Annotated in this window: 51 protein-coding genes (1 of these 51 running past the window's edge); 18 read left to right on the top strand and 33 right to left on the bottom strand. The window is 62.0% G+C overall.

Translation table 11 applies throughout. The annotated features are described in order from the left end of the window. From phaC (OC71_RS26445) to OC71_RS26405, 9 genes are all read right to left on the bottom strand, one after another. Positions 1-1439, bottom strand: the 5' portion of a protein-coding gene (gene phaC / locus OC71_RS26445) for a class II poly(R)-hydroxyalkanoic acid synthase (protein WP_041074942.1). 244 nt of this gene lie to the left of the window's left edge; the window shows 1439 of its 1683 coding nt (coding positions 1-1439); the start codon lies at positions 1437-1439; its stop codon lies beyond the left edge, outside the window. A 139-nt stretch (positions 1440-1578) separates the two neighbouring features. After that, positions 1579-2433, bottom strand: coding sequence for a poly(3-hydroxyalkanoate) depolymerase (phaZ, locus tag OC71_RS26440; RefSeq protein ID WP_041074940.1), 855 nt, complete (start codon positions 2431-2433; stop codon positions 1579-1581). A gap of 137 nt (positions 2434-2570) precedes the next feature. Continuing rightward, complete coding sequence (phaC, locus tag OC71_RS26435; protein WP_041074938.1) at positions 2571-4250, bottom strand: class II poly(R)-hydroxyalkanoic acid synthase; 1680 nt, start codon at positions 4248-4250, stop codon at positions 2571-2573. Between the two features lie 257 nt (positions 4251-4507). Continuing rightward, positions 4508-4885 (bottom strand): gamma-butyrobetaine hydroxylase-like domain-containing protein, encoded by a 378-nt coding sequence (locus OC71_RS26430; RefSeq protein WP_041074936.1) that lies wholly within the window; start codon positions 4883-4885, stop codon positions 4508-4510. A gap of 119 nt (positions 4886-5004) precedes the next feature. After that, positions 5005-6342, bottom strand: coding sequence for an ATP-dependent protease ATPase subunit HslU (gene hslU, locus OC71_RS26425; protein ID WP_041074934.1), 1338 nt, complete (start codon positions 6340-6342; stop codon positions 5005-5007). A gap of 55 nt (positions 6343-6397) precedes the next feature. After that, on the bottom strand, positions 6398-6928 hold the full coding sequence (gene hslV / locus OC71_RS26420; protein WP_007968352.1) for an ATP-dependent protease subunit HslV: 531 nt from the start codon (positions 6926-6928) through the stop codon (positions 6398-6400). A gap of 289 nt (positions 6929-7217) precedes the next feature. Beyond that, entirely contained in the window at positions 7218-7925 is a 708-nt protein-coding gene (locus tag OC71_RS26415; protein ID WP_041074932.1) for an SPOR domain-containing protein, read from the bottom strand. Between the two features lies 1 nt (position 7926). Beyond that, positions 7927-9663, bottom strand: a complete 1737-nt coding sequence (argS, locus tag OC71_RS26410; RefSeq protein WP_041074930.1) for an arginine--tRNA ligase — start codon at positions 9661-9663, stop codon at positions 7927-7929. Between the two features lie 262 nt (positions 9664-9925). Continuing rightward, entirely contained in the window at positions 9926-12145 is a 2220-nt protein-coding gene (locus OC71_RS26405) for a primosomal protein N' (protein WP_041074928.1), read from the bottom strand. 287 nt (positions 12146-12432) lie between these two features. On the opposite strand from OC71_RS26405, the gene rpmE reads away from it, so the two are divergent. From rpmE to OC71_RS26390, 3 genes are all read left to right on the top strand, one after another. Further along, on the top strand, positions 12433-12648 hold the full coding sequence (gene rpmE, locus OC71_RS26400) for a 50S ribosomal protein L31 (RefSeq protein ID WP_041074926.1): 216 nt from the start codon (positions 12433-12435) through the stop codon (positions 12646-12648). A 41-nt stretch (positions 12649-12689) separates the two neighbouring features. Further along, positions 12690-13472, top strand: coding sequence for a thermonuclease family protein (locus tag OC71_RS26395; protein WP_041074952.1), 783 nt, complete (start codon positions 12690-12692; stop codon positions 13470-13472). A gap of 183 nt (positions 13473-13655) precedes the next feature. Then, on the top strand, positions 13656-14924 hold the full coding sequence (locus tag OC71_RS26390) for a malic enzyme-like NAD(P)-binding protein (protein WP_041074924.1): 1269 nt from the start codon (positions 13656-13658) through the stop codon (positions 14922-14924). A 235-nt stretch (positions 14925-15159) separates the two neighbouring features. On the opposite strand, the gene OC71_RS26385 is transcribed toward OC71_RS26390, so the two are convergent. Continuing rightward, on the bottom strand, positions 15160-17604 hold the full coding sequence (locus OC71_RS26385) for a penicillin-binding protein 1A (protein ID WP_371260460.1): 2445 nt from the start codon (positions 17602-17604) through the stop codon (positions 15160-15162). Between the two features lie 219 nt (positions 17605-17823). Here OC71_RS26385 and OC71_RS26380 point away from each other — a divergent pair, with 219 nt between their 5' ends. From OC71_RS26380 to hemE, 11 genes are all read left to right on the top strand, one after another. Continuing rightward, positions 17824-18888, top strand: a complete 1065-nt coding sequence (locus OC71_RS26380; RefSeq protein WP_041074920.1) for a pilus assembly protein PilM — start codon at positions 17824-17826, stop codon at positions 18886-18888. Continuing rightward, positions 18888-19454 (top strand): PilN domain-containing protein, encoded by a 567-nt coding sequence (locus OC71_RS26375; protein WP_041074918.1) that lies wholly within the window; start codon positions 18888-18890, stop codon positions 19452-19454. Before OC71_RS26380 ends, OC71_RS26375 begins: the two co-directional genes overlap by 1 nt. After that, positions 19451-20074, top strand: a complete 624-nt coding sequence (gene pilO / locus OC71_RS26370; protein WP_041074916.1) for a type 4a pilus biogenesis protein PilO — start codon at positions 19451-19453, stop codon at positions 20072-20074. Before OC71_RS26375 ends, pilO begins: the two co-directional genes overlap by 4 nt. Then, positions 20071-20598, top strand: coding sequence for a pilus assembly protein PilP (locus OC71_RS26365; RefSeq protein WP_041074914.1), 528 nt, complete (start codon positions 20071-20073; stop codon positions 20596-20598). Before pilO ends, OC71_RS26365 begins: the two co-directional genes overlap by 4 nt. 13 nt (positions 20599-20611) lie before the next feature. Further along, positions 20612-22684 carry a type IV pilus secretin PilQ gene (gene pilQ / locus OC71_RS26360; protein ID WP_041074912.1) on the top strand — a complete coding sequence of 691 codons (2073 nt, stop codon included), beginning with the start codon at positions 20612-20614 and terminating at the stop codon, positions 22682-22684. Between the two features lie 4 nt (positions 22685-22688). Next, positions 22689-23207 carry a shikimate kinase AroK gene (gene aroK / locus OC71_RS26355; RefSeq protein ID WP_027611316.1) on the top strand — a complete coding sequence of 173 codons (519 nt, stop codon included), beginning with the start codon at positions 22689-22691 and terminating at the stop codon, positions 23205-23207. Positions 23208-23358: 151 nt separating this feature from the next. Further along, entirely contained in the window at positions 23359-24459 is a 1101-nt protein-coding gene (aroB, locus tag OC71_RS26350) for a 3-dehydroquinate synthase (RefSeq protein ID WP_041074910.1), read from the top strand. Positions 24460-24469: 10 nt separating this feature from the next. Further along, positions 24470-26059: an AAA family ATPase gene (locus OC71_RS26345; RefSeq protein ID WP_041074908.1), complete on the top strand. Its 1590-nt coding sequence runs from the start codon at positions 24470-24472 to the stop codon at positions 26057-26059. 350 nt (positions 26060-26409) lie between these two features. Then, positions 26410-30855, top strand: a complete 4446-nt coding sequence (gene gltB / locus OC71_RS26340) for a glutamate synthase large subunit (protein WP_041074906.1) — start codon at positions 26410-26412, stop codon at positions 30853-30855. A gap of 33 nt (positions 30856-30888) precedes the next feature. After that, the gene (locus OC71_RS26335; protein WP_007909438.1) at positions 30889-32307 is read left to right on the top strand and encodes an FAD-dependent oxidoreductase; all 1419 of its coding nucleotides are present in this window, start codon (positions 30889-30891) and stop codon (positions 32305-32307) included. Between the two features lie 248 nt (positions 32308-32555). After that, positions 32556-33623: a uroporphyrinogen decarboxylase gene (gene hemE, locus OC71_RS26330; RefSeq protein WP_007968321.1), complete on the top strand. Its 1068-nt coding sequence runs from the start codon at positions 32556-32558 to the stop codon at positions 33621-33623. Between the two features lie 135 nt (positions 33624-33758). Here the strand turns inward: hemE and OC71_RS26325 are convergent, their stop codons facing one another. Next, the gene (locus OC71_RS26325; protein WP_041074904.1) at positions 33759-35033 is read right to left on the bottom strand and encodes an MFS transporter; all 1275 of its coding nucleotides are present in this window, start codon (positions 35031-35033) and stop codon (positions 33759-33761) included. Between the two features lie 118 nt (positions 35034-35151). Here OC71_RS26325 and OC71_RS26320 point away from each other — a divergent pair, with 118 nt between their 5' ends. Further along, complete coding sequence (locus tag OC71_RS26320; protein WP_041074902.1) at positions 35152-36054, top strand: LysR family transcriptional regulator; 903 nt, start codon at positions 35152-35154, stop codon at positions 36052-36054. A 105-nt stretch (positions 36055-36159) separates the two neighbouring features. Here OC71_RS26320 and OC71_RS26315 read toward each other — a convergent pair whose 3' ends face one another. After that, positions 36160-36597, bottom strand: a complete 438-nt coding sequence (locus OC71_RS26315) for a hypothetical protein (protein ID WP_041074900.1) — start codon at positions 36595-36597, stop codon at positions 36160-36162. Between the two features lie 117 nt (positions 36598-36714). On the opposite strand from OC71_RS26315, the gene OC71_RS26310 reads away from it, so the two are divergent. Both OC71_RS26310 and OC71_RS26305 read left to right on the top strand, forming a co-directional pair. Continuing rightward, positions 36715-37020, top strand: coding sequence for a type II toxin-antitoxin system RelE/ParE family toxin (locus OC71_RS26310; protein WP_041074898.1), 306 nt, complete (start codon positions 36715-36717; stop codon positions 37018-37020). Then, positions 37017-37304 (top strand): addiction module antidote protein, encoded by a 288-nt coding sequence (locus OC71_RS26305; protein ID WP_007943750.1) that lies wholly within the window; start codon positions 37017-37019, stop codon positions 37302-37304. The genes OC71_RS26310 and OC71_RS26305 overlap by 4 nt, the downstream gene beginning before the upstream one ends. Before the next feature lie 52 nt (positions 37305-37356). On the opposite strand, the gene OC71_RS26300 is transcribed toward OC71_RS26305, so the two are convergent. The 21 genes from OC71_RS26300 to OC71_RS26200 all read right to left on the bottom strand — a co-directional run bounded on the left by OC71_RS26300 (position 37357) and on the right by OC71_RS26200 (position 56431). Beyond that, positions 37357-38166 (bottom strand): hypothetical protein, encoded by an 810-nt coding sequence (locus OC71_RS26300; RefSeq protein ID WP_041074895.1) that lies wholly within the window; start codon positions 38164-38166, stop codon positions 37357-37359. A 25-nt stretch (positions 38167-38191) separates the two neighbouring features. After that, positions 38192-39418, bottom strand: coding sequence for a beta-ketoacyl-ACP synthase (locus OC71_RS26295; RefSeq protein WP_041074893.1), 1227 nt, complete (start codon positions 39416-39418; stop codon positions 38192-38194). Continuing rightward, positions 39418-40146, bottom strand: coding sequence for a 3-oxoacyl-ACP reductase FabG (gene fabG, locus OC71_RS26290; protein ID WP_041074891.1), 729 nt, complete (start codon positions 40144-40146; stop codon positions 39418-39420). The genes OC71_RS26295 and fabG overlap by 1 nt, the downstream gene beginning before the upstream one ends. Beyond that, the gene (locus OC71_RS26285; RefSeq protein WP_041074889.1) at positions 40139-40603 is read right to left on the bottom strand and encodes a hotdog family protein; all 465 of its coding nucleotides are present in this window, start codon (positions 40601-40603) and stop codon (positions 40139-40141) included. The genes fabG and OC71_RS26285 overlap by 8 nt, the downstream gene beginning before the upstream one ends. Further along, positions 40600-41796: a beta-ketoacyl-[acyl-carrier-protein] synthase family protein gene (locus OC71_RS26280; protein WP_041074887.1), complete on the bottom strand. Its 1197-nt coding sequence runs from the start codon at positions 41794-41796 to the stop codon at positions 40600-40602. Before OC71_RS26280 ends, OC71_RS26285 begins: the two co-directional genes overlap by 4 nt. Continuing rightward, positions 41793-42401 carry a hypothetical protein gene (locus OC71_RS26275; RefSeq protein ID WP_174377217.1) on the bottom strand — a complete coding sequence of 203 codons (609 nt, stop codon included), beginning with the start codon at positions 42399-42401 and terminating at the stop codon, positions 41793-41795. Before OC71_RS26275 ends, OC71_RS26280 begins: the two co-directional genes overlap by 4 nt. Beyond that, positions 42401-43126, bottom strand: coding sequence for a class I SAM-dependent methyltransferase (locus OC71_RS26270; protein ID WP_041074885.1), 726 nt, complete (start codon positions 43124-43126; stop codon positions 42401-42403). The genes OC71_RS26275 and OC71_RS26270 overlap by 1 nt, the downstream gene beginning before the upstream one ends. Then, positions 43123-44370, bottom strand: a complete 1248-nt coding sequence (locus tag OC71_RS26265) for an NAD(P)/FAD-dependent oxidoreductase (RefSeq protein WP_041074883.1) — start codon at positions 44368-44370, stop codon at positions 43123-43125. Before OC71_RS26265 ends, OC71_RS26270 begins: the two co-directional genes overlap by 4 nt. Further along, positions 44357-45520, bottom strand: coding sequence for a hypothetical protein (locus OC71_RS26260; protein ID WP_041074881.1), 1164 nt, complete (start codon positions 45518-45520; stop codon positions 44357-44359). Before OC71_RS26260 ends, OC71_RS26265 begins: the two co-directional genes overlap by 14 nt. Further along, positions 45517-47856 carry an MMPL family transporter gene (locus OC71_RS26255; protein WP_041074879.1) on the bottom strand — a complete coding sequence of 780 codons (2340 nt, stop codon included), beginning with the start codon at positions 47854-47856 and terminating at the stop codon, positions 45517-45519. The genes OC71_RS26260 and OC71_RS26255 overlap by 4 nt, the downstream gene beginning before the upstream one ends. Next, the gene (locus tag OC71_RS26250) at positions 47840-48442 is read right to left on the bottom strand and encodes an outer membrane lipoprotein carrier protein LolA (protein WP_041074877.1); all 603 of its coding nucleotides are present in this window, start codon (positions 48440-48442) and stop codon (positions 47840-47842) included. Before OC71_RS26250 ends, OC71_RS26255 begins: the two co-directional genes overlap by 17 nt. After that, positions 48439-48864 carry a thioesterase family protein gene (locus tag OC71_RS26245; RefSeq protein ID WP_041074875.1) on the bottom strand — a complete coding sequence of 142 codons (426 nt, stop codon included), beginning with the start codon at positions 48862-48864 and terminating at the stop codon, positions 48439-48441. Before OC71_RS26245 ends, OC71_RS26250 begins: the two co-directional genes overlap by 4 nt. Then, complete coding sequence (hutH, locus tag OC71_RS26240; protein WP_041074873.1) at positions 48857-50401, bottom strand: histidine ammonia-lyase; 1545 nt, start codon at positions 50399-50401, stop codon at positions 48857-48859. Before hutH ends, OC71_RS26245 begins: the two co-directional genes overlap by 8 nt. Continuing rightward, entirely contained in the window at positions 50382-51329 is a 948-nt protein-coding gene (locus OC71_RS26235; protein WP_041074872.1) for a glycosyl transferase, read from the bottom strand. Before OC71_RS26235 ends, hutH begins: the two co-directional genes overlap by 20 nt. Further along, the gene (locus tag OC71_RS26230; RefSeq protein ID WP_041074871.1) at positions 51326-52060 is read right to left on the bottom strand and encodes a glycosyltransferase family 2 protein; all 735 of its coding nucleotides are present in this window, start codon (positions 52058-52060) and stop codon (positions 51326-51328) included. Before OC71_RS26230 ends, OC71_RS26235 begins: the two co-directional genes overlap by 4 nt. Before the next feature lie 128 nt (positions 52061-52188). Further along, complete coding sequence (locus OC71_RS26225; RefSeq protein WP_041074870.1) at positions 52189-53868, bottom strand: acyl-CoA synthetase family protein; 1680 nt, start codon at positions 53866-53868, stop codon at positions 52189-52191. Next, positions 53865-54410: a membrane protein gene (locus OC71_RS26220; RefSeq protein WP_041074869.1), complete on the bottom strand. Its 546-nt coding sequence runs from the start codon at positions 54408-54410 to the stop codon at positions 53865-53867. Before OC71_RS26220 ends, OC71_RS26225 begins: the two co-directional genes overlap by 4 nt. Further along, positions 54407-54661, bottom strand: a complete 255-nt coding sequence (locus OC71_RS26215) for an acyl carrier protein (RefSeq protein WP_041074867.1) — start codon at positions 54659-54661, stop codon at positions 54407-54409. Before OC71_RS26215 ends, OC71_RS26220 begins: the two co-directional genes overlap by 4 nt. A 9-nt stretch (positions 54662-54670) precedes the next feature. Then, positions 54671-54946, bottom strand: a complete 276-nt coding sequence (locus OC71_RS26210) for a phosphopantetheine-binding protein (RefSeq protein ID WP_041074865.1) — start codon at positions 54944-54946, stop codon at positions 54671-54673. Further along, positions 54930-55736, bottom strand: a complete 807-nt coding sequence (locus OC71_RS26205; protein ID WP_041074863.1) for a 1-acyl-sn-glycerol-3-phosphate acyltransferase — start codon at positions 55734-55736, stop codon at positions 54930-54932. Before OC71_RS26205 ends, OC71_RS26210 begins: the two co-directional genes overlap by 17 nt. After that, the gene (locus tag OC71_RS26200) at positions 55712-56431 is read right to left on the bottom strand and encodes a beta-ketoacyl synthase chain length factor (RefSeq protein WP_041074861.1); all 720 of its coding nucleotides are present in this window, start codon (positions 56429-56431) and stop codon (positions 55712-55714) included. Before OC71_RS26200 ends, OC71_RS26205 begins: the two co-directional genes overlap by 25 nt. A gap of 362 nt (positions 56432-56793) precedes the next feature. Between OC71_RS26200 and OC71_RS26195 the strand changes: the two genes are divergently transcribed. Continuing rightward, on the top strand, positions 56794-57564 hold the full coding sequence (locus tag OC71_RS26195; protein WP_041074859.1) for a ParA family protein: 771 nt from the start codon (positions 56794-56796) through the stop codon (positions 57562-57564). Positions 57565-57671 lie beyond the last annotated feature (107 nt).

Below are 57671 nucleotides of genomic sequence, written 5' to 3'. Positions count from 1 at the left end.
TGGCCACTGTTGGACAGCACGAAGCGCCGCTCCCCGCCAAGCAACAGGGTCGAGCGGTACACCGCGTCCCACGGCGTGATGTGGTCATTCATGCCGGCCACGCTGAAGCTGTCGACGGTGACTTTCTGCAGGTCGATCGGCGTGCCACAGACTTCCAGCCCGCCCGGATGGGTCAGCGGGTTGTGCTTGAAGAAGTCCAGCAGGTCGCCGTGAAACGCGGCGGGCAGGCGGGTGTTGTCGTTGTTCCAGTAGAGGATGTCGAACGCGGGCGGCTCTTTGCCGAGCAGGTAGTTATTGACGAAGTAGCTCCAGATCAAATCGTTGGGCCGCATCCAGGCAAACACCTTGGCCATGTCGCGTCCGTCGAGCACGCCTTTCTGATAGGAGCGGCGCTTGGCGGCTTCGAGGGTTTGTTCATCGGCGAACAGCGTGGCCGGGGTTTCAATCTGACTGTCGAGCAGGCTGACCAGATAGGTCGCGCTGGAGACACGTCGCAGCTGCCGCTTGGCTTGCAAATGCCCCTGCAGGGCGGCAATGGTCAGGCCACCGGCGCAGGCGCCCATCAGGTTGACGTCGCGGGCGCCGGTGATCGCCCGGCAGATGTTCATCGCTTCTTCCACTGCTTCGACGTAGGTCGACAAGCCCCATTCGCGATGGCGCACGTCTGGATTGCGCCAACTGATCATGAACGTCTGCAGGCCATTTTTCAGCGCGTACTGGACGAAGCTGTTCTGCGGGCTGAGGTCGAAAATGTAGTACTTGTTGATTTGCGGCGGCACCACCAGCAGCGGCTTGGCGTATTGCTTTTCGCTCATCGACTTGTACTGGATCAGTTCAAGCATCTCGTTGCGAAACACCACGGCGCCAGAGGTGGTGGCGACGGTTTTGCCGACCTCGAATGCCTGTTTGGTGACCTGGCGCGGCAGGCCGTCGTTGTGCAGCAGGTCATCGAACAGATGACTCAGACCGCGCACCAGACTTTGCCCGCCGGAGTTGAACAGCTCCTTGACTGCCAGCGGGTTGAGCAGCGTATTCGACGGTGCCACCGCGTCGTTGAGCAAGGTGAAGGCGAAGTGCGCGCGGGCGCGATCGTCATCGCTCATGTTGCTTTCATCAATCCAGCTCTTGACCTGTTTTTGCCAGGCCAGATAGGCCTGCAGGCTGCGCCGGTAGAACGGATTGAGACTCCATGCCGGATCAGCGAAGCGGCTGTCGTTCGGGTTGGTCGGGTGCAGGGTTTCGCCGAGCAGCACGCGACCGAGTTGGCCACCGAGTTTCAAGGCGTGCTTCGCGCTGTGAATCGGGTTGCGCAGACCGTGGGCGGCGACGCTGCGCAAGGTCGAGATCAGGTCCCGGCCGCGCAGGCCGGTGATCGCACTTTGTGCGTTGATGAACACGGCGGGGCTGGGCACAACGCCCGTCGCTGGTTTGTCGCGCATGACTCAACACTCCTTCGTCTTCAGGTCAAAAACAAACTCACCGAACCAGAACACCATAGTCGCTGTTACGGGTTGCTGCCCGCGCGGCGTCCTGCCGCGCACTTTGTTCAAAACCCTGCATAAAGCCTGCCGCAGTGATTCAGCCGCCCAGCGGGGTCGGATGCGGATGCATCACGGCGCGCTGGCGTTCCTCCTCAAGGAATTTCATGATGATCGGCGCCACGGCTTCGGCGCGGGTGATCAGGAACAGATGACCGTCGTCGATGATGTGCAACTGGGCGTTGGGAATCCGCCAGGCAAGCATGCGCATGTTGATCAGCGGGATCAGCGGATCGTCGTCGCCGGCCAGTACCAGCGTCGGCTGATGGATCTTGTGCAGCCAGTGAATGCTGGTCCAGCCCAGGCCGGCGAACAGCTGCCAGTAGTAGCCGAGTTTGCCCGCCGAACGCACCTTGGCGGCATGGCTGGCGGCCAGCGTCGGGTCGCGGCGGAACGAGCCGCCGTAGATCAGCGGGGCGATACGGATCACGTGCGATGGCTGAATGTAGCGCCGCGGACTGGCCATCATCCACAGCACTTTCGGTTTACCCGGCACCATCACCGCACCGGCGGCGGTTGCTGCCAGCACCAGTTTCTTGCAGCGCTCGGGGTAGTCGTGAGCAAACTGTTGCGCCAGCGCGCCGCCCCAGGACACGCCAATGACGTTGACCTGACCGTAATCGAGGTAGTCGAGCATCCGCGCGGTCAGCTTCGCCAGCCCGGGAAAGCGATACGGCCGGTTGGGCGTCGACGAGCCGCCGACACCGGGCACGTCAAAGGCGATCACTTCCAGATCCGGGTCCAGCGCCGCGACAAATGGAAATACCAGCTCCAGGTTGGCGCCGATGCCGTTGAAAATCAGCAAGGGCGTCAAATGAGGCTTGCCGGGACGTACCGCCGTGCGGAGGGTCTGACCATCCAGGTCGACGGTACGGAAAATGAACGGTTGCGGCATGCTTCAGGCCCTGTGGATGGAGTCTGTTTCTCAAATTTATAACTGTGGGAGCGAGCTTGCTCGCGAATGCGATCAATCATTCAACATTGATGGTGACTGACACGACGCTTTCGCGAGCAAGCTCGCTCCCACAGGTTTTACCGCTCGTGAACGTAGGTGCCCGGCGATGCTTCGCCTGCCGGATAAGCCTTGTTGCCCAGTTTCAGTGGTGCTTTTTTCAGATTGCCCGAGCGCTCGGCCTGCCACGCCTGCCAGTACAGCCACCAGGAATCGGTGTGCTTGGTCGAGTTCTCTTGCCAGTCATCGGCATTGGCGGCCATGCCTTCGCTGGTCATGTAACGCGATTTCGGGTTGCCCGGCGGGTTCAGGATGCTCTGGATATGCCCGCTGCTCGACAGCACGAACTCGACCTTGCCACCAAACAGCTGCGCCGACTTGTAGCAGGACTTCCACGGGGTGATGTGGTCGTTGGTGCCGGCCAGCGAGAAAATGTCCGCGGTGACCTGCTTGAGGTCGATCGGCGTGCCGCACACTTCCAGTGCATTGGGCCGAATCAGCGGGTTGTTTTTGAACATCTCGATCAGGTCGCCGTGGAACGCGGCCGGCAACCGGGTGGTGTCGTTGTTCCAGAACAGGATGTCGAACACCGGCGGCTCGTTGCCGAGCAGGTAGTTGTTGACCCAGTAGTTCCAGATCAGGTCGTTGGGGCGCATCCACGCGAAGACCTTGGCCATGTCTTTGCCTTCGAGCACACCGGCCTGATAGGAGTGGCGCTTGGCGGTCTCCAGGGTCTGCTCGTCGACGAACAGGGCGACGTCGCTGTCCAGCGTGGTGTCGAGCACGCTGACCAACAGCGTGAGGGCGTTGACCTTGTTCTCGCCGATCGCGGCGTAGTGGCCGAGCAGGGCGGTGCAGGTAATGCCGCCGGAGCAGGCGCCGAGCATGTTTACGTCTTTGCTGCCGGTGATGGCGGTGACCACGTCGACGGCTTCCTTGAGCGCATCGATGTAAGTCGACAGGCCCCACTCGCGCTGGGCCTTGGTCGGGTTGCGCCAGCTGACGATGAAAGTCTGCACGTTATTACGCAGGCAGAAACGCGCCAGACTCTTGTCCGGGCTCAGGTCGAATACGTAGAACTTGTTGATCTGTGGCGGTACCACGAGCAGCGGGCGCTCGTGGACTTGCTCGGTGATCGGCTTGTACTGGATCAGCTCCAGCACGTCGTTGCGAAACACCACCGCGCCTTCGGTCACGCCCAGGCTCTTGCCGACCTCGAACGCGCCCATGTTGACCTGGCTCGGCATGCCGCCGTTGTGCACCAGATCCTTGGCCAGATGCGAGAGGCCATCGAGCAGGCTTTTGCCGCCGGTCTCGAAGAAGCGTTTGACCGCCGCCGGGTTGGCGGCGGTATTGGTCGGGGCCATGGCTTCGGTCATCAGGTTGATCACGAAGTGGCCGCGCGCGATGTCTTTGGGGGACAGGCTGCTGTCGTCGATCCAGGAATGGAGCTCCTTGCGCCACGCCAAGTAAGTTTGCAGATAACGTTTGTAGAGCGGGTTCTGACTCCACGCCGGATCAACGAAACGACGGTCATCGCTGGCCGGTTGCAGTTCGGATTTGCCGAACAGCACGTTCTTCAGTTCGAGGCCGAAATGGGTGACGTGCTTGACACTATGGATAGGTTGTTTGATGGCCTGGGTCAGCACCATTCGAGCAGAGGCCAGCAGATCCTTTCCGCGTAGCCCAACGACGGGATTAAGCCCCAGGGTGTTTTCCGAGGCTTGGTACTTCAGGTCATCGTTATTCTTGTTACTCATCTACGACGCTCCATTGTCCTGAGACGAGTACCCGGTTTCGGCTGTGCAGTTCCACAGCCAATGCCAGGTACTACTGCTCGGGTGACCGTTAATTCTGCATAGCTGCTTTACAGTTCATAGAGCACTGCAGGGAACTTGCCAGCTCCATTGGTTACCCGAGTTTAATTTTTTTCGCAAGCAGCCGATCCTCGACCGCCAGGCGCAGCATTCAAACAGATGAATTTAGAAAATGCCCTCTAAAGAGCAAGAGTCTCGGACTAGAGCATCAGCTTGACAATCGACTGGTCCGGATCGCGGGTTTTTCCGGCGGCTTTGAGCTCGGCCAGATAATCGGCCCAGAGTGCGTCATAACGTCGCCCCAGCTCGTAGAGGTAATCCCAGGTGAACAAGCCGCTGTCGTGACCGTCGTCGAAGGTCAGTTTCAGTGCGTAGTGACCGGCCGGTTCCAGGCCGCTGAGGCCGACATTGAGCTTGCCGAATTGCAGGATCGGTTTGCCGTGGCCCTGGACCTCGGCGGAAGGGGAGTGCACGCGCAGAAATTCCGCGGGCAGGTTGTACTCCTCGCCGGACGCGTACTTGAGCGTCAGGGTTTTCGAGGCTTTGTGCAGTTTGATGTCGGTGGGGATCGTGGTCATTGCAGGTCATCCGACTGTGATGAACCCCTGTAGGAGCTGCCGCAGGCTGCGATCCTTTGATTTTGCTTTTCAAGATCAAAAGATCGCAGCCTGCGGCAGCTCCTACAGGGAAGAGTGACCTACAGGATATAACGGGACAGGTCTTCGTTCTGCGCCAATTCGCCCAGATGGCTGTTGACGTACGCAGCGTCGATCAGGATCGGCTTGTCGTCATGCGCGCTGGCCAGGTCGCCGGCACTGAACGACACCTCTTCCAGCAGACGCTCGAGCAGCGTGTGCAGGCGACGGGCACCGATGTTCTCGGTCTTCTCGTTGACCTGCCAGGCGATCTCCGCCAGACGCTTGATGCCTTCCGGCTGGAACTGGATGTTCAGGCCTTCAGTCTTCAGCAGCGCGCAGTATTGCTCGGTGAGCGATGCGTGCGGCTCGCTGAGGATGCGCTCGAAGTCTTCCGGGCTCAGCGCCTTGAGTTCGACACGGATCGGCAGACGCCCTTGCAGCTCAGGCACCAGATCGCTCGGCTTGCTCAGGTGGAACGCACCGGAGGCGATGAACAGGATGTGGTCGGTTTTGACCATGCCCAGCTTGGTGTTGACGGTGCAGCCTTCGATCAGCGGCAGCAGGTCGCGCTGTACGCCTTCACGGGAGACATCGGCGCCGCCGACATTGCCGCGCTTGGCGACCTTGTCGATTTCGTCGATGAACACGATGCCGTGTTGCTCGACCGCTTCCAGCGCCTTGGCCTTCAGCTCTTCTTCGTTGACCAGACGCCCGGCCTCTTCGTCGCGCACCAGTTTCAGCGCTTCTTTGACCTTGAGCTTGCGGGCTTTCTTCTTGCCCTTGCCCATGTTGGCGAACAGGTTCTGCAACTGGCTGGTCATCTCTTCCATGCCAGGTGGCGTAGCGATTTCGATGCCGGCCACTTCGGCGACTTCGATCTCGATTTCCTTGTCGTCCAGCTGGCCTTCACGCAGGCGCTTGCGGAACAGCTGACGGGTGTTGGAATCGCTGCTCGGGGTTTCTTCGTTACTGAAGCCCATGCGTGCCGGTGGCAGCAGTGCGTCGAGGATACGATCCTCGGCAGCGTCTTCGGCGCGGTGACGCACGCGGGTCATTTCCTGCTCGCGGAGCATCTTGATTGCGGCATCGGCCAGATCACGGATGATCGATTCGACGTCACGCCCAACATAGCCGACTTCGGTGAATTTGGTCGCTTCGACCTTGATGAACGGCGCGTTGGCCAGCTTCGCCAGACGACGGGCGATTTCGGTTTTACCGACACCGGTCGGACCGATCATCAGAATGTTTTTCGGGGTCACTTCAACGCGCAGCTCTTCAGGCAACTGCATGCGGCGCCAGCGGTTGCGCAGGGCAATCGCGACGGCGCGCTTGGCATCGTCCTGGCCGATGATATGGCGGTTGAGTTCGTGGACGATTTCGCGGGGAGTCATGGACATAGTAATTGACGGTCCTCAAGCAGAAACAAGCCGTGGCACTTAGGCCGCGTCAGGCTTATTCAGCGAGATCCTGCTCCTCAATGGTCTGAGTGTGGTTGGTGAATACACAGATGTCGCCGGCGATACCGAGGGCGGTTTCGACGATCTCACGGGCCGACAGGTCGGTCTTTTTCAGCAGCGCGCTGGCCGCAGCTTGTGCGTAGGCGCCGCCGGAACCCATGGCGATCAGGCCATCTTCAGGTTCGACCACGTCACCGTTGCCGGTGATGATCAGCGAGGCGTCCTTGTTGGCGACCGCGAGCATGGCTTCGAGGCGGCTCAGGGAGCGGTCGGTGCGCCATTCTTTGGCGAGTTCGACAGCGGCGCGGATCAGGTGGCCCTGGTGCTTCTCGAGCTGGCCTTCGAAGCGTTCGAACAGGGTAAAGGCGTCGGCGGTGGCACCGGCGAAACCGGCGATGACCTGGCCGTGGTACAGGCGGCGAACTTTCTTCGCGTTGCCTTTCATCACGGTATTGCCGAGAGAAACCTGGCCGTCGCCGCCCATGACGACTTTGCCGTGGCGGCGGACTGAAACGATGGTGGTCAAGGGAAGAGTCTCCACGCAGCGGGGCGAAAATGCCTTATGCCCATTCATATGGGGGTGCTGGAGAGGATTTCAACCACGGCGCTGGAGAGGGGACGAGCGGTGATGGAGGGGGATGCAAATCCTTGTGGCGAGGGAGCTTGCTCCCGCTCGGCTGCGCAGCAGTCGTAAAACCTGCAACCCCGGTCTGTCTGATGCACCGGATTCACAGGGTTTGGGGGCGCTTCGCACCCCAGCGGGAGCAAGCTCCCTCGCCACAAAGTCCGCCGAACGATTTACGTACGGCGAGTGGTCAGCGGCTCTGGCGTTGTTGTAACAACAGGTTGCTGAAACCGCTGCCCGCCAGTTGTTTCTGTGCGGTGGTCAGCTGTTCGCGGTTGCTGAACGGGCCAACGAGTACGCGGTACCAGGTTTCATCCTTCACCGTGCCCGACTCAACCGAAACAGCCTGGCCCAGCAGAATGATCTGCGCGCGCACCTTGTCCGCGTCCGCCTCTTTGCGGAACGAACCGGCCTGGAGGAAGAACTTGGTCACCGGCGCCGCTTTCGCCACCGGTGGCGCTGGCGGCGGGGTGATGCCCGACAGCGCAGCCTGCGCCCGAGCAGTATCGATTTTCGCCGCTTCCGCCGGGGTGACCGGCGTGGTCGGCACTTGTGGCGTCGGCAGGGTTTTCTCCGGCACGGCGTCCGGCGGCACGATCACTTCCGATTCCGGCAGCAGGGTGTAGAAATCGTACTTCGGCTTCACCGGTTGCGTCGGGCTCGGCGGGGTCTTGTTGGCCTCGGCGATCTTCGACGCTTTCTGCTGCTGCGCCTGCTCGACTTTCTCGCGCTTGACCGTGTCGCTGCCCTTGCCCGGCTCCAGTTTCATCAGGAATACGATGAACGCACCGACCGTCAGGCCGATGGCCATCCACAGCCAGCCCGGAATCGGTTGCTTTGCAGGAGCTTGGTAACGGCTGGCGCCACGCTTGGGTGCAGGTTTTTTCTTGGCAGCCAACTTACATGCGCTCCAGAGTTTCCAGGCCCAGCAGTTCCAGGCCTTGCTTGAGAGTACGACCGGTCAGCGCGGCCAGGCGCAGACGGCTCTGCATCTGGGCCGGCGTCTCGGCGGCGAGGATCGGACAGTTCTCGTAGAAGCTGGAGAACAGACCGGCGACGTCATACAGGTAAGTGCAGAGGATGTGTGGCGTGCCTTTTTCCGCGACGTTGTTCAGTACTTCGCCGAACTGCGCCAGTTTTGCCGCCAGCTCTTGCTCGTGCTCGGCTTCGAGGGCGATCTGGCCATCGACTTCGCTGAAGTCCTTGCCCAGTTTGCGGAACACGCCGGCCACCCGAGTGTAGGCGTACAGCAGATACGGCGCGGTGTTGCCTTCGAAATTCAGCATCAGGTCGAAGTTGAAGCTGTAGTCGCTGGTGCGGTGCTTGGACAGGTCGGCGTATTTCACCGCGCCGATGCCGACGACCTTGGCGATCTTGCGCAGTTCGTCTTCGGCCAGCTCCGGGTTTTTCTCTTTGACCAGGTTGTAGGCACGTTCCTGGGCTTCGGTCAGCAAATCGATCAGCTTCACGGTGCCGCCATCACGGGTCTTGAACGGACGGCCATCGGCGCCATTCATGGTGCCGAAGCCCATGTGCTCCATTTCCATCGGATGGGTCACGAAACCGGCCTTGCGCGCCACGGCGAACACTTGCTGGAAGTGCAGGGCCTGACGCTGGTCGACGAAGTACAGCGCGCGGTCGGCCTTCAGTTTGCCAGAACGATAGCGCACGGCCGCCAGGTCAGTGGTGGCGTACAGGTAACCGCCGTCAGCCTTGACGATGATCACTGGCAGCGGATCGCCGTCGGCGTTCTTGAACTCGTCGAGGAACACGCACTGGGCGCCGTTGCTCTCGACCAGCATGCCCGCGGCTTTCAGGTCGTTGACCACGTTGATCAGGTCGTCGTTGTAGGCGCTTTCGCCCATCACGTCGGCCATGGTCAGTTTGACGTTGAGCAGTTCGTAGATCTTCTGGCAGTGCGACAGCGAGATGTCCTTGAACTTGGTCCACAGCGCCAGGCACTCGGCATCGCCGGCCTGCAGCTTGACCACCAGACCACGGGCACGGTCGGCGAACTCTTCGGATTCGTCGAAACGCTGTTTGGCTGCGCGGTAGAAGTTTTCCAGATCGGACAGCTCGTCGCTGGTGATCGGGTTTTCCTGCAAGTAAGCCATCAACATGCCGAACTGGGTGCCCCAGTCGCCCACGTGGTTCTGGCGGATCACCTCGTCGCCGAGGAACTCGAGAACACGGGCCACGCCGTCGCCGATGATCGTCGAGCGCAGGTGGCCGACGTGCATCTCTTTGGCCAGGTTCGGTGCCGACAGGTCGACCACAGTGCGCTGCACCGGGCCGGCCTTGCGCACGCCAACGTGAGCATCGGCCAGCGCGGCGTCGAGGCGCGAGGCGAGGGCCTGGGTGTTCTGGAAGAAGTTGATGAAGCCGGGGCCGGCGATTTCGGCCTTGGTGACGTTGTCGTCGGCCGGCAGCGCAGCAATGATTTTCTCCGCCAGATCGCGCGGCTTCATGCCCGCAGGCTTGGCCAGCATCATGGCGATGTTGCTGGCGAAGTCGCCGTGGGTCTTGTCACGGGCGTTCTCCACCTGAATCGCCGGCGACAGGCCTTCAGGCAACACACCTTCGTTGACGAGTTGGGTGAGGGCTTGTTGGATCAGCTGGCGAATGGTGTCTTTCATGGTCTTCTCTTTCGACCGCAAGCGCGGCGGCGCATCGATGCGCGGGTGGAAAAACTGGGCATTATCCGTTGCGAAGACGGGCTTGCCAACCTTAGCAGGCAGCTTATGGATATGTGGTGACAAATTACCCTGTGGCGAGGGAGCTTGCTCCCGCTCGGCTGCGCAGCAGTCGTAAAACCGGCGGGCTCGGTTTGGCTGGCACTGCGGTTTTGGGGCCGCTTCGCGCCCCAGCGGGAGCAAGCTCCCTCGCCACAGGTCAGCGTCAATACAGATCCACGGGATCGACATCCAGCGACCAGCGCACGGCCCGCCCGCTCGGCATCTGCTCCAACTCCAGCAACCAGCTGGCGAGCAATCGATGCAGCGGTGCCCGCGCTGCCGCCTGCACCAACAGCTGCGCCCGATAGCGACCGGCTCGGCGCTCCATCGGCGCCGGCACCGGCCCTAGCAGTTCGATCCCGCCCAGCTTCTGCTCGGCCAGCAAACGCTCGGCGGCGCTGCATGCCTCATCGAGGAAACCTTCGGCCTGCCCCGGTTTGTGCGCTTCGGCACGCAACAGGGCCAAGTGTGAAAACGGCGGCAGTCCCGCAGCGCGGCGCTCGCTCAGCGCCTGTTCGGCAAAGGCGAAGTAGCCCTGCTCGGTCAATTGCACCAATAAAGGATGGTCGGCCAGGTGGGTCTGGATGATCACCTTGCCCGGCTCTTCCGCCCGTCCGGCGCGCCCGGCCACCTGCACGATCAACTGCGCCATACGCTCGCTGGCGCGGAAGTCGCCGGAGAACAGCCCGCCGTCGGCATCCAGAATCGACACCAGCGTGACCCGGGGGAAGTGATGCCCCTTGGCCAACATTTGCGTGCCGACCAGAATGCACGGCTGTCCCTTCTGAATCGTCGCGAACAACTGATTCATCGCGTCCTTGCGCGAGGTGCTGTCGCGGTCGACGCGCAGCACCGGGTAATCCGGGAACAGAATCGCCAGGCGTTCTTCGGCGCGTTCGGTACCGGCGCCCACCGGGCGCAGATCAACTTTATTGCACTTGGGGCATTGGCGCGGTGTGCGCTCGACGTTGCCACAGTGGTGGCAGCGCAGTTCGCCGTAGCGTTGGTGCACGGTCATTCGCGCGTCGCAGCGCGAGCACTCGGACATCCAGCCGCAATCGTGGCACAGCAACGTCGGCGCAAAGCCGCGCCGGTTGAGGAACACCAGCACCTGCTGGCCGGCGGCGAGGGTCTGGCCGATGGCTTGTTGCATCGGCCCGGAAATGCCGCTGTCCAGCGGACGGCTTTTCACGTCCAGCCGCAGGAAGCGTGGTTGCCTGGCGCCGCCGGCTCGTTCGTTGAGGCGCAGCAGGCCATAACGACCGGTGTAGGCGTTGTGCAGGCTTTCCAGCGAAGGCGTGGCGGAGCCGAGGACGATCGGGATGTTTTCCTGTCGCGCGCGCACCAGCGCCAGATCCCGGGCGTGGTAGCGCAGGCCTTCCTGCTGTTTATAGGAGCCGTCGTGTTCTTCGTCGATGATGATCAGCCCCGGGTTCTTCATCGGGGTGAACAGCGCCGAGCGCGTGCCGATAATAATGTCGGCCTCGCCGTCGCGCGCGGCGAGCCAGGCGTCGAGGCGCTCGCGGTCGTTGACCGCCGAATGCAGCAGGGCGATGCGTGCGTTGAAGCGCTGCTCGAAACGCGCCAGGGTCTGTGGGCCGAGATTGATTTCGGGAATCAGCACCAGCGCCTGCTTGCCGGCTTCGAGGGTTTCGCGGATCAGTTGCAAATAGACTTCGGTCTTGCCGCTGCCGGTGACGCCCGCCAGCAGAAACGCGTGATAACTGTCGAACCCGGCGCGGATCGCCTCGTAAGCGGCGCGTTGTTCGGTGTTGAGTGGCAACTCCGGCTGGGCCAGCCAGTGTTCATGGCGCACGCCGGGCGCGTGCCGGCGGATTTCCACTTGCACCAGGCCCTTGGCCAGCAGCAGGTCGAGGCTGTCCTTGCTCAGCATCAATTTGCTCAACAACTGATGAGCCACACCGTGCGGGTGCTGTGCCAGCGTCGCCAGCGCTTCCCGTTGCCGTGGCGCGCGGGCGACGCGCGGATCATCGAGGCTGGCGCCGGGCGCGACAGACCAGAAGCGCTCCTGACGGGCTTCGGCCGGTTCGCCCTGACGCAGCAGCACCGGCAGCGCCCAGCTCAAGGTATCGCCGAGGCTGTGCTGGTAATACTGCGACGTCCACAGGCACAGCTTGAACAGTGCGGGCGGCAGCGGCGGCTCTGCATCGAGCAGGGCCAACGCCGGCTTGAGTTTCTCCAGCGGCACGTCGCTGGTATCGGTGATCTCGACCAGAATCCCGATCATCTCCCGCCGCCCGAACGGCACACGAAGGCGCATGCCCGGTTGCAACTGGGCGCGCTGCACCCCGGCCGGGGCCCGATAGTCGAACAGGCGGCGCAGGGGCGAAGGCAGGGCGAGGCGCAGAATGGCGTCGGGCACGCGGGGGGATCTCTATCAACACAAAAGGAGGCTTGGCGCAGTTCAACTGTGGGAGCGAGCTTGCTCGCGAACGCGGTGTGTCAGGCACGAAATCATCAACTGGCACAACGTATTCGCGAGCAAGCTCGCTCCCACAGGGGAGTGTGTTCAAGCCCGGGAGCCTAGCAGACGGTCGGTCTCAGGGACAGCTTGCGCGATTGGCATTGTCTGGTAGAATCCGCGGCCTAATTACGTGCGGTATTCAACAATAGTGTTGGGTGGCGGCACGCTAGCCTGAGGAATACACCATGAAAGCTGATATCCACCCGGATTACCCAGTAGTTGCTGTTACCTGCAGCTGCGGCAACAAGTTCGAAACCCGTTCGACCTTCGGCAAAGCCCTGGCGATCGACGTTTGCAACGAGTGCCACCCGTTCTACACCGGTAAGCAGAAGACTCTGGACACCGGTGGTCGCGTTCAGAAGTTCGCCGACCGTTTCGGTGCCTTCGGCGCCAAGAAGTAAGATTGGTCATCCTGGAAAGCCTCTACGGTTTTTCAAGGCTGATGAAAAAGGCGTCCCTTGTGGGCGCCTTTTTTGTGTCCGCGATTTGGCTGTCCGGCGCCCAGGCTTTCTGCACCGCGCCCAAAGGGCTGAGCAGCGTTGCGGTACAGCGCGTGGTCGACGGCGACACCCTGCGCCTGAGCGATGGACGTAGCGTGCGGATGATCGGTCTCAACACGCCGGAACTGGGCAAGCAGGGCCGCAGTGATGAGCCCTTCGCCGTGGCCGCGCGCAAGCGCCTTGAAGCTTTGGTGGCGGACAGCGGCGGTCGGGTCGGTTTGCTGCCGGGCAAACAGGCCCAAGACCATTACGGTCGCACCCTCGCGCATGTCTACAGTTCAAGCGGCGCCAATCTTGAAGCGCAAATGCTTGCCGACGGCCTGGGTTTTCAAGTGGCGGTGGCACCGAATGTCGATCTGGTTGCCTGTCAGCAAGCCGCCGAACAGCGTGCACGACTCGCTGGGCGCGGGGTCTGGCGCCAGTCGCCTGTACTGAAAGCGGAGCAGATCCGCGCTTCGGGGTTCGCCGTGGTCAGTGGGCGTGTGAGCAAGGTTCAGCGCAATCGTGGCGGAATCTGGATCGAGTTGCAGGGCTCGGTTGTACTGCGCGTTGCGCCCAATCTGCTCGGACAATTCGACAATTCCCGGTTGCAGTCGCTCAAAGGCAGGCAGGTCGAGGCTCGCGGCTGGGTCGTTGACCGTTCGCGGCGTGGTGGGTTGAAACCGGATCAGCCGCGTTGGCTACTGCCATTGACCGATCCGTCGATGCTGCAAAGTACGCGCTGAAGAAAAATTGTAGACATTTTTTCTATCGATTGTGAACAGTCCAGCCCTTGTGCGCCGTGGCTCTTGGCCCAAAGTCGTAGGACAGGGCGCTTGACAGGGGTGACCGCTCAGTCTTGTGGGGACTTTGCGAGGCGCGTATCCTCGCTGACCAGTCTGTCCAACAGTAAAAAGCGGAATGCCAAAATGTCTGATCTGAAAACTGCCGCTCTCGAATATCATGCCAATCCTCGTCCAGGGAAGCTGAGTGTCGAGCTCACCAAGGCCACTGCTACCGCCCGCGACCTGTCGCTGGCGTACAGCCCCGGCGTAGCTGAACCAGTGCGCGAGATCGCCCGCGATCCTGAACTGGCCTACAAATACACCGGCAAGGGCAACCTGGTTGCAGTCATTTCCGATGGCACCGCGATTCTGGGTCTGGGTAACCTCGGCCCACTGGCTTCCAAGCCGGTAATGGAAGGTAAAGGCGTACTGTTCAAGCGCTTCGCCGGCATCGACGTGTTCGACATCGAAGTCGACTCCGAAAGCCCGCAAGCCTTCATCGACACCGTAAAACGCATCTCCATCACCTTCGGTGGCATCAACCTGGAAGACATCAAGGCGCCTGAGTGCTTTGAGATCGAACGTGCTCTGATCGAGCAGTGCGACATTCCGGTATTCCACGATGACCAGCACGGCACTGCGATCGTGACCGCAGCCGGCATGATCAACGCCCTGGAAATCGCCGGCAAAACCCTGCCGGAAGCCAAGATCGTCTGCCTCGGTGCTGGCGCTGCGGCCATCTCCTGCATGAAGTTGCTGGTGAGCATGGGCGCAAAAATCGAAAACATCTTCATGGTTGACCGTACCGGTGTGATCCACTCCGGCCGTGACGACCTGAACCAGTACAAAGCGGTATTCGCTCACGCCACCGACAAGCGCAGCCTGGCTGACGCTCTGCAAGGCGCTGACGTGTTCGTCGGTCTGTCCGGCCCGAACCTGCTGAGCGCTGAAGGCCTGCTGTCGATGGCGGCCAACCCGATTGTCTTCGCCTGCTCGAACCCGGATCCGGAAATCTCCCCGGAACTGGCGCACGCCACCCGCAGCGACGTGATCATGGCCACCGGTCGTTCCGACTACCCGAACCAGGTCAACAACGTTCTGGGCTTCCCGTTCATCTTCCGTGGTGCCCTGGACGTTCGCGCCAAGCGCATCAACGAAGAAATGAAAGTGGCTGCAGCCAACGCCCTGCGCGAACTGGCCAAACTGCCAGTGCCACAGGACGTGTGCGACGCCTACGGTGGTGCGCCGCTGGAATTCGGCCGTGAGTACATCATTCCGAAGCCAATGGACAAGCGCCTGATCACCCTGATCTCCGACGCTGTGGCGAAAGCTGCGATCGAGACCGGTGTGGCGACCCTGCCGTATCCGAAGAACTACCCGCTGAAAAGCGTGGATGACGTGTTCAACGGCTAAGCCGTTGTAGCGCTCCAACGAAAGCCCCGGCTTGTGAGAGTCGGGGCTTTTTGTTTGGCAGATCAAAAGATCGCAGCCCGCGGCAGCTCCTACAGTTGGCCTTGGTGGCCGCCGATTTCGCGGATCGGCGCCGATTCTGTAGGAGCTGCCGCAGGCTGCGATCTTTTGATCTTGCTTTGAAGCACAAAAAAGCCCCGCGCTTCTCACGAAGGCGGGGCTTTTTGCTTGGGCTGGATCAGAACAGATCGATCGGCGCCTGCTCATCCGCTGGCAGCGGGCTGCCCGGTACGGCACCGTTGCCCAGCTCATTCACCGAGGGCGGCGTGTCTTCGGACTTGAACAGCTCGAAGTAGGCGCCCGGCGTGCTTGGCGTTGCCGCACGACCGCTGACCGGATCCACCCGCAGGCTGAGAATGCCTTCCGGCTCAGGCTGCACATGCGGCGGCTTGTCCTTGAGCGCGGCCGACATATAGTTCATCCAGATCGGCAGCGCCACGGTGCCACCGAACTCGCGACGACCGAGGCTCTCTGGCTGGTCGAAACCGGTCCACACGGTGGTCACGTAATCGGCGTTGTAACCGGAGAACCATGCATCCTTCGATTCGTTGGTGGTACCGGTCTTGCCCGCGATGTCGCTGCGACCCATGGCCAGCGCGCGGCGACCGGTGCCGAGCTTGATCACGTCCTGCAGCATGCTGTTGAGGATGTACGTGGTGCGGCCATCGACAATTCGCTCAGCCACCGCAGGCACTTGTGGCGCAGCCGTAGCGCCCGGGGCTTCGCCCGGAACCGCAGCGGTGTTGACGGTAATCGGCTGAGGCGTCGGCGCTGCGATGCCATCGGTCGCCGAGCCGCCCTGTGGCACGGTCGGCGGGTTGGCGACGAACAGCGTGTCGCCGTTGCGGCTTTCGATCTTGTCGATGATGTACGGGGTGATCTTGTAGCCGCCGTTGGCGAAAGTGCTCCAGCCGGTAGCGATCTCCATCGGGGTCAGGGTTGCGGTGCCCAGCGCCAGCGAAAGGTTCGGTGGCAGGTCCTGCTTGTTGAAACCGAAGCGGGTGATGTAGTCGATGGTCTTGCCGACACCCATCGCCTGCAACAGACGGATCGACACCAGGTTACGCGACTTGTACAGCGCTTCGCGCAGACGGATCGGGCCGAGGAAGGTGTTGGTGTCATTCTTCGGCCGCCAGACTTTGTCCAGGTACTCGTCGACGAACACGATCGGGGCGTCGTTGACCAGGGTCGCGGCGGTGTAACCGCTGTCCAGCGCAGCGCTGTAGACGAACGGCTTGAAGCTCGAACCCGGCTGACGCTTGGCCTGCAGGGCGCGGTTGTAGTTGCTCTGTTCGAAGGCGAAACCACCGACCAGCGAGCGAATCGCGCCGTTCTGCGGATCCAGCGACACCAGCGCGCCTTGCGCCTGCGGGATCTGGCTGAACTTCAGCGAGTTGTTCGGCTGACGCTGCACGCGAATCAGGTCGCCGACCTGCGCCACGTCCGACGGCTGGCGCGGTGCGGCGCCCATGCTGTTGGTATTGAGGAACGGGCGGGCCCATTTCATGGTGTCCCAGGCGACGTGCTCTTCGCCGGTACGGGTCAGCACCTGCAAGCCATTCTTGTCGACCTGGGTGACGATGGCCGGCTCCAGGCTGCTGATGGTGCGCTGCTTGGTCAGTTCGGTGGCCCACGCTTCGTGGGTCTTGCCTGGCAGGCGCGACTCGGGGCCACGGTAGCCGTGACGCTGGTCGTAGGTCATCAGGCCTTCGTGCAACGCGGTGTTGGCCATTTCCTGCAGGTTGCTCGGCACGGTGGTGGTGACGCGGAAACCTTCTGTGTAGGCGTCGCTGCCATAGCGGCCGACCATTTCCGCACGGGCCATTTCGGCGATGTACGGTGCGTTCACTTCCGGGGTCGGTACGTGATAGCTGGCGTTCAGCGGCTCGTTGATCGCGGCGGTGTAGTCGGCCTCGGAAATTTTTCCAAGCTTGTACATGCGGCCGAGGATCCAGTCGCGGCGTTCTTTGCTGCGCGCCGGGTTGGCCAACGGGTTGAAGCGCGACGGGGCTTTCGGCAGGCCGGCGATCATCGCCATCTGCGCCAGGCTGACGTCGCGGATCGACTTGCCGTAGTACACCTGCGCCGCCGCCTCGATGCCATAGGCGCGGTTACCCAGATAAATCTTGTTAACGTACAGCTCAAGGATCTCGTCCTTGGTCAGCTGTCGCTCGATTTGCAGGGCCAGAAGAATCTCAGTGGTTTTGCGCGAGAAGCTGCGTTCGCTGGTCAGGAAGAAGTTCTTCGCGACCTGCATAGTGATGGTGCTGCCGCCGGACTGGATGTGGCCGCTTTTGACAAGTTGGGTCGCGGCACGCATCAGGCTGCTCGGATCGACGCCATAGTGGTTGGCGAAATTGTCGTCTTCAGCACTTAGTAACGCATTAATGAAATTGGGTGGAATGTCGGCGAAACGGATCGGAGTACGGCGCATTTCGCCAAATTCTGCGATCAACTTGTTGTCGCTGCTGTAGACCCGCAGCGGAATCTGCAACTGAATGCTTCTCAGCGCCTCCACAGACGGCAAACCCGGACTAAGGTAAAGAAACGCGCCACTGAGACCTAAAAGCAGTCCGCAGAAAACGGCGACGATGGACCAACCGAAAAATTTCAGCAGACGAATCAAGGCTTTTAAGCATCCAGGGCAAAGAATGAAGGTGGCGACAGGGTTCCGGTAACACACAGAACGGCCCGCGCCGGCAGTAAAAAGCGGAAAAAAACGCTGGGCATTATAAGCACTTTTCTGCTGGGGGCGTCATTTGCGCTTCTGTCAAGGCGTGATCAAGGAACGCAAGACGTATTACAGAGTCCGTAACTCACGGAAAGTCATAGGGAATTGGTAGTGCTGGGACTCTTCAATAAAAAGACCGATACGTTACTGGGGATCGACATCAGCTCCACTTCGGTGAAGCTGCTGGAGCTCAGCCGTCAGGGCGACCGCTACCGGGTCGAAGCCTACGCGGTGGAGCCGCTGCCGCCCAACGCGGTGGTCGAAAAGAACATCGCCGAGCTTGAAGGCGTGGGCAATGCCTTGTCCCGTGTACTGGTCAAGGCGCGCACCGGGCTCAAAAGCGTGGCGGTGGCGGTGGCCGGTTCAGCGGTGATTACCAAGATCATCGAGATGGATGCCGGGCTGACCGATGACGAACTGGAAAACCAGCTCAAGATCGAGGCCGATCAATACATCCCCTACCCGCTGGACGAGGTCGCCATCGATTTCGAGGTCCAGGGTGTGTCGCCACGCAACCCGGAGCGGGTCAACGTGCTGCTGGCCGCCTGTCGCAAGGAGAATGTCGAAGTTCGCGAGGCAGCGCTGGCGCTGGCCGGGCTGACTGCGCGCGTGGTCGATGTCGAGGCCTACGCGCTGGAGCGCTCGTTCGGCCTGCTCGCCACTCAATTGGCCGCCTCGCAGGAACGTCTGACTGTCGCCGTGGTGGACATCGGCGCCACCATGACCACCCTCAGCGTCCTGCACAACGGCCGCATCATCTATACTCGCGAGCAACTGTTCGGTGGCCGGCAACTGACCGAGGAAATCCAGCGCCGCTACGGTCTGACCGTCGAGCAGGCCGGACTGGCGAAAAAGCAGGGCGGTCTGCCGGATGACTATGTCAGCGAGGTGTTGCAGCCATTCCGTGACGCCCTGGTGCAGCAGGTCTCGCGCTCATTGCAGTTCTTTTTCGCCTCCGGGCAGTACCATTCGGTCGATCACATTCTGCTGGCCGGCGGCACAGCCTCGGTACCGGGGCTGGATCGCCTGATCGAGCAGCGTCTGGGCACCCCGACCCAGGTCGCCAACCCGTTTTCCGACATGGCCTTGAGCAGCAAGGTCAACGCCGGGGCCCTGGCCAGTGACGCGCCGGCCCTGATGATCGCCTGCGGGCTCGCGCTCAGGAGTTTCGACTGATGGCGCGGATCAACCTTCTCCCCTGGCGTGAAGAACGCCGCGAAGAGCGGCGCAAGCGTTTCCTGCTGATTCTCATTGGAGTCTTCGTCGGCTCGGTGGGCGCGGTATTTATCGCCGATCAGATCTTCAGTACCGCCATCGAGCGGCAGGCCGAGCGCAATGCCTACATCGGCAAACAGATTGCCGTGGTCGACGAACGAATCAAGCAAATCAGCGAACTCAAGGCGCGGCGCCAGCAACTGGTCGAGCGCATGCGCATCATCCAGGACTTGCAGGGCAACCGGCAGATCAGCGGGCGGATCTTCGACCAACTGGCGCGCACGCTGCCGGACGGGGTGTATTTCACCAGCGTGAAACTGGCCGGCAAGACGCTGTCGATCAGCGGCGCGGCCGAGTCGAACAATCGCGTTTCGGAGCTGATGCGCAATCTGGACGCCTCAGACTGGTTCGACGCGCCGAGTCTCAATGAAGTGAAAGCGACGACTGCCGGTCAGGTGGACCAGGCCAACGTCTTTCAACTGACCGTTCGTCAGACCCAGCCGGCCGTGACGGAGGGCGACAAATGAAACCGTCCGAATGGCTGCAAAGTCTGCGCAATATCGACTTCAACGATCTGGACACCAGCAATATCGGCTCCTGGCCAACCGCGGTGAAAAGCATCGCGGGAGTGTTCCTGGCGGTGCTGGTGCTGGCGCTTGGCTACAACTTTTTCATCAGCGACATGGAAAACCAGCTGGAAGCCAGGCGTCAGGAAGAAGACACCTTGAAAGAGCAATTCGCCAGCAAGGCGCGCATGGCCGCCAACCTGGAGCTGTACACCCAGCAGATGAAGGAGATGGAAAACACTTTTGGCGTGCTCCTGCGGCAGTTGCCCAGCGACACCGAAGTCCCGGGATTGCTCGAAGACATCACCCGCACCGGGCTGGGCAGCGGTCTCGAATTTGAAGAGATCAAACTGCTGCCGGAAGTGACTCAGCCGTTCTACATCGAGTTGCCGATCCAGATCACCGTCACCGGGGCTTACCACGACCTTGCGACGTTCGTCAGTGGGGTTGCCGGGTTGCCACGGATCGTCACCTTGCACGATTTCGAACTGGCACCTGCCAGCCCCGATGGCGGGACGAAGCTGCGCATGAACATCCTCGCCAAGACTTACCGCTACAACGACAAGGGGTTGGACAAATGACCCCGTTTCGTTTTTTCGCCCTGTCAGTGCTGTTGTTCGGCCTCAGTGGTTGCGGCGGCAGTGACGAGTTCAGTGACCTCGACGCCTACATGAACGAAGTACGTCTGCGGCCGGCCGGCCGTATCGAGCCGACGCCGACGTTTCATTCCTATCCCACGTTCACCTACAGCGCGGCCAACCTGCGCAGCCCGTTCTCGCGTCAGGTGCGAGTCGATCTGGCCGGGCACCAGCGCGGCTCGCGCAACGTCAAACCCGACCCCAACCGGGTCAAGCAATACCTCGAAGGTTTCAACATCGAGCAGTTTGAAATGGTCGGCACGATCTCCAATGCCTCCGGCTCCTTTGCGCTGCTGCGCGGGGCGGGCGGGGTGCATCGGTTGAAAGTCGGCGACTACCTGGGGCGCAACGATGGGCGCATCGTCGCCATCAGCGCCACTCAGGTCGATGTGGTCGAGATCGTGCCCGACGGCGAAGGCGCCTGGCTGGAACGTCCGCGCACCATTCCTTTGAAAGAGCACTCATAGTGGAAGTCGAACAATGAACAGGATTTTCTCCACCCTCGGTTTTTCGCTATGGATAGCGCTGCTTTCACCGATGGTTCAGGCGGCCAGTCTCAAGGCGCTGGATGTCGCGGCGTTACCGGGTGACCGTGTCGAGTTGAGGCTGGCGTTTGATAGTCCGCCACCGCAACCCAAGGGCTACACCACCGAATCGCCGGCGCGAATCGCCCTGGACCTGCCGGGTGTCGCCAGCCAACTGACGAACAAGACCCGCGATCTGGGCAGCGGCAACGCCCGCAGTGCGACAGTGGTCGAAGCCAGCGACCGCACGCGTCTGATCATCAACCTGACGCAACTGACGCCGTATACCTCACGGGTCGAGGGCAACAATCTGTTCGTGGTGGTCGGGCAGGGCGCCAAGCCTGCTGCGCCAAAGCCTGCCGCTGCTGCGCCGCGACCGGTTGCGGCTCCGGCGAAGGCTTACACCCCTGTCGCCAAAACCATTCGTGGCGTCGATTTCCAGCGCGGTACTGCAGGGGAGGGGAATGTGGTCATCGACCTGTCGGACCCGACCATCGCCCCGGACATCCAGGAGCATGACGGCAAGATCATTCTCAGCTTTGCCCGCACCCAGTTGCCCGACAGGCTGCGGGTACGCCTCGACGTCAAGGACTTCGCCACCCCGGTGCAGTTCGTCAATGCCGCCGCCACTGGCGATCGCGCGGTGATCACCGTCGAGCCCAGCGGCACGTTCGACTATTCCACCTACCAGACCGACAACAAGCTGACCGTCAGCATTCGCCCGATGACCGTCGATGATCTGCAAAAGCGCAACGCTGACCGCAACAGCTACAGCGGCGAAAAGCTTTCGCTGAATTTCCAGGACATCGACGTGCGCTCGGTGCTGCAACTGATCGCCGATTTCACCAACCTCAATCTGGTGGCCAGCGATACGGTGCAGGGCGGGATCACCTTGCGTCTGCAAAACGTGCCATGGGATCAGGCGCTGGATCTGGTGCTGAAGACCAAAGGTCTGGACAAGCGCAAGATCGGCAACGTGTTGCTGGTGGCGCCGGCCGACGAAATTGCCGCCCGCGAACGCCAGGAGCTGGAGTCGCAAAAACAGATCGCCGAGCTGGCACCGCTGCGTCGCGAGCTGCTGCAAGTGAACTACGCCAAAGCGGCGGACATTGCCAAGTTGTTCCAGTCGGTGACCAGTGCCGAAGCGAAAATCGATGAACGCGGCTCGATCACGGTCGATGAACGGACCAACAACATCATTGCCTACCAGACCCAGGATCGCCTCGACGAACTGCGGCGGATCGTGGCGCAGCTGGATATACCGGTGCGTCAGGTGATGATCGAAGCGCGGATCGTCGAAGCCAACGTTGATTACGACAAGAGCCTGGGCGTGCGCTGGGGCGGTTCGATCCAGAACAAGGGCAACTGGAACACCTCCGGGGTCAGTAACGGCACCTCGACCACCATCGGCACACCGGGCAGTACCAGCACCAACTCGCCGTTCGTCGACATGGGCACGGTCGGTAACACATCCGGGATCGGCATCGCTTTTATCACCGATAACGTGTTGCTCGATCTTGAGCTGACCGCCATGGAAAAGACCGGCAATGGTGAGATCGTCTCCCAGCCGAAAGTGGTTACCTCCGACAAGGAGACCGCGAAAATCCTCAAAGGCACCGAGATTCCGTACCAGGAAGCCAGCTCCAGCGGTGCGACGTCGGTGTCGTTCAAGGAGGCTTCGCTGTCGCTGGAAGTGACGCCGCAGATCACCCCCGACAACCGCATCATCATGGAGGTCAAGGTCACCAAGGACGAACCGGACTACCTGAACAAAGTGCAGGATGTACCGCCGATCAAGAAGAACGAAGTCAACGCCAAAGTGCTGGTAAACGACGGCGAGACCATCGTGATTGGGGGCGTTTTCTCAAATACTCAAAGCAAGGTCGTAGATAAGGTGCCATTTCTTGGCGATGTGCCGTATCTTGGCCGCCTTTTCCGGCGTGATGTGGTTTCGGAGAAAAAATCCGAGCTGCTGGTATTTCTCACTCCGCGTATCATGAATAACCAGGCGATTGCTGTGAGTCGTTGATTCTGTGCGAAATTTGATTCTTGTAGGACCGATGGGCGCTGGAAAAAGCACCATCGGCCGGTTGCTGGCCAAAGAGCTGCGCCTGCCGTTCAAAGATTCCGACAAGGAAATTGAACTGCGCACGGGCGCCAATATCCCGTGGATCTTCGACAAGGAAGGCGAACCCGGCTTTCGTGACCGTGAGCAGGCGATGATCGCCGAGCTGTGCGCGTTCGACGGTGTGGTGCTGGCGACCGGCGGCGGCGCGGTGATGCGCGATGCCAACCGCAAGGCCCTGCACGCGGGCGGACGGGTGGTGTATCTGCACGCCTCCGTCGAGCAGCAGGTCGGGCGTACGTCGCGCGATCGCAATCGCCCTTTGTTGCGCACCGCCGATCCGGCGAAAACCCTGCGAGACCTGCTGGAGATCCGCGATCCGCTCTATCGAGAGATCGCCGATCTGGTGGTGGAAACCGACGAACGGCCACCGCGCATGGTGGTGCTCGACATTCTCGACCGTCTGGCACAGCTTCCACCCCGTTAAAGCGCCGCCGGAAATGCGCTATCCTCGGCGTCCGGTCACCGCCGTCGAGGTTGTGGCGGATGGCGTGCGAGCGGCGTCACATCAGCTAAAGGTCGCGGACATCCAATAATTCAAGGCAGGACGCCTGCTTCCATCTTCACTGTGGGGACACATGCAGACACTCAAGGTCGATCTAGGCGAGCGCAGCTACCCGATTCATATTGGCGAAGGTTTGTTGGATCAGCCCGAGTTGCTGGCGCCGCATATCCACGGGCGGCAGGTGGCAATCATCTCCAACGAGACCGTTGCGCCGCTCTATCTCGAACGTCTGACCCGCAGCCTTGCGCCGTTCTCGGTGATTTCCGTGGTGCTGCCGGACGGCGAAGCCTTCAAGAACTGGGAAACCCTGCAACTGATCTTCGACGGCCTGCTGACTGCCCGTCATGACCGCCGCACCACGATCATCGCCCTCGGCGGCGGGGTCATCGGTGACATGGCCGGTTTTGCCGCCGCCTGCTACCAGCGCGGTGTCGATTTCATCCAGATTCCTACCACGCTGCTGTCCCAGGTCGATTCGTCGGTGGGCGGCAAGACCGGTATCAACCATCCGCTGGGCAAGAACATGGTCGGCGCGTTCTATCAGCCGAACGTCGTGCTGATCGATACCGCATCGCTGAAAACCCTGCCAGCGCGTGAGTTGTCGGCCGGTCTGGCCGAAGTCATCAAATACGGGCTGATCTGCGACGAGCCGTTCCTGAGCTGGCTTGAAGAAAACATCGATGCCCTGCGCGCACTGGATCAGAAGGCCCTGACCTACGCCATTGAGCGTTCCTGCGCGGCCAAGGCTGCGGTGGTCGGTGCCGATGAGAAGGAAACCGGCGTGCGTGCCACGCTCAACCTCGGCCACACCTTCGGCCACGCCATCGAGACCCACATGGGCTATGGTGTCTGGTTGCATGGTGAGGCGGTCGCCGCTGGCACCGTGATGGCGCTGGACATGTCCGCGCGCCTGGGCTGGATCAGCGAGCAGGAACGTGACCGCGGCATTCGTCTGTTCCAGCGTGCCGGTCTGCCGGTGATCCCGCCGGAAGAAATGACCGAAGCCGATTTTCTCGAACACATGGCAATTGATAAAAAAGTGATCGACGGTCGTCTGCGCCTGGTGCTGCTGCGCCGGATGGGCGAAGCGGTGGTGACCGCCGATTATCCGAAAGAGGTTTTACAGGCCACGCTGGGAGCGGATTACCGCGCTCTGGCTCAGCTTAAAGGTTAATAAGATTCCGATGACTAGTTTGCATGCCGACGAGGCGTTCCTCGGCCATTTCCAGTTAAGTCACGACCCTTTCGCGCCGCGGGTGCCGGGCTTCAAATTCTTCCCGGCCCAGCGCAAGCCGGTGCTGGGGCAACTGCACCATCTGGCGCGTTACAGCCAGTTGCTGCTGGTGGTCACTGGCCCGCAAGGCAGCGGCAAGACTCTGCTGCGCCAGGCGCTGGTAGCCAGCACCAACAAGCAATCGGTGCAAAGCGTTGTGGTTTCGGCCCGTGGAGCGGGCGATGCCGCCGGGGTGCTGCGTCAGGTTGCTCAGGCGCTGGATGTTGGGCAGGCCGAGGTCGGCGCGATTCTGGCGCAGGTGGTACAACTGGCGCTCACTGGTCAGGAAGTCTATCTGCTGGTGGATGACGCCGAGCAGCTCGACGAATCCGCGCTCGAAGCGCTGATGGCGCTGGGTGCCGGTGCACCGGAAGGTCGCCCGCACGTGTTCCTGTTCGGTGAGTCGTCGCTGATCGCGCAGCTCGAGGCCTTGCACCTTGAGGAAGAGCGCTTCCACGTCATCGAATTGCAGCCGTACACCGAAGAAGAGACCCGCGAATATCTCGACCAACGGCTCGAAGGTGCGGGCCGGGGTGTCGAACTTTTTACCGCGGATCAGATCTCTGAGATTCACGAAAGCTCGGAGGGTTGGCCTGGCAACATCAACCAGGTCGCTCGCGATGCACTGATCGAAGTCATGATTGCCAGCCGCTCTGCGGTCAAGCGTCCAAGTATGGGGTTCAACATGCCGAAGAAACACGTATTGGCGATTTCCGCCGTCGTTGTGGTCGCGGTCGCCGCCGCCTGGCTGATGCCGGGTCGCAACAAGGCACCAACCACCGGCACACCTGCCAACGAACAGGCACAACTGCCGTTGGGCCAAGGCGCCAAGGGTGGCGCGCCGAACGTCGAGTTCGCCGGCAATACCCAGCCGATGCCGCTGCCGCTGGTCGGCAACTCGCAGCCGGTAATGCGCGGCCCGTTGGCTGAGGCCGCAGGCGGCATCACCGAAGGTGACGATGGCGTGCCGGTCGAAGGTTCCAGCGCGACGCCGCCGACCGTAACGACTTCCGCACCACCGGCAGGTGTTCCGGCCGGTCCAGCGCCGACGCCAGTACCTGTTCCGGCGGCCAAGCCGACCCCGGCACCGACTCAGGTCGCTACCGCCAAGCCTGCTCCGGCAGCGCCAGCGGCCAAACCGGCCCCGGCGCCGGCCAAGCCTGTTGCTGCCGCCAAACCGGCCGAGAAGCCGGTTACCGTGGCCAAGGCTGCCGGTGGCAACTGGTACGCCGGTCAGCCGACCAGCAACTATGTGGTGCAGATCTTGGGCACCAGCTCCGAAGCGACCGCGCAAAACTTCGTCAAGGAGCAGGGCGGTGAGTACCGTTATTTCAAGAAAGTCCTCAACGGCAAGCCACTCTACGTGATCACCTATGGCAACTTCGCCAATCGTGATGCAGCCGTTTCTGCCATCAAGGCCTTGCCAGCGAAGGTTCAGGCTGGTAAACCTTGGCCTCGCACTGTCGCCAGCGTCCAACAGGAACTGGCAACAACTCGCTGAAGATTCGGCGGCCTTACCCAGGCCGCCTCTCCAAGCACCTCAAAATTTCTACAAGTGCGCGCCGTCTCTACAGACCGCGTGCCTTGTGGTGTCTGCGTCACAGTAGTCTTTGAGTCGTTGCAGTCAGAATTAAAAAAGTTTTGACTAGCACAGCAGATCGCTTTAAACCTTTCACAAATGCGACATGAATTTGCGACATTTCGTCGTCAAATTTGTGAGCGTCTGTGTCGCTGTGTACAATGACCACCCTTTTGCCCCCGCAAAGCCGGCGTACGTTCGGCGCGGCAAGCAAGTGGTTGAATTGAAAAGAAATTTGCCTCGTAAAGAGGCAGCCTGGTGAGAAAGTGTCTATGAAAGCAGGTCTGTACCAACCAGATGAATTCAAGGATAACTGCGGTTTCGGCCTGATAGCCCATATGCAGGGCGAGCCCAGTCATACCCTTTTGCAAACGGCCATCGAGGCCCTGACCTGCATGACCCACCGCGGTGGGATTAATGCCGACGGCAAGACCGGTGACGGTTGCGGTCTGCTGATTCAAAAGCCCGATGCCTTCCTGCGGGCGATGGCCCAGGAAAACTTCAGCGTCGTGCTGCCCAAGCAATATGCCGTGGGCATGGTCTTCTTCAATCAGGACCCGGCCAAGGCCGAAGCCGCTCGCGAGAACATGAACCGCGAGATCCTCGCTGAAGGCCTGCAACTGATCGGCTGGCGCAAAGTGCCGATCGACACCAGCGTCCTCGGCCGTCTGGCCCTTGAGCGTCTGCCGCAAATCGAGCAGGTGTACATCGGCGGTGAAGGCCTGAGCGATCAGGACATGGCGGTCAAGCTGTTCAGCGCCCGTCGTCGCTCGTCGGTGGCCAACGCCGCCGATACCGACCACTACATCTGCAGCTTTTCGCACAAGACCATCATCTATAAAGGCCTGATGATGCCGGCCGACCTGGCCGCGTTCTATCCGGACCTCGGCGATCAGCGCCTGCAAACCGCGATCTGCGTGTTCCACCAGCGCTTCTCCACCAACACCCTGCCGAAATGGCCGCTGGCTCAGCCATTCCGCTTCCTCGCGCACAACGGCGAGATCAACACCATTACCGGTAACCGTAACTGGGCGCAGGCCCGTCGGACCAAGTTCACCAACGATCTGATGGATCTGGAAGAACTCGGCCCGCTGGTCAACCGTGTCGGTTCCGACTCCTCGAGCATGGACAACATGCTCGAACTGATGGTTACCGGTGGCATCGACCTGTTCCGTGGCGTGCGGATGATCATTCCGCCAGCGTGGCAGAACGTTGAAACCATGGACCCGGATCTGCGTGCGTTCTACGAGTACAACTCGATGCACATGGAACCGTGGGACGGCCCGGCCGGCGTGGTGATGACCGATGGTCGTTACGCGGTGTGCCTGCTCGACCGTAACGGTCTGCGTCCGGCGCGCTGGGTCACCACCACCAACGGCTTCATCACCGTTGCGTCGGAAATCGGCGTCTGGAACTACCAGCCGCAAGACGTGATCGCCAAGGGCCGTGTCGGCCCGGGCCAGATCCTCGCCGTGGACACCGAGACCGGGCAGATCCTCGACACCGACGCGATCGACAACCGTCTGAAATCCCGTCATCCGTACAAGCAATGGTTGCGCAAGAATGCCCTGCGCATCCAGGCGACCATGGAAGACAACGACCACGGTTCGGCGTTCTACGACGTCGATCAGCTCAAGCAATACATGAAGATGTATCAGGTCACGTTCGAAGAGCGTGATCAGGTGCTGCGTCCGCTTGGCGAACAGGGCTACGAAGCCGTGGGTTCGATGGGCGACGACACGCCGATGGCCGTGCTGTCGCAGCGCGTGCGCACGCCATACGACTATTTCCGCCAGCAGTTCGCGCAGGTGACCAACCCGCCGATCGACCCGCTGCGTGAAGCGATCGTGATGTCGCTGGAGATCTGCCTCGGTGCCGAGCGCAACATCTTCCAGGAATCGCCGGAGCACGCCTCGCGCGTGATCCTCAGCTCGCCAGTGATCTCGCCGGCCAAGTGGCGCTCGCTGATGAACCTCGACCGCCCGGGTTTCGAGCGGCAGATCATCGACCTCAACTACGACGAAAGCGTCGGCCTCGAAGCGGCGATCCGCAACGTTGCCGATCAGGCTGAAGAAGCCGTGCGTGCCGGACGTACCCAGATCGTCCTGAGTGACCGCCATATCGCCCCGGGCAAGCTGCCGATCCACGCTTCGCTGGCCACCGGCGCGGTGCACCACCGCCTGACCGAAAAAGGCCTGCGCTGCGATTCCAACATCCTCGTGGAAACCGCGACCGCCCGCGATCCGCACCACTTCGCGGTGCTGATCGGTTTCGGCGCCTCGGCGGTGTATCCGTTCCTGGCCTACGAAGTGCTGGGCGACCTGATCCGTACCGGTGAAGTGCTGGGTGACCTCTACGAGGTATTCAAGAATTACCGCAAAGGCATCACCAAAGGTCTGTTGAAGATCCTGTCGAAGATGGGCATCTCGACCATCGCGTCCTATCGCGGTGCACAGCTGTTCGAAGCCATCGGTCTGTCCGAAGAAGTGTGCGAGCTGAGCTTCCGTGGCGTGCCGAGCCGCATCAAGGGTGCGCGTTTCGTCGACATCGAAGCCGAGCAGAAAGCCCTCGCTACCGAAGCCTGGAGTCCGCGCAAGCCGATCCAGCAGGGCGGTCTGCTGAAGTTCGTCCACGGTGGCGAATACCACGCGTACAACCCGGACGTGGTCAACACTTTGCAAGCCGCCGTGCAGCAGGGCGACTATGCCAAGTTCAAGGAATACACCTCGCTGGTGGACAACCGTCCGGTGTCGATGATCCGTGACCTGTTCAAGGTCAAGACCCTCGACAAACCGCTGGACATCAGTGAAGTCGAGCCGCTGGAATCGGTGCTCAAGCGCTTCGACTCCGCCGGTATCTCGCTGGGCGCCCTGTCGCCGGAAGCTCACGAAGCCCTGGCCGAAGCCATGAACCGCCTCGGTGCGCGTTCCAACTCCGGCGAAGGCGGTGAGGACCCAGCACGTTACGGCACCATCAAGAGTTCGAAAATCAAGCAGGTCGCGACCGGCCGTTTCGGGGTGACCCCGGAATACCTGGTCAACGCCGAAGTGCTGCAGATCAAGGTCGCTCAGGGCGCCAAACCGGGCGAGGGCGGGCAACTGCCGGGCGGTAAGGTCAACGGGCTGATCGCCAAGCTGCGTTATGCAGTGCCGGGCGTGACCCTGATTTCGCCACCGCCGCACCACGACATCTACTCGATCGAAGACTTGTCGCAACTGATCTTTGACCTGAAACAGGTCAACCCGAAGGCGCTGGTCTCGGTGAAACTGGTAGCGGAAGCAGGCGTCGGCACCATCGCCGCCGGTGTGGCCAAGGCCTACGCGGACTTGATCACCATCTCCGGCTACGACGGTGGTACCGGTGCTTCGCCGCTGACCTCGATCAAATACGCGGGCGCTCCGTGGGAACTCGGCCTGGCCGAAACCCACCAGACCCTGCGCGGCAACGACCTGCGCGGCAAAGTCCGGGTGCAGACCGACGGTGGCCTGAAAACCGGCCTCGACGTGATCAAGGCCGCGATCCTCGGCGCCGAAAGCTTCGGCTTCGGTACTGCGCCGATGATCGCGCTGGGCTGCAAATACCTGCGTATCTGCCACCTGAACAACTGCGCCACCGGCGTCGCGACCCAGAACGAGAAGCTGCGCAAGGATCACTACATCGGCACCGTCGACATGGTGGTGAACTTCTTCACCTACGTCGCCGAAGAAACCCGTGAGTGGCTGGCCAAACTGGGTGTGCGTTCCCTCGAGGAGCTGATCGGCCGCACCGATCTGCTGGAAGTCCTCGAAGGCCAGACCGCCAAGCAGCATCACCTGGACCTGACCCCCCTGCTGGGCAGCGATCACATCCCGGCGGACAAACCGCAATTCTGCGGCGTTGAGCGCAACCCGCCGTTCGACCAGGGCCTGCTGGCCGAGAAAATGGTCGACATGGTGACTTCGGCGATCAATGACCTCAGCGGCGCCGAGTTCGATCTGGATATCTGCAACTGCGACCGTTCGATCGGTGCGCGGATCTCCGGCGAAATCGCGCGCAAGCACGGCAATCAGGGCATGGCCAATGCGCCGATCACCTTCCGCTTCAAAGGCACGGCCGGTCAGAGCTTCGGCGTGTGGAACGCCGGCGGTCTGAACATGTATCTGGAAGGCGACGCCAACGACTACGTCGGCAAAGGCATGACCGGCGGCAAACTGGTCATCGTGCCGCCGAAGGGCAGCGTCTATCAGACTCAGAACAGCGCCATCATCGGCAACACCTGCCTGTACGGCGCCACCGGCGGCAAGCTGTTCGCCGCTGGTACTGCGGGCGAGCGTTTCGCTGTGCGTAACTCCGGTGCCCACACCGTTGTGGAAGGCACTGGCGATCACTGCTGCGAGTACATGACCGGTGGTTTCGTCTGCGTTTTGGGCAAGACCGGTTACAACTTCGGCTCTGGCATGACCGGTGGTTTCGCCTACGTGCTCGACCAGGACAACACCTTCGTTGACCGGGTCAATCACGAACTGGTGGAAATCCAGCGGATCAGCGGCGAGGCGATGGAAGCCTACCGCAGCCACCTGCAGAACGTGCTGAACGAGTACGTCAAGGAAACCGAGAGCGAGTGGGGTCGTGAACTCGCCGAGAACCTTGATGACTACCTGCGTCGTTTCTGGCTGGTGAAGCCTAAGGCTGCCAACCTGAAATCGTTGCTTTCCAGCACTCGTGCCAACCCGCAGTGATATGCGCCTGAAGAGTTTGATGAGGTTTTAACAATGGCTGAACGTCTGAATAACGACTTCCAGTTCATCGATGTCGGGCGCAAGGATCCGAAGAAGAAACTGTTGCGTCAACGCAAGAAAGAGTTCGTCGAGATCTACGAACCGTTCAAACCCCAGCAGTCGGCCGACCAGGCCCACCGCTGCCTGGGTTGCGGCAACCCGTATTGCGAATGGAAGTGCCCGGTGCACAACTTCATTCCCAACTGGCTGAAGCTGGTGGCCGAGGGCAACATCCTCCAGGCTGCCGAGCTGTCGCACCAGACCAACACCCTGCCGGAAGTCTGCGGCCGGGTCTGCCCGCAGGATCGTCTGTGCGAGGGTGCCTGCACCCTCAACGACGGTTTCGGTGCGGTGACCATCGGTTCGGTCGAGAAGTACATCACCGATACCGCGTTCGCCATGGGCTGGCGCCCGGACATGTCCAAGGTCAAGCCGACCGGCAAGCGTGTCGCGATCATCGGTGCCGGCCCGGCGGGTCTGGGTTGTGCTGACGTGCTGGTGCGTGGCGGCGTGACCCCGGTGGTGTTCGACAAGAACCCGGAAATCGGCGGTCTGCTGACCTTCGGCATTCCCGAGTTCAAGCTTGAGAAGACCGTGCTGAGCAATCGGCGCGAAGTCTTCACCGGGATGGGCATCGAATTCCGCCTCAACACCGAGGTCGGCAAGGACGTGACCATGGAGCAACTGCTCGCCGAATACGATGCGGTGTTCATGGGCATGGGCACCTACACCTACATGAAGGGCGGTTTTGCCGGTGAGGATCTGCCGGGCGTCTACGACGCGCTGGATTTCCTGATTGCCAACGTCAACCGCAACCTGGGCTTTGAAAAGTCGCCGGAAGATTTCGTCGACATGAAAGGCAAGAAGGTTGTGGTGCTCGGTGGTGGCGACACGGCGATGGACTGCAACCGCACCTCGATCCGCCAGGGCGCCAAGTCGGTGACCTGCGCCTATCGTCGTGACGAAGCGAACATGCCCGGCTCGCGCAAAGAGGTGAAGAACGCCAAGGAAGAAGGCGTGAAATTCCTCTACAACCGCCAGCCGATCGCGATCGTCGGCGAAGACAAGGTCGAAGGCGTGAAAGTGGTCGAGACCCGTCTCGGTGAGCCGGACGCCCGTGGACGTCGCAGCCCCGAGCCGATCCCGGGCTCCGAAGAGATCATCCCGGCCGACGCCGTGGTCATCGCGTTCGGTTTCCGCCCGAGCCCGGCACCGTGGTTCGAACAGTTCGAAATCCAGACCGACAGCCAGGGCCGCGTCGTCGCGCCTGAGCAAGGTCAGTACAAGCACCAGACCAGCAACCCGAAAATCTTCGCCGGTGGCGACATGGTGCGCGGTTCCGACCTGGTGGTGACGGCGATCTTCGAAGGCCGCAATGCGGCTGAAGGGATCCTCGATTACCTGGGCGTCTGATCAACTTCCAATATTTGGAATGCAATACCTGTGGGAGCTGGCTTGCCAGCGATAGCATCAACTAGGTTTACCTGAGAAACCGAGTTGCCTGCATCGCTGGCAAGCCAGCTCCCACAGTGCTTTGTGTTGCTGCAAAAATTTGCATTCCAACGCAATAAATTGACCCGATAGACAAAAGGCTGACCTGCATCCGTGCCTTTTGCGTCGCGCTCTGAGAAAATGCCCGCACTTTTTTTCCGGATGCCGACATGACTGCCCTGAAGAACGACCGTTTCCTCCGCGCCCTGCTCAAGCAACCCGTTGACGTCACCCCGGTGTGGATGATGCGCCAGGCCGGCCGCTACCTGCCTGAATACCGCGCCAGCCGTGCCCAGGCAGGTGATTTCATGAGCCTGTGCATGAATCCGGAATTCGCTTGCGAAGTCACGTTGCAACCGCTCGACCGCTACCCGCAACTGGACGCGGCGATCCTGTTTTCCGACATCCTCACCATTCCCGATGCCATGGGCCAGGGCCTGTACTTCGAGACCGGTGAAGGTCCGCGCTTCAAGAAAGTCGTCAGCACCCTGGCGGACATCGAAGCGCTGCCGATCCCGGATCCACACAAGGATCTCGGCTATGTGATGGACGCGGTCAGCACCATCCGCCGCGAGCTGAACGGCCGTGTGCCGCTGATCGGCTTCTCAGGCAGCCCGTGGACCTTGGCGACCTACATGGTCGAAGGCGGTTCGTCGAAAGACTTCCGCAAGACCAAGGCGATGCTCTACGACAACCCGCAAGCCATGCACCTGCTGCTGGACAAGCTGGCGCAGTCGGTGACCTCGTACCTCAACGGCCAGATCCAGGCCGGCGCGCAAGCGGTGCAGATCTTCGATACCTGGGGCGGCAACCTGTCGGCGGCGGCGTATCAGGAATTTTCCCTGGCCTACATGAAGAAAATCGTCAGCGGCCTGATTCGCGAACACGACGGGCGCAAGGTGCCGGTGATCCTCTTCACCAAGAACGGCGGCCTGTGGCTGGAAAGCATCGCCGAGGCCGGCGCCGACGCACTGGGTCTGGACTGGACCTGCGACATCGGCAACGCCCGCGCCCGTGTTGGCGACAAGGTCGCGCTGCAAGGCAACATGGACCCGACCGTGCTCTACGCCAAACCGGAAGCGATCCGCACCGAAGTCGGGCGCATTCTGGCCAGCTACGGCAAGGGCAGCGGCCATGTGTTCAACCTCGGCCACGGCATCACCCCTGAGGTCGATCCGGAGCATGCGGGCGCGTTCCTGCGTGCGGTGCACGAGTTGTCAGCGCAGTATCACGAGTGATCGACGCCCAATAAAAAACGCCCGGCCAATGCCGGGCGTTTTTGTACAAGATCAAAAGATCGCAGCCTGCGGCAGCTCCTACATTGGGATTCGCGTTTCCCTGTAGGAGCTGCCGCAGGCTGCGATCTTTTGCTTTTAAGCTTTCACACCACCAAGTGGCGGCAACTTCGCCAGTTTCAACGCCACCAGCAGCGCCACCAGCAACAGCGCACCAATGAACAAGCCAATCCCGTTCCAGCCGCCCAGATGCCAGAACACCCCACCCGCCGTACCGGCAATGCTGGAGCCGGCGTAATAACTGAACAGGTACAACGACGACGCCTGACCCTTGGCCTTGGTCGCGCGCCGGCCGATCCAGCTGCTCGCCACCGAGTGCGCGCCGAAGAAGCCGAACGTGAAGATCAGCATGCCGACGATCACCAGCAACAGCGGTGTGAACATCGTGAGCGCAAGGCCGGCGAACATCAGCGCGATGGTCGCCCACAGCACTTTACGCCGTCCCAGTTTGTCCGCCAGCGAACCGATTTTGGCCGAACTGTAGATGCCCGACAGGTACACCACCGACAGCAAGCCGACGAACACCTGATCGAGGTTGTACGGAGCGGCCAGCAGGCGATAGCCGATGTAGTTGAACAGAGTGACGAACGCGCCCATCAGCACAAACGCTTCAAGAAACAGCAGCGGCAGGCCGGCGTCGCGAAAGTGCATGGTGAAGCCGTCGAGCAGGCTGCGCGGATGCAGCGAGCGTGAGCGGAAGTTGCGCGATTCTGGGAGGATCTTCCAGAACACTGCCGCCGCGACCAGCGCCAGGCCACCGATCACCAACATCGCCGTGTGCCAGCTGACGAAGTCGATCAACACTCCGGTGATCAATCGTCCGCTCATCCCGCCAATCGCGTTGCCGCCGATGTACAGGCCCATCGCCAGGCCGATGTGTTGCGGGTGGATCTCTTCGCTCAGGTAGGTCATCGCCACCGCCGCTAGGCCGCTCAACGACAGGCCTATCAGTGCGCGCATGATCAGCACGCCGTGCCAGCTCGGCATCATCGAACTGGCAATGGTGCACAGCGCGGCGGCGAACAGTGCCGCGACCATCACCGGTTTGCGACCGATGCGGTCAGAGATCGGCCCGGTGATCAGCAGACCGAAGGCCAGCATGCCGGTCGCCACCGACAGAATCAGGCTGCTCTGCGCGGCGTTGATCGAATACTCGTGAGACAGCAGCGGCATCATCGGCTGCACGCAATACAGCAAAGCGAAGGTCGCGAAGCCACCGCTGAACAGCGCGAGCACCGTGCGCATGAACATCGGCGTGCCTTTTTCGATGTAGATCTCTTGCAGCTCGGCGATGACATCGTCCGCCGCGGCAGGCGGAACTTCATGGGCAAGAGGGGCGGCGGCGGTTTTCACATCAGACCTCGGAGGGCACGGCCAGGCAGGCAATGAAAAAATCATATAGCTGGCTAATGTTTCTATCCAATATATTGTTCGACCTGTTTGATAGCTTTAACGACCTAATGGGGTGTCCATGGAATTGCGTCATCTGCGCTACTTCATCGCCGTCGCCGAAGAATTGCATTTCGGCCGCGCCGCACAGGTGCTGGGGATCTCTCAGCCACCGCTGAGTCAGCAGATTCAGGCGTTGGAGCAAGAGGTCGGCGCGCGGTTGTTCGAGCGCACCAATCGTCGGGTCGAGCTGAGCGAGGCCGGCCGATTGTTTCTGGAGGAGGCGCGGCTGGTGCTGGCGCAGGTCGACAAAGCGGCAGACGTCGCCCGGCGTGCGCAACTCGGTGAACTGGGCGAATTGAAAATTGGCTTCACCTCGTCAGCGCCGTTCAACTCAACCATTCCACAGGCGATTTTTTCGTTTCGCCAGCGTTTCCCGGCAGTGCACCTGAACCTGCGGGAGATGAGCAGCACCATGGTCGCGGACGCGCTGGTGGATGAGTCGATCGAAGTCGGCATCATGCGTCCGCTGGGTTTGCCGGATTCGCTGAGCGTGGTTGAGCTGATGCGTGAGCCGCTGGTGGCGGTGCTCGGCTCCAAACATCCGTTGGCGCAAGGCAGCGAGGAAGGGCTGTTCCTCTCGGCGCTGGCGCTGGAGCCGTTCGTGTTCTTTCCTCGCAGCTACGGCAGCGGGCTGTATGCGCAACTGCTCAGTCTGGCCCGCGATGCCGGGTTCAGCCCGCATTTCGCCCAGGAGGCCGGTGAGGCGATGACCATCATCGGATTGGTCGCAGCGGGGCTGGGGGTTTCGGTATTGCCGGCGTCCTACCAGCGGATGCGCATCGACGGCGTGGTCTATCGACCTCTGCTCGATCCGGAGGCGGTGTCGGCGGTGTGGCTGGTGCAGCGCAAGGATCAGAAATCGCCGATGGCCAAGGCGTTTGTCGAACTGCTGACGCGTAAAGTCGAACCTTCAAACGCTTGATTGCTGCGCAATCAAATCGCGAGCAGGCTCGCTCCCACAGGGAAACGCCTTCCAAGGTGGGAGCGAGCCTGCTCGCGAAGGCGTCAACTTAAACATCAACGCCCCTCAGGGCAACCGCACCAGATCCCCCTTCAACGCCACCCGCGTCACAAACACCCCGGCCCGGCACTCATAAGTATTCAAATCCTTGCGCACATGCTGGTCGTAATAACTGACGATATTGACCACCGCATTCGCCCCGACCCGCTTGGCGTCGGCCTGCAACTTGATCAGGTTCGACTGCAGCACCCACTCGCAGGAATCGTGATCGCTCTTGTTGAAGCCGTTGGTCTTCAGATCACTGACCACATCCCGGCGCAACAAGCGCTGCGTGCCCTGCGGCCCGTTGCCGATCAGATAGAACTTCACACTGCCATCCAGTCGCCCGGCGCGCATGGCATCCGAGAGCACGGTTTCGAACGGCATGTACATCAGGTTGGTGGCGTGGCTGGCGCTGGGCAATAGCCCGAGGAGTGCGGCGGCGATCAGGGCTTTCACTTGCATGGTCATCTCCTTGACTTTGCGAGTCAGCATTCAACGATTTATGGAGTGTAGACACCGTACGTCGGTGCAGAAAAAACCGTCTGGTACATGTGTAGCTCAAGGGCTACACTCTCGGTCATGCCTGAGATCATTCGAAGTTCAACATTCTCCAGCTGGCTTTTGAAGCTGGCTGACAGCCGCGCCAGGATGCGTATTCAGGTGCGCATTGATCGTATGGCCGATGGGAATTTTGGTGATGTCAAAGCCGTCGGTGAGGGGCTCAGCGAAGTCAGAATTGACTATGGCCCCGGATATCGAGTCTATTTCATGCAACAAGGTCGGCAAGTGGTCATCCTCCTTTGTGGTGGAGACAAGAGCAGCCAACCCCGAGATATCAAGCAAGCCAGGCTCATCGCGGAGTCTTGGCAGGAGCAAAACCCATGACCGAACAATTCACTCGTTGGGACTCAGCCGAGTACCTCAAGACAGAAGAGGACATGGCCAATTATCTGGATGCCTGCATGGAGGAGGCTGGAGATGATCCTGCCTTTATCGCCAAGGCACTGGGCACCATTGCGAGAGCGCGAGGCATGACCCAAGTCGCACGTGACGCCGGGCTGTCTCGAGAAAGTCTCTACCGTGCACTGTCAGGTGAAGGAAATCCTGAGTTTGGAACGATTCTGAAAGTGGTGAAGGCGTTGGGCTTGAAGTTACATGCCAGCACTTGAGCTGAACTGAATAGCAAAGGGCGCCGCAAGGCGCCCTTTGTCGTTTCTACTGTCAATCAACGTGGGCCAAATCCCCACGCAACGCCACGCTCGACACCACCAGACCGGCGCGGCACTGGAATTTCTCGGTGTCCTTGTACAGGTCGCGCTGGTCGACGCTGGCGATGTTGATCACCGCGTTGGCGTCGGCTTTTTTCGCGGCGTTCTGCAGGGTGGCGAGGGCTGATTGCAGGGCCCAGAAGCAGGCGTCGGTGTCGGATTTGTTCGAGCCGTTGGTTTTGCGGCTGCTGCTGACGGTGTCGAGTTTGCGCACCTGTTTTGGCAGGGTTTCGCCGGCCAGGTAGAACTTCACGCTGCCGTCCAGCAGACCGGCGTCGGTGGCGCGTTTGACGCCCTCGCGAAAGCTCAGGTAGGTCGGCTCGTCGGCGCCTTGCTTGACGATGCCCAGGTCGTTGACGAACTCGATGTCCGGGTTGATCGACAACTCCTTGAGCACGTTGTCGCGCAGGCGGTTGACCCAGCGGTTGTAGTTGCCGTGGATCTTGCCGTCCTTGGCGTCGAGGCCGTAGCTGCTGCGGTAGTCGATTTCAAACGAGGTCGGGCTGAACGGGATGTCGACCTCGGCGTGGTGGCGGCCGCGTACCGTGATCGCCGCTTTGATCATGCCCGGGCGAACCGACTGCACCACCCACTGGCGGTCGTTGAGCGCGGTGACGATGGCGCGGCTCATCTGCGCCTGGGTGAAACCGAGGTTGGGCGAAAATTCTTCCTTGGCGTTGTAAACCGGTTTGCTGGTGCAACCGCCGAGCACCAAGGCCAAGGCCAGGGCCAGCAGGGCGGCGATGCGGTGAAACTGAGTCATTCCCTTCACTCCAAACGTGTTGCGGTCAGTGCCAGCGGCGGAAAATCAACGAGGTGTTGACGCCACCAAAAGCGAAATTGTTGTTCATCACGTAGTCGTGATGCATCTGGCGGAATTCGCCGCGCAGGTAATCGAGCTTGCCGCAGTGCGGATCGACCTCGTCGAGGTTGAGCGTGTGCACATACAGGTCGCGATTCATCATCTCGATGCTGAACCACGACTCCAGCGCGCCGCAGGCCCCCAGCGTGTGGCCGAGGAAACTCTTCTGCGAGCTGATCGGCATGTGTTCGCCGAACAGACTGCTGGTTGCCAGTGTTTCGGCAATGTCGCCCTGTTCTGTAGCGGTGCCGTGACCATTGACATAACCGATGGCGTCCGGCGTCAGCCCGGCGTCTTCCAGCGCCAGCTCCATGGCGCGGCGCATGGTGACCTGTTCCGGGCGCGTGGTGTGCTGGCCGTCGGCGTTGCTGCCGAAGCCGACGATCTCGGCGTGGATCCGCGCACCCCGAGCGAGCGCATGCTCCAGCTCTTCGAGCACCAGCATGCCGCCGCCTTCGCCGATCACCAGACCGTCGCGGCCCTTGTCGTACGGACGCGGGCTGGTCTGTGGCGCATCGTTTTTCAGACTGGTGGCGTAGAGCGCGTCGAAGACCATCGCTTCGGTCGGGCACAGCTCTTCGGCGCCACCGGCGAGCATCAGCGGCAGCCGTCCGAACTTGATCGCTTCATACGCGTAGCCAATGCCCTGACTGCCGCTGGTGCAGGCGCTGGACGTCGGGATCAGGCGCCCGGTGAGGCCGAAGAAGATGCTGATGTTGGCCGCGGTGGTGTGCGGCATCATCCGCACGTAGGAGTTGGCGTTGAGACCCTCGGCCACCGAGTTGAGCAGCATGTTGCCGAAGGCCTTGATCTCGTCGGTGCTGCCGGTGGACGAACCACAGGCCACGCCCATGCGCCCGTCCTTGATCGATTCATCGCCGAGCAGGCCGGCGTCGGCCAGTGCCTGTTCTGCCGCGCCTACGGCCAGCCGCGAAACCCGGCCCATGCTGCGCAGTTGCTTGCGGGTCCAGTGCGCCGGGACGAGAAAATCATCGATCGGCCCGGCCAGACGGGTGTTGAGTTCGCTGAAACGGTCCCACTCGTGCATGCGGCGAATGCCGCTGCGGTTGGCCGCGAAGTTGCCGGCGATGGTCTGCCAGTCGCTGCCCAGCGAGGTGATGCCGGCCATGCCGGTGACGACGACGCGCTTCATCAGCACAAGCCTCCGTTGACCGCCAAAACCTGACGGGTGATGTACGAGGCTTCCGCCGACATCAGGAAATTCACTGCACTGGCAACCTCTTGCGGGGTGCCCATGCGTTGTGCGGGGATCATTTTCATCAGTTCTTCCACCGGCACGTTTTCATCCAGCATCGCTGTGTCGATCAGGCCCGGTGCGACGCAGTTAACGGTGATTTTGCGCTTGCCCAGTTCGATCGCCAACGCCTTCGCAGCGCCGATCACTCCGGCCTTGGAGGCGCTGTAGTTGACCTGGCCCCGGTTGCCGATCAAACCCGACACCGAGGTGATGCAGACGATCCGACCGGCGGCGCGACGACGGATCATCGGCATCATCACCGGGTGCAGGACGTTGTAGAAACCGTCGAGGTTTGTGCGCAGCACCACGTCCCAATCGTCATCGCTCAACGCCGGAAAAGCGCCATCGCGGGTCAGGCCGGCGTTAAGCACCACGCCGTAATAAGCGCCGTGGGTTTCGACGTCAGCTTCAAGGATGGTTTTGCAGGCTTCGCGGTCGGCGACGTCGAATTGCAGGATGCGCGCGTGACGGCCCAGCGCTTCGATCTCGGCCTGCACCGCTTGCGCTTCGGCAACGCCGCTGCGGCAATGCAGGACGATGTCGTGCCCGGCCTGTGCCAGACGCAAGGCAATGGCGCGGCCGATACCACGGCTGGAGCCGGTGACCAGTACGGATTCAGTCATCGTTCGACTCCCTGGTTTGTTCAAGATATTGGCTGGGCTGCGGCGGGCGGAACACGTTCAAACGTGCGCTGGCCTCGATGCCGGGGGCGTTGATGTGGCATTCGAAAACACCCATGCCGTTGTCGTCTTCCAGCGAACGGATGCCGTGGATGGTCAGTTCGCTGCCGGCCGGAAACGCCTCGACGTTGCACTCGAATTTACGTGTCCCGAGGAGGAAACCCAGCGCGACCGGGTTGCCCTTCTGCCGTGCGTGGCAACCGGCGAAGGCGGCTACGCTTTGCGCCATCAACTCGATGCCGACCCACGCCGGCAGGCTGCCGTCTGGCAGGTTGAACAAACCGTCGGGCTTGACGGTGAGGCGGGTGTGGATCTGCTCTTCGTCGAAGCTGAGGATGCGGTCGATCAGGATCATGTCGCCAGCGTGGGGCAGCAGTTCGGCGAGCGGCCAGTCATTCATGGAGCGTCTCCGATAATCAGGCTGACGTTGTTGCCGCCGAAGGCAAACGAATTGCTCATCAGGTAGCGGGGTGCAATGGACGACAGGCGTTCGCTCGCGGTCACCCACTTCAGCGCCGGCAAGTCGGGGTCGGGCTGGGCGTCCCAGACGTGTGGCGGCAAGGCTTGTTGCGGGTTGTCGGCGCTCAGGCTCAGCCAGCAGAACGCTGCTTCCAGCGCACCGGCCGCGCCGAGGGTGTGACCGGTCATCGGCTTGGTCGACGAGCAGGCCACGCCGTCGGGAAACAGCGTGGCGACTGCCAGACTTTCCATTGCATCGTTGTGCTGGGTCGCGGTGCCATGCAGGTTCAGGTAGCTGATGTGCGCCGCTTGCAACTGTGCGCGGCTCAAGGCTTTCTGCATGGCTTGCAGGGCGCCGCGACCGCTCGGTTCCGGCGCGGAAATATGGTGCGCGTCGGAGCTGGCGCCGCTGCCGAGCAGGGCAATGGCCGGGCCGTCGCTGCGCTGCTGGCTCATCAGAAACAGCACCGCCGCTTCGCCGATGTTGATGCCGTTACGGTTGGCCGAGAACGGATTGCAGCGCTGGTCGGACACCGCTTCCAGCGCGCTGAAACCGTTGAGCGTCAGTTTGCACAGGCTGTCGACCCCGCCGCACAGCACCGCGTCGCACAGGCCCAGATCAAGCAGGCGCTGTGCGCTCATCAACGCCCGCGCACTGGACGTGCAGGCGGTGGAAATCACGTAGGCCGGGCCGCTGAGCTGCAGCCAATCGGCGAGAAAGTTCGCCGGCGCGCCGAGTTCCTGTTGCCGATAGTCGTACTCGGTAGGGAACTGCTGCTCGCGAAGGTAGTGCGCCAGCCCGCGGCTGGCCTCGTCGATCCCCGAGGTGCTGGTGCCGAGCACCACGCCGATGCGCTCGCGACCATACGTCTGGATGGCCCGGTCGATGTCCTCGCGAATCTGCAGCGCGGCTTCCAGCAGCATTTGATTGTTGCGGCTGCGCTGGTCGGTCAGTTCGGCCGGAACAGGCGCCAGCTCACCATGCACCGCCGCCACGGGCAATTCACGCTCGGCAACCCAGCCGGACTCGCGGCGCATGCCCGAGCAGTCACCGGCAAACAGGTTCTGCGCGACCTGTTGCTTGTCGCGGCCCAGCGCGCAGATCACGCCGAGGGCATTGAGGTAGGCAGTCATGGCGTCGGCTCACCGAGAGGAGAAACCCGATAGTGCGGGCCTTGGGGCAGATTCAATTGGAAACTCAACGGTTGTGCATAACGGATCGTCCAGCGCCGCGCCAGCGTGCGTTGCTCGCCCTGCTGCTGCGCGGTGGGGTAAGTGCGCGCCAGTTCGCCGGACGGGGTCAGGGCGAACAGCAGCGCGGCAAACAGCTCCCGGGCTTCGGGATTGGGCGGCAGCAGCCCGTCGGCCTGCCAGCGCCCGTCGATCAGTTGCTGACGGGCCTGGGGAATGCCCAGCGGATCCATCATCGACCAGCGGATGCCGGGGCCTTCGCGCTGGATCACCAACAGCCAGTCCTGACGCTGATCGGCCTGTTGGCGCTCGATGTGCAGTTGCAGCGGTAACGGCAGCGTCGGGTCGCTCGCGGGCAGCGGGGCCTGGCTGGCGCAACCACTCAGCAAAGCAAATGCCACCAAAATCAGCCATACCGCAAACCTTGTGGGAGCTGGCTTGCCAGCGATGGCGGCGGCACATCCAGCATTTTGGTTAACTGACACACCGCTATCGCTGGCAAGCCAGCTCCCACAGGGGTTTAGCTGTGCTGATCGAAAGTGGTACATCAGATGGATTCCTGCAATGGCTTGCGGGCGACAACGTTCACCAACGTTTCCTCACGCTCGCCAAACGGCTTCGGCCGGCGCAATCCGAACCGTTCCAGCAGTCCGAAATCCTTCGACCGGCTCCACCACAAATACGGGTACGAAACATTGCGCTCGCCAAACTCGAAACCCTGCTGGCGAATCATCTCCAGGTACTGCGCCGCGCTCTTTTGCACCTGCATCGGATGGCGGAACAGCCAGCGGATCACCCAAGTATCAATGTATGCCTCGGTGGACTCGGCGAACAGCAGATAACCACCCGGTTTGAGCACGCGGTAGAACTCGGCGAGGGCTTTTTCCTGCTCGACCAGATGATGAAAGGTCTGGTGGCAGAACAGCAGGTCAACACTGGCATCGGCCACATTGAGCGTCGCGCAGTCGCTGCCGATCAGCTCGACGTCGAAGCCCTGCCGCGCCGCTTCTTCGGCGCTCAATTGCAGGCTGTGCGGGTCGGCGTCGACGCCGATCAGATGCTGTGGGGCGAAGGTCTGGTGCAGGTGGCGGAACGATTTGCCCTGACCGCAACCAGCGTCCAGCAGCACCGGATTGGCCGGCAGCGAATCGCTGAACAATCCGCGTAAATCGTTGATCGCCACGCGCAGCACATGGTGCTGCCAGGTGTGGCTGCGCAGGAACCAGAAACCGAAGCGGGTTTCCTCGACGTAGCTGTCGCTCAAGTAATTCATGGGGCGTCCTTTGCACAAAGTTCGGAAATCATCTTCAACCGGCGACGCGCTTCGCTGACGAACGGGTTGCGCTCATCCCAGGCGTAACCGGCGAGGATCGAGCAGATCATCCGGCGGATGTCTGCCTGGCTGTCTTGATAAAAAATCACGTCCTGAAAGGTGCCGGCATACCAGCCCTCGACGTAGCAGCGGAAGGTGTCGACGCCACGTTTGAGCGGCTCGGCGAACTCGCGCTGCCAATCGACGATTTCCCCCTGCAACTGCCGGTGAAGGACGGCGGCGGCCATGCTCGCCGAACGCATGGCGATGGTCACGCCGGAGGAGAACACCGGGTCGAGAAATTCCGCCGCGTTGCCAAGCAGGGCGAAGCCCGGACCGTGCAGGGTTTTCACATTGGCCGCATAACCGCCGAGGGTACGCGCCGGGGTGTCCCACACCGCGTTGTTCAATACAGCGGCGAGGCTCGGCGTTTCGCCGATGAAACCGCGCAGGCAGGCATCCAGATCGCTGTCGCGCCCCTTGAAGTGCTCGGCAGCAGCCACCACGCCCACCGAGCAGCGCCCGTTGCTGAACGGGATCGTCCAGAACCAGATGTCGCGGTGCTCGGGATGAGTAGTGACGAGGATCTTCTCGCGGTCGAAGGCCGGGTTATCGATGTGATCTTCAACGTGGGTGAATACTGCCTGGCGCACCGGGAAATTCGACGGCGCTTCCAGATCAAGCAAACGCGATAGCACGCGCCCGTAACCGCTGGCGTCGAGCACAAAGTCCGCTTCGATGCGGTACTCGCTGCCGTCTTCGCGCAGCACGTCAAGCTGCGGTCTGGCCCGGTCGAAATCGACGCGGACGATGGCATCGCCGTAACGGAATTCGGCACCCTGCAATTCAGCCTGATCAGCCAGCAGCTTATCGAAGTCGGCGCGCTGCACCTGGAACGTGGTCGGCTTGCCTGCGGTGAAGGTGTCGCTGAAATCGAAGGCGCTGTAGCGCTCGCCCCAAGCGAAGGCGGCACCGGTCTTGCGCTGGAAACCGGCGGCATTGACGGCGTCGAGCATGCCGGCTTCTTCGACGAAATCCAGGCAATGGCTGAGCAGGCTTTCACCAATGGAAAACCTCGGGAAATGCTGGCGCTCGATCACCAGCACATCGTGGCCCTGGCGCTTGAGCAACGCGGCGGCGATGGCCCCGGAGGGGCCCGCGCCAATGATCACGACCTGACGGGGTTCCATTTCAACGATTGGCACGTGAGCTCCCGGGCGCAGTGGCGCTGGTTTTCATAGGCGCGCGGTGCAGGCCGATCAGGGCCGGCAACAGCGTCGCGATCAGGCCCATCAGCATCAGCGCGAAGTACAGCGCCGGGCTGATCAGCTGTTGTTGCAGCAACAGGTTGAGAAAGACGATTTCGCTCAGGCCGCGAATGTTCAGCAACACGCTTTCGCGCCAGCGGCTGGCGCCTTCGAACGACGCACCGGCCCAGCCCAGCCCGAGCCAGTTGCCGAGCAGTTTACTGGCAATCGGCAACAGCAGCAGCGCCGCCCATTGCACCGCGCCAAGGCTGGCCAGGGCGCTGTGCACGTCGATCTGCACGATGCCGAAGGTCAGGATCAGGGGGATCGCGATCCACGTCTGCAAACGGCTCATCCACCGCGCCGGCAATGGCAGCACCAACGGCACTTTCAGCAAGGCCATGCACAGCAGATAACCGATGCCGAAAATCAGCGCGTTGAGTTTGTAGTGCTCGGCCAGCACCAGCAGCGCGAAGAAGCCGAGGCTGTAGGTCAGCGGACGACGCACGCGCAGCAGATGCAACAGCACTGGCACGCAGGCCAAGCCGAGTGGCAGCAACAGGCTGCTCAAATGCAGGCTGCCCTGAGCGAGACCGAACAGCGTCCAGCAGGTCAGGTCGATGAGGATTGCCGTTTGTACCAGGCGCCGGGTGGCGGCGGGCGGGTAGTCGATGTGGCGCAGGTACAGGTACAGCACCGGGATCGCCGTGATTGCGAACACCAGCCCGATTGCCAGCGAGTTCAGCCACGGTTGCGCCGGCAGCAGCCAGCAAGCGACGGCCAGACCGCAGGCGAACGGCACAGCGAAACTCGGCACGGCGATTTTCACGCTCTGGCGGTCCAGCCGCAGGTCGATCACATCACTGAGAATGTGCCCGAGCAACAGCGCGAAACTCAGGCTGTAGAGGTCTTTCAACCACCCTGGCGCAATCAGTTCGGCGCCGCTGAGTTGCCAGCCCGGCTCAATCCAGAAGTACATCAACAGCGGCAAACCGAAGCTGGCCAGCAGCAACTGGCTGACGATCGGGATCAGGCCGAAGTGCCGACCGATGCGGGTCGCTATGGCGAACAGCGCCAGGGCCATGAACCAGAAGCCGACGACCGTCACGCTGCCGGCTCCGCGACGCTGGTGCTGTGGACGTGGCGTCCGGCCCACGGCGCGAGAATGAAGCTGAAGGCCAGACCGAGGCTCACTGCCAGGCCAAAATTGCTCACCGCCGGCGTACTGGAAACGGCCAGCAGACCGAACGACAACCAAGTCGTCAGCGCCGCCAGCAGGGTGCCCAGCAGACTCACCGCCGCACCGCCAACCTGTTCACGCATCAGGATCGCGTAATCGACGCTGATCGCCGTCACCAGCAGCAGGCCGAACAGGCTGAACAGGGTCAGTGGCTGACCGAGCCATCCGAGGCTGGCAAGGCTGCACAGCGCTGCCAGCAGCGGCAGGGCGACGATGCGCAACGCGCCACCGAAACCGAACGGCACGATCAGCACCAGCACGATCAACACGCAGGAGGCGAGTTTCAGTTCGGCGGCGCTGATCTGGGTCGCGGCAAACACGTTGTTCAATTCACCGAGCCGATCGACCAGCATCACCCCCGGCAAGTCCAGCGCCTGCACCCGCAGCAGGGACGGATTGTTCAGGCCCTGCAGGCTGGTCATCGCCGCTACGCCGTCAGCGGTCGGGCCGAGCCACAGCGTGCGGTAGGGTTCGCCCAACGGCCCGGCCAGTGCCGCGTCGATGTCTTCGGCAGGCAGACTCTGCAACTGCTGCAACTCGGTTTGCAACGCCGCGAGCGGCACGCCGAGGTCGAGCAATGGCTGCCAGTGTTGCGGCAGTTTGCTCAGCGCTTCGCGAACCTGCTGTTGCTGGCTCGGCGGACTGAGCAACTGATCGAGGGCCAGATAGCCTTGCAGTTTGTCGAGGTTGACCAGTTGCTGCAGGCGTTCGCTCAGCGCGGCCTGACGCTCCAGCAACTCCTGCTGATTGGCCCCGCGCACCAGAAAGAACTGGCTGGTCGGCTGATAGCCGGTGATGCGTGCGATGGTCTGCGCCTCATCGGTCAGGCGTTGTGGCGCGCCGACCCATTGGCGAATGTCGTTTTTGCTTTGCAGCTGCACCAGACCGCCAGCGCAGAAGGCGATCAGCAGCGCCAGCAGCACCGGGGTGCGTACGTGTTCGAGCAGGTTTTCGCGCAGTTGCACCAAGCGCTCGGCCAGGCGCAGCGGCCATTGCGCCGGTTGCAGCTCAACGTTTTTCAGCAGGGCCGGCAGCAGGCACACCGCCGACAGATACGCGCCGAGCAAGCCGGCAGCGGAGAACACCGCGATTTGCGTCAACGCCGGAAAGGGCGTCCAGGCCAGCGCCAGATAACCGATGGCGCTGGTGATCAGGCTCAGCGTCAGCCCGGACAGGGTCAGGCGCAGCGCCGGCCAACTGCGCCACGGCTTGAGGCTCCAGCTTTTCGACAGATAGTGCAGCGGGTAATCCACCGCCACGCCGATCAGGCTGGAGCCGAGCACCAGCGTCATCACATGCATGTGGCCGAACACCGCGACGCAGGCCACCGCGCCGAACAGCATGCCCACCAGCACCGGCACGAACGCCAGCAGCACCCGCCAGCGACGAAACGCCAACAGCAGCAACAGCAGAATACCGAGGGTGGCGCCGCCGCCGACCCAGGTCATTTCGCGGGTGGCTTGCTGCTGACCGTTGGCGGCGTACAGCAGACCGCTGGCGGCCAACAGTTGTACATCGGATTTCGCCGCTTGCTCGCGACTGTGCTGCAGCAGATCGGCGACTTTCAGCGGCAGGTTCATGTCGAAGGCATTGCCGGTGGTGCGCGCGCGCAGCAGCACCCAGCTCTTGCTATCGGCATCGGCGACCAGTGCGCCGCTGCCGATGTCCAGTTGCACCGCGCCGTGTTTCGGCTGGCTGTTCTGGATGCGCCCGGTCAGGCCCAGCCAGTCGTCCTGGCTCGGTACCAAGGTGAAACCGTTGAACGGGTCGAATAGCGCCTGCACCCGTTGCTGAATGAACGCATCGGGATGCTCGGTCAGCAGTTGCCGGTCATCCGCCGAGAGCATCGCCAGCCGCCCTTGCAGCAGTTGCGTACGCAACGCCGGCAGATCCGCCTGCAGGTTCCACTGGACCTTTTCGAACAGACCGCTGGCCTGCCATTGCTCGCCGAGGGTTTGCGCCATGGCCAGCGCTTGCTGGCGATCGGCGTGCCCGACCAGCACCAGCATTTCCCGATTGAGCGGCTCCTGCATGCGCTGTTCGGCGCGCAGTTCGAGGGCGTCAGGGTTGGTCCCGGGCACCAGTTCCATGAGGTTGGCCGACAGCGGCGCACCGTCGCGCCACTGCCACCCGGCCAGCGCGACAACCGCCAGCAGCAGGATCAGGAACAGCCACGGCAGCCTGCGTTCACTCGGCAAAGTCATGTTGCTCCGCTTCGCTCAACGGCTGGTTTGCAGTGCTGTCCTGCATGCGCAACACGGTGCTGTCGCCCTGGGTTTCCAGCAGTTCGATGGTCTGTACCAGCTCACCACCGTTGATATTGATCTGATTGAACACTTGCTTGAGCAGCACCGAACGCGGGGTCAGGGTGAGTTTCCACTGCTGTGCGTCGCCGCTCAGGGCCAGTTCGAAATCCCGCTGCAAGCCGCTGCTGTCACCTTGCAGCACGGCGAGGAACAAACGGTTCTGTTCGGCCCCGGCGCTCTTGTTCGGCAGCAACTGCCAAGCGTTGCCGTCACGACGGGCGATGCCGTTGGCGGTGATGCGGTAATCCTGTTGCAACGGGGTCTTGAGCAGCCAGAGCAGACCGTGGTTTTTCGCCAGCACGAAGCTGCCCTTGCTGAGCAACGGCTGAGGCAGCGCGCGCAGGTGCTTTTCCTGAATGAACTGGCCGTGGATCACTTCCGGTTTCGCCAGTTGTACGCTGAGCTGTTGCAGGTCGAAGGCGTTGGCCAGCGTCGACACGGCGAGCAGCGCCAGCGCGCCAAAGCCTTTGCAGATCAGGTTCATCGCAGCATCCTTTCCACCGCTTCGGTGAACACTTTGGGGGAGGCCAGTTGCATCTCGCGGCTGCTGATCTCGACCGCCACCTGCACCGAGCTGGCGCGGGTCAGGCGCTCGCCGGTCTGCAGGTCGGTGATCAGGTAATTGATCTTCAAGCGGTTCTCCCACTCCACCAGACTGGCGCGCACGTTCAGGCGCTGGCCGAACACCGCGCCGCGCACATAACGCAGTTGCAGGTCGATGATCGGCCACGCGTAACCGGACTCGGACATCTGCGTGTAGTTGTGGCCGATCTGGTCGAGCAGCGCGCAGCGCGCCACTTCCAGGTATTTGACGTAATGCCCGTGCCAGACCACGTGCATAGTGTCGACGTCAAAAAACGGCACGAGAATTTCCGTGTCGGCGTGCAGCACTCCGGCGCTACGCATGCAGCCTCCAGTGTTGCTCGGCGATACGTTGCAGACACAGGCGCAATTCGCCTTCGAGTGCACGGTCTTCGATGACCGGCGGGAAGTCCTTGGCCAGCTCTTCGTGCATGGCGGCCAGCGAAGGTGGCAGCGCACGCGCGTCTTCATCACGACCGCGCAACCACACGCCTTGATTGGCCGCGAGCAACGTGGCGGCGGCGACCTGCTCGGTCAGCTCCAGCACGCGGATCGCGTCACGGGCGGCGATGGTGCCCATGCTCACCTTGTCCTGGTTGTGGCACTCGGTGGAGCGTGAGAACACGCTGGCCGGCATGGTGTTTTTCAGCGCTTCGGCGGTCCAGGCGCTGGTGCCGATCTGCACGGCTTTGAAGCCGTGGTTGATCATGGCGCGCTCCGCCGGAGCACCGGACAGGTTGCTCGGCAAGCCGTGGTTGTAGCGTTCGTCGACCAGCAACGCGAGTTGTCGGTCTAGCAGGTCGGCAACGTTGGCCACCAGATTTTTCAGGCTGTCCATGGCGAACGCAATGTGCCCGCCGTAGAAGTGCCCGCCGTGCAGCACGCGTTCGGCTTCGGCGTCGATGATCGGGTTGTCGTTGGCGCTGTTGAGTTCGGTCTCGATGAACGAGCGCAGCCAGTTCAGGCTGTCGGCCAGTACCCCGAGCACGTGTGGGGCGCAGCGCAGCGAGTAGCGATCCTGCAGGCGATGCAGCGGCGCGGTCGGCGCGTCGATCGCCAGATCCTTGCGCAGCCACGCGGCGACTTGCATCTGTCCCGGATGCGGCTTGGCGGCGAACAGACGCTCGTCGAAGTGTTCCGGATTGCCTTGCAGCGCGACCACGTTGAGCGCGGTGATGCGCGTGGCCAGTTGCAGCAGATAGTCGGCGCGGGCGTAGGCGAGGCAGGCGAGGCCGGTCATCACCGCAGTGCCGTTCATCAACGCCAGCGCTTCTTTCGGGCGCAGCACCAGCGGCTTCCAGCCGAGTTCACGATGCACGTCGGCAGCCTGGCGACGCTCGCCACGGAACCACACTTCGCGCTCGCCAGACAGGGTCGCGGCGACGTAGGACAGCGGTGTCAGATCACCGCTGGCACCCACCGAACCTTCTTCGGGGATCAGCGGCAGGATGTCGTGTTCAAGGAAGGCGTGCAGGCGCTCCAGCAGTTCGATGCGCACCCCGGACACGCCGTGGCACAGCGACTGCAAGCGCGCCGCCAGCACGGCGCGGGTGGCTTGTGGGTCGAGCAGCTTGCCCAGGCCGCAGCCGTGGAAGGTGTAGAGATGACGCGGCAGTGCCTCGACGTGATGCAGCGGCACCGCGACCACGCAGGAATCGCCGTAACCGGTGGTCACGCCGTAGATCACGCCTTCCTTGTCCAGCAGCGAATCGAGAAAACGCGCGCCCTTGGCAATTCGCTCACGGTAATCGGCGTCGCTCTGCAACTGCACGGGCGCCTGACGGTTGGCCAGGGCCAGCACGTCTTCGATGCGCAAAGGGCGTTCGCCGAAAGTTACCGGCTCATGGGTTGGCGTCGTCATCGGTCTTCCAGAAAGGGTAAAAGTTGAACCATTGGTGCGGGGCTTCGAGGCAATAGTGACTCAGGCGCTGCGCGTAGCGGGTGGCCCACTGATGAATGACCTGCTCGCGCTCGCGGCGTGTCCACGTCACGCTGTCGGCGAACGGCTCGAGGGTCAGGCGATAGTGGCCGTCCGGTTGTTTCAGGCACATCAGCAGATTGACCGGACACTTGAGCAAACCGGCCAGCAACCACGGGCCTTGCGGAAACGCTGCCGGGTGGCCGAGAAAATCCACGCTGACGCTGCGCCCGCCGTGCAACGGCACGCGGTCGCCGGCAATCGCCAGCCATTCACCGCGCTCCAGGCGTTCGTGCAGTTGCAGCATGATCACCGGGTCCAGTTCGCTGACCTGAATCAGGCGCAGATTGGTCGCGCCGGCCTCGCCCAGCAAGCGGTTGAACTGTTCGGCGTGCTTGGTGTGCACCAACACGTTCATGGTGACCTTTTCGCCGATCTCGGCCAGTGCGCGGCAGACTTCGAGGTTGCCCAAGTGCGCGCCGACCAGCAGTTGTCCGCGACTGCCGCGCAGCTGATTGCGCAGCAGTGCCGGGTCGATGATTTCGATTTGCTCGATGCGCAGCTTGCCGTTCCACACGTCGAGCTTGTCGAGCAGCGAATCGGCGAACGCCATGAACTGGCGGAACACGCGCCAGTAACTCGGGCGCAATTCGCCGCGGTTGCTCCAGTCAGCCAGCCGTTGCTGGTATTGCCAGGTACTGTTGCGCGCGGTACGGCCGAACAGGAAGAAGTACAGGACGATGCCGTACAGCAGCGGACTGAGCAGGCGTCGGCCAAGCACTTTGGCGGCGACTGCGGTGAATTTCATCAGCAGGAAGCTGCCGCGCTCTTCTCGGTCGGCCCAGTGCTTCTTGTCGGTTTCGACGCTCATGTGCGCCACCGTCGCCAGAGGATGACGGGCAGGCGCAGCAGCATGCCGAAGAACAACCGGGTATGCATGCTGGAAATCAGCGCGTTGTCGTGGAACAGGCGGAAGTGCGAGACGCCGTCCAGCGGGTAATGCACGCTGGTCTGCAGCCAGCGCATCGGCTGGTTGCGCCACGCCAGGCGCACGAGGATGTCGGAGTCGAAATCCATGCGCTTGCCGACCCGTGCCGAGTCGATCAGCGCCAGCGTCGGAGTCAGCGGGTAGACGCGAAAGCCGCACATCGAATCGCGGATCTGCAGCGACAGCGTGTTGATCCAGACCATCACATGAGTCAGATAACGCGCGTACAAGCGGCCCTTGGGCACGCTCTCGTCAAACAGCGGATAACCGCAGATCATGGCGTCCGGGTGGGCGCGGGATTCCGCGACGAAACGGGCGACGTCGTGCAGGTCGTGCTGGCCGTCGGCGTCCACTTGCAGGGCGTGGGTGAAGCCCAGACGCGCCGCTTCGCGCAAGCCGGTCATCACCGCGCCGCCCTTGCCCTGATTGAGGGTCAGGCGCACCAGATGCACCTGATCACGCTCGGCCAGCGCATCCAGCACGCGCGCGCACGACGGCGTGCTGGCGTCGTCCACCAGAATGCACGGCAGGCCTTGGGCGAGCAGGGCGTCGACCACGGTGCCGATCGCGGTTTCATGGTTGTAGACCGGAATCACGGCGCAAGGGTTATGCATTGAACACATCCCCACTGTGGCGAGGGAGCTTGCTCCCGCTCGAGTGCGCAGCACTCGCTCGCAGTTTTGCGTGAACCGGGTTTGGGGCCGCTGCGCAGCCCAGCGGGAGCAAGCTCCCTCGCCACAGGTTATGCATCGGCGGCTCCTAGCAGGAGGCGTCCGCTGGAGCAGGTCGCGGTGTCATTGCGGTAGGCGAAATACAGCTTGCCGCGCTCGGGATCGAAACGCAGATGCAGTTGGACTTCATCGCCCGGGCGCACCAGTTGCTGGAATTTCAGCACTTCCATGCCGGCAAATTTGCCGGGCAGGTTCAGCAGTTGTCGGCCGAGGTTCAGTGCCCATTCGACCTGCACCACGCCCGGCAGCACCGGGGCTTTGGGGAAGTGGCCGCTGAAGTAGGCCAGATCCGGTGGAACACTCAATTGCAGGCTCCACTCGCCGTCGGTTTCGACTTGCTCCAGCACTTCTGGCGCTTTCGGCCGTGGCGCCAGCAACAGTGCTTCGATGTCGGCCTGGGGCAGTTTGCCCTGGCTGTTCAGCGGCAGTTGCCGCACCAGACGCCAGCGCCGGGGCAAGGCCAGCGCTTCGCAATGCTGGCTCAGGTGCTTGCGCAGGGCTTCGGTCAGGCTGCGGCGGCCGTGTTCACGCAAGGCAAACAGGCCGGCGTCGCTGAGCACCAGCAAGGCGCCGAGTACTGCGCGGTTTTCCTGAACCACGCCCAGCCGTGCTTCGGCGACCCAGTCATGGGCGCCCAGTGCCTGTTCCAGCATCGGCAGGGAAATGCGCTTCTCTTCGAGTTTGACGATACGGTCCAGCCGCCCAAGCAGCTCGAAACGCCCGTCGGCAGCGATGCACACAGCGTCGGCGGTGTGTTCGACATGCCCCGCCGGCAAATAGGGGGAAGCGATCAGCAGGGCGCCGTCGCTGTCCTGGCTCAGTTCAACCCCGGCGAAGGGCTGCCACAGGCTGGCGCCTTGGCGCCAGGCGATGCCGCCGGTTTCCGAGCTGCCGAGGATTTCGGTCGGCCACTGTTGCAAGCGTTGCTGCAGGCTTTGCGCCGCGTCTGCGGGTAATGCGCCGCCGGAGGAAAACACCCGGCGCACGACACTCAGTGCCGGCCAGTCGAGGTTGTCGCCCATGCGCTTGAGCAGCGCCGGGCTGCCGACCCAGGCGAAGGCCGGATGTTCGCGGCTGGCGCGTTGCAGGTCTTCCGGGAACGCCAGTTGCCTGCGCACGAACGGCCGTCCCGCGCACAGCGGCCACAGCACGCGGAACAACAAGCCGTAGATGTGCTGAGTGGCGACACTGCCGATGATCCAGGCTTCACCCAGATCCGCCCCCCACAGCTGCTCCAGGGCTTCGACCTCGTTGGCCAGTTGGCGCAGGGTCTTGTCGATACGCTTGGGCTCACCGCTGGAGCCAGAGGTGCACAGGCTCAGGCGGCACTGGTCGAGATCCAGTTCTGCGCCGGGCAGGGCAGGCTGCAACAGATCGCTCAGGTGTGAATCATCGGAGTGATCGCTCAGCCACAGATCGACTTCGCTCGACCAGCGCTGGCGGGTCTGCGCTTGCAGGTCCGCGGGCAACAGGACGCTGACGCCGGCGCGCCAGGCCCCGAGCAGGGCGATGGCGAGGTCGGCGGCATCTTCCAGGTGCAGCGCCATGCGCTGCACGCCGCGTGCCTGCAGGCCGGCGGCAATGCTTAGCGCCTGCTCGCGCAGTTGCGCATGGTCGAGGGCCGGGGTGTCGGTGATCGCTCGCCCCGGCAGGGCCTTGAGCAACAGTTGCTCAAGTTTTATCCAGTTCATTTACGGCCTCTTACCCGTTGTCGTATCAGCCATTCAATGGCAAACATCAGGCCGATCAATCCGTAGGAGATCAGGCCGGTGTACAACATCCACCAATGCAGCGGCGCCCACAGGGTCAGGAGCGCGGCGCACAAACCGTTGCAGAAGAAAAACACGCTCCAGGCCACGGTGACCTGACGCGTGTAGCGGATCGCCTCGGGCGGCAGTTGCGGCTCGCGCAGTCGTGCCAGGCGCTCGACCATCGGCGGGCCCCATTTCAGACTCAGGCTGAACAGCACCAGCATGAAGCTGCTGATCAGCACCGGGTACCAGCGCAGCAGCAGCGGACTGTCAAACAGCGCCAGCAGCAGGCAGAACACGATCGCCACGCAGGCCATCCACAGACTGCCTGGCTTGCGCTCGCCAGTCAGGGCGCGCGCCAGCCACAGGCTACCCAGCAGCAGCCCGAACTGCCACGGGGCGAAGTGCTCCATGCCGAAATACACCGCAAAGGGGTACAGCAGCCCCGCCAGCAGCAGGCCGAGGCCGATCAATCGGCTCATGCGGCCGGTTGAACCAGACGGTAGACCGCCTCGACCACGTCACCGACGGTGCGCACCGACTTGAATTCCTCGGCGGCGATTTTCTTGCCGGTCTGGCGTTTGATGTGATCGATCAGATCGACCGCGTCGATGCTGTCGATCTCCAGATCCTGATACAGGTTGGACTCCAGGCTGATGCGCCCCGGATCCAGTTCGAACAGCTCGACCAAGGCATCGCGCAGGGTGTTGAAAATGTCGTCACGAGTTTGCATGGTCCGGTCTCAAGCTGCCTGTTTTGCCGTGACGAATGCCGCAAGGCTCGCCACGTTGGTGAAGTGGTTACGGGTGTCTTTGGCGTCGGCGTCGATCTTGATGCCGTATTTTTTCTGGATCGCCAGACCCAGTTCCAGCGCGTCGACAGAATCCAGGCCCAGGCCTTCGCCGAACAGCGTCTGTTCGTCACCGATATCGTCGACGCTGATGTCTTCGAGGCCCAGGGCATCGATGATCAGCCGTTTGATGTCGCGCACCAGGCCAGGGTTATTCAGATCGCTCATCTTCGGCGAGCTCCTTAATGAAGTAAGAGTGCAAATAATCGTTGAGCTTGCGCGAGGCCTGCGGTGCGGGGCCTTGCGTGGCGAAAGTCTGTGGGTCTATATCGGCCCCGACACGAAAACTGAAGTGCACGCGGCGGTGGGGGATCCGATACCAGGGTTCGGCCTTGGTCAAGGTGGTCGGATTGACCTTGATGACCACTGGCGTAAGGATTTTCGCACCGCGCAGGGCAATCGCCGCCGCCCCCCGATGAAAGGCGGGCGCCTGACCGGGCTGAGTGCGCGTGCCTTCGGGGAAAATGATCAGGGTCTGGCCGTTTTGCAGGGACTCGGCGGCGGCGTCGAGCATGTCCATGCTGCCGTCATTGCTGATGTATTCGGTGCGGCGCAGCGGGCCACGGGTGAACGGGTTTTCCCACAGGCTTTTCTTCACCACGCAATTGGCCTGGCGCACGAGGCCGATCAGGAACACCACGTCGATCAGCGACGGGTGGTTGGCGATGATCATTTGCCCCGGGCGACCGAGACGTTCCGCCCCTTGAATGTCATACGTCAGCACACCGGTGCGGGCCATGAAACGGACGAAAAACCAGAACAGCCGACTGACGGTCTGCCGTGCGCGCTGACGATGTTTCAAGGCATCGCCGGGCAGGCAACCGAGCAGCGGAAACACCAGCAGGCGCAAGCACAACCCGCCCAGCCCGAACAGCGCGAAACTTGCGGCGGTGGCCAGGAGGCGCCAGTAGTAGGCGTCGCGGTTTTTCTCGGTCACGGGTTGCGTTGCCAGGTCCATACACGATTTTTCCAGGCATGTTGGCAATGGGTTTGCTGACCGAGCAGGGTTCGCAACAGGTTCAGTGCGTGTGGCCAGTGCGCTTTGGACACTGCTTCCTGGCCGCTGTTCAAGGTCAGCCGCCAGTCGGTACCGGGGGTGAGCAGCAAACCGACCGCGTAAGGGAACGGCACGTCGTCGATCCACTGCGAATAGGCTTGGGGCGGCTGTTCTTCGGTGATGATCAGCAGCACCGCCGGAGCGCCTTCATCGAGCAGGGCGGCCGCTTCGAGAATGCCATGTTCCAGGCCATCGCCTGCGGCCGCAAGGGCCGTCATTTCGCTGGTTTCGCCGCGCATGATCGACCACAGACCGATGATCGCGTTGTGCACCGACAGGCTGAACTGCGTCGGCGATAACGGCTCGTCCTTGGCCAGGTCACTGAGGATCTCGAAGGTGCGCGGGGTTTCGCCGTGTCGTGAAACAAACACCAGCGGCAGGTTTTCCCGTCCGTCGGCCAGTGGCCAGCCGACACTGAACGCCATGCGCGCCAGACGGCTGAGGCGCCGGCGCTGCATGGCGGGCAGAAACGACACATCGGGCGCGGCATCGCTGTCCGGGAGTACGACCGGTTGTCGGCTCCAGGCCTGCCACGCGTCCACGCTGTCGAGCCCCGGGGCCCATGCGCGCCATTGGGCGATGTTGAAGTTGATCACGGATGTTCATCCCGCCCCTGCGGGCTTTTTATGACGCTTTGAGTCGCCAAAGCCGCGGCTGACCTGATGTGGCGCTCGGCGCCGGGTGGCGCGCATTATCCCGGTGCGACGAGTGTGTAGCAAATGTTGGTTACGTTTTGCGCAGCAAAATGTACCGAGTGGTCCGCAGAAAAACTGTCACTTGGCCATTATCCGGATCGTGCCGGATTTGTCTGTCGGACCTGTCAGCGCACACGGCAGGTTTTTGCCCTCTGTGCCCGCTGATTTTTGCACCTGACTCTGTAGTCCGCGTCGTTGAAGGTAGCGAAGCGCACGCACAGGCAACTACACTCGGTCATTCTTTGATACACGGAGGTTTTGTCATGCGGCGCGTGGTGTTCAATCAGAAAGGTGGTGTGGGCAAATCCAGCATTGCCTGCAATCTGGCGGCGGTGAGTGCCAGCGAGGGCTATCGCACGCTGTTGGTCGACCTCGATGCCCAGGCCAACTCCACTCAGTATCTGACCGGGCTCACTGGCGATGACATACCGATGGGCATTGCCGACTTCTTCAAACAGACCCTGTCTTCCGGGCCGTTTTCGAAGAAAAACCAGGCCGACATCTACGAAACCCCGTTCGACAACCTGCACATCATCACCGCCACCGCTGAACTGGCCGATCTGCAGCCCAAGCTTGAGGCCAAGCACAAGATCAACAAGCTGCGCAAATTGCTGGATGAGTTGGACGGCGAATACGACCGGATTTATCTCGATACGCCGCCAGCGCTGAACTTCTATGCGGTGTCGGCGCTGATCGCTGCCGATCGGGTATTGATTCCCTTCGATTGCGACAGCTTCTCGCGTCAGGCGCTGTACGGGCTGCTGGCGGAGATCGAAGAGTTGAAGGAGGACCACAACGACGGCCTGGAAGTCGAAGGCATCGTGGTCAACCAGTTCCAGGCCCGGGCCAGTCTGCCGCAGCAGATTCTCGATGAGTTGATTGCCGAGGGCTTGCCGGTGCTGCCGGTGTATCTGAACAGCTCGGTGCGCATGCGCGAGTCGCACCAGGCCAGCACCCCGCTGATCCACCTCGACCCACGGCACAAACTGACGCAGCAGTTCGTTGAGCTGCACAACCTGCTCGAAGATCACTGATTGCCGGATTGCACGCCACCCTCCTGTGGGAGCGAGCCTGCTCGCGAAGCGGCCAGCACGTTCAACATCTCGGTTGACTGAACGGGCGCCTTCGCGAGCAGGCTCGC

Origin of the sequence: Pseudomonas sp. W15Feb9B, assembly GCF_000828175.1 — a bacterium.
GTDB classification, from domain to species: Bacteria; Pseudomonadota; Gammaproteobacteria; order Pseudomonadales; family Pseudomonadaceae; genus Aquipseudomonas; species Aquipseudomonas parakoreensis.
Note: the sequence above shows the minus strand (reverse complement) of the source record. Positions and strands in the feature narration are given on the sequence as shown.

Excerpts from the sequence above, each read along its gene's own strand:
- phaZ (WP_041074940.1), bottom strand. The coding sequence starts at position 2,433 with ATGCCGCAACCGTTCATTTTCCGTACCGTCGACCTGGATGGTCAGACC.
- phaC (WP_041074938.1), bottom strand. The coding sequence starts at position 4,250 with ATGAGTAACAAGAATAACGATGACCTGAAGTACCAAGCCTCGGAAAAC.
- OC71_RS26430 (WP_041074936.1), bottom strand. The coding sequence starts at position 4,885 with ATGACCACGATCCCCACCGACATCAAACTGCACAAAGCCTCGAAAACC.
- hslU (WP_041074934.1), bottom strand. The coding sequence starts at position 6,342 with ATGTCCATGACTCCCCGCGAAATCGTCCACGAACTCAACCGCCATATC.
- argS (WP_041074930.1), bottom strand. The coding sequence starts at position 9,663 with ATGAAAGACACCATTCGCCAGCTGATCCAACAAGCCCTCACCCAACTC.
- rpmE (WP_041074926.1), top strand. The coding sequence starts at position 12,433 with ATGAAAGCTGATATCCACCCGGATTACCCAGTAGTTGCTGTTACCTGC.
- OC71_RS26395 (WP_041074952.1), top strand. The coding sequence starts at position 12,690 with ATGAAAAAGGCGTCCCTTGTGGGCGCCTTTTTTGTGTCCGCGATTTGG.
- OC71_RS26390 (WP_041074924.1), top strand. The coding sequence starts at position 13,656 with ATGTCTGATCTGAAAACTGCCGCTCTCGAATATCATGCCAATCCTCGT.
- OC71_RS26375 (WP_041074918.1), top strand. The coding sequence starts at position 18,888 with ATGGCGCGGATCAACCTTCTCCCCTGGCGTGAAGAACGCCGCGAAGAG.
- pilO (WP_041074916.1), top strand. The coding sequence starts at position 19,451 with ATGAAACCGTCCGAATGGCTGCAAAGTCTGCGCAATATCGACTTCAAC.
- OC71_RS26365 (WP_041074914.1), top strand. The coding sequence starts at position 20,071 with ATGACCCCGTTTCGTTTTTTCGCCCTGTCAGTGCTGTTGTTCGGCCTC.
- pilQ (WP_041074912.1), top strand. The coding sequence starts at position 20,612 with ATGAACAGGATTTTCTCCACCCTCGGTTTTTCGCTATGGATAGCGCTG.
- aroB (WP_041074910.1), top strand. The coding sequence starts at position 23,359 with ATGCAGACACTCAAGGTCGATCTAGGCGAGCGCAGCTACCCGATTCAT.
- OC71_RS26345 (WP_041074908.1), top strand. The coding sequence starts at position 24,470 with ATGACTAGTTTGCATGCCGACGAGGCGTTCCTCGGCCATTTCCAGTTA.
- gltB (WP_041074906.1), top strand. The coding sequence starts at position 26,410 with ATGAAAGCAGGTCTGTACCAACCAGATGAATTCAAGGATAACTGCGGT.
- OC71_RS26335 (WP_007909438.1), top strand. The coding sequence starts at position 30,889 with ATGGCTGAACGTCTGAATAACGACTTCCAGTTCATCGATGTCGGGCGC.
- hemE (WP_007968321.1), top strand. The coding sequence starts at position 32,556 with ATGACTGCCCTGAAGAACGACCGTTTCCTCCGCGCCCTGCTCAAGCAA.
- OC71_RS26320 (WP_041074902.1), top strand. The coding sequence starts at position 35,152 with ATGGAATTGCGTCATCTGCGCTACTTCATCGCCGTCGCCGAAGAATTG.
- OC71_RS26315 (WP_041074900.1), bottom strand. The coding sequence starts at position 36,597 with ATGCAAGTGAAAGCCCTGATCGCCGCCGCACTCCTCGGGCTATTGCCC.
- OC71_RS26310 (WP_041074898.1), top strand. The coding sequence starts at position 36,715 with ATGCCTGAGATCATTCGAAGTTCAACATTCTCCAGCTGGCTTTTGAAG.
- OC71_RS26305 (WP_007943750.1), top strand. The coding sequence starts at position 37,017 with ATGACCGAACAATTCACTCGTTGGGACTCAGCCGAGTACCTCAAGACA.
- OC71_RS26300 (WP_041074895.1), bottom strand. The coding sequence starts at position 38,166 with ATGACTCAGTTTCACCGCATCGCCGCCCTGCTGGCCCTGGCCTTGGCC.
- OC71_RS26295 (WP_041074893.1), bottom strand. The coding sequence starts at position 39,418 with ATGAAGCGCGTCGTCGTCACCGGCATGGCCGGCATCACCTCGCTGGGC.
- fabG (WP_041074891.1), bottom strand. The coding sequence starts at position 40,146 with ATGACTGAATCCGTACTGGTCACCGGCTCCAGCCGTGGTATCGGCCGC.
- OC71_RS26285 (WP_041074889.1), bottom strand. The coding sequence starts at position 40,603 with ATGAATGACTGGCCGCTCGCCGAACTGCTGCCCCACGCTGGCGACATG.
- OC71_RS26280 (WP_041074887.1), bottom strand. The coding sequence starts at position 41,796 with ATGACTGCCTACCTCAATGCCCTCGGCGTGATCTGCGCGCTGGGCCGC.
- OC71_RS26275 (WP_174377217.1), bottom strand. The coding sequence starts at position 42,401 with ATGTACCACTTTCGATCAGCACAGCTAAACCCCTGTGGGAGCTGGCTT.
- OC71_RS26270 (WP_041074885.1), bottom strand. The coding sequence starts at position 43,126 with ATGAATTACTTGAGCGACAGCTACGTCGAGGAAACCCGCTTCGGTTTC.
- OC71_RS26255 (WP_041074879.1), bottom strand. The coding sequence starts at position 47,856 with ATGACTTTGCCGAGTGAACGCAGGCTGCCGTGGCTGTTCCTGATCCTG.
- OC71_RS26250 (WP_041074877.1), bottom strand. The coding sequence starts at position 48,442 with ATGAACCTGATCTGCAAAGGCTTTGGCGCGCTGGCGCTGCTCGCCGTG.
- OC71_RS26245 (WP_041074875.1), bottom strand. The coding sequence starts at position 48,864 with ATGCGTAGCGCCGGAGTGCTGCACGCCGACACGGAAATTCTCGTGCCG.
- hutH (WP_041074873.1), bottom strand. The coding sequence starts at position 50,401 with ATGACGACGCCAACCCATGAGCCGGTAACTTTCGGCGAACGCCCTTTG.
- OC71_RS26235 (WP_041074872.1), bottom strand. The coding sequence starts at position 51,329 with ATGAGCGTCGAAACCGACAAGAAGCACTGGGCCGACCGAGAAGAGCGC.
- OC71_RS26230 (WP_041074871.1), bottom strand. The coding sequence starts at position 52,060 with ATGCATAACCCTTGCGCCGTGATTCCGGTCTACAACCATGAAACCGCG.
- OC71_RS26225 (WP_041074870.1), bottom strand. The coding sequence starts at position 53,868 with ATGAACTGGATAAAACTTGAGCAACTGTTGCTCAAGGCCCTGCCGGGG.
- OC71_RS26220 (WP_041074869.1), bottom strand. The coding sequence starts at position 54,410 with ATGAGCCGATTGATCGGCCTCGGCCTGCTGCTGGCGGGGCTGCTGTAC.
- OC71_RS26215 (WP_041074867.1), bottom strand. The coding sequence starts at position 54,661 with ATGCAAACTCGTGACGACATTTTCAACACCCTGCGCGATGCCTTGGTC.
- OC71_RS26210 (WP_041074865.1), bottom strand. The coding sequence starts at position 54,946 with ATGAGCGATCTGAATAACCCTGGCCTGGTGCGCGACATCAAACGGCTG.
- OC71_RS26205 (WP_041074863.1), bottom strand. The coding sequence starts at position 55,736 with ATGGACCTGGCAACGCAACCCGTGACCGAGAAAAACCGCGACGCCTAC.
- OC71_RS26195 (WP_041074859.1), top strand. The coding sequence starts at position 56,794 with ATGCGGCGCGTGGTGTTCAATCAGAAAGGTGGTGTGGGCAAATCCAGC.